Annotated in this window: 51 protein-coding genes and 2 pseudogenes (1 of these 53 running past the window's edge); 30 read left to right on the top strand and 23 right to left on the bottom strand. The window is 62.8% G+C overall.

All coding sequences use genetic code 11. The features are described from left to right. Positions 1-776, top strand: the 3' portion of a protein-coding gene (locus ACFQ6H_RS13610; RefSeq protein WP_378646590.1) for a Dyp-type peroxidase. 442 nt of this gene lie to the left of the window's left edge; the window shows 776 of its 1,218 coding nt (coding positions 443-1,218); the start codon falls outside the window, past its left edge; it ends in the stop codon at positions 774-776. An 87-nt stretch (positions 777-863) separates the two neighbouring features. Here the strand turns inward: ACFQ6H_RS13610 and ACFQ6H_RS13605 are convergent, their stop codons facing one another. Both ACFQ6H_RS13605 and ACFQ6H_RS13600 read right to left on the bottom strand, forming a co-directional pair. Beyond that, complete coding sequence (locus tag ACFQ6H_RS13605) at positions 864-2,000, bottom strand: GIY-YIG nuclease family protein (protein WP_378646588.1); 1,137 nt, start codon at positions 1,998-2,000, stop codon at positions 864-866. Positions 2,001-2,045: 45 nt separating this feature from the next. After that, on the bottom strand, positions 2,046-2,633 hold the full coding sequence (locus ACFQ6H_RS13600) for a TetR family transcriptional regulator (RefSeq protein WP_378646586.1): 588 nt from the start codon (positions 2,631-2,633) through the stop codon (positions 2,046-2,048). A 180-nt stretch (positions 2,634-2,813) separates the two neighbouring features. On the opposite strand from ACFQ6H_RS13600, the gene ACFQ6H_RS13595 reads away from it, so the two are divergent. The 3 genes from ACFQ6H_RS13595 (at position 2,814) to ACFQ6H_RS13585 (ending at position 6,054) form a co-directional block, all read left to right on the top strand. Then, the gene (locus ACFQ6H_RS13595; protein ID WP_378646585.1) at positions 2,814-4,379 is read left to right on the top strand and encodes an LVIVD repeat-containing protein; all 1,566 of its coding nucleotides are present in this window, start codon (positions 2,814-2,816) and stop codon (positions 4,377-4,379) included. Then, complete coding sequence (locus tag ACFQ6H_RS13590) at positions 4,376-5,038, top strand: DUF305 domain-containing protein (RefSeq protein WP_378547444.1); 663 nt, start codon at positions 4,376-4,378, stop codon at positions 5,036-5,038. The genes ACFQ6H_RS13595 and ACFQ6H_RS13590 overlap by 4 nt, the downstream gene beginning before the upstream one ends. Before the next feature lie 92 nt (positions 5,039-5,130). Beyond that, positions 5,131-6,054, top strand: coding sequence for a DUF2797 domain-containing protein (locus tag ACFQ6H_RS13585; RefSeq protein WP_378535547.1), 924 nt, complete (start codon positions 5,131-5,133; stop codon positions 6,052-6,054). A gap of 7 nt (positions 6,055-6,061) precedes the next feature. Here the strand turns inward: ACFQ6H_RS13585 and ACFQ6H_RS13580 are convergent, their stop codons facing one another. After that, positions 6,062-6,532 (bottom strand): hypothetical protein, encoded by a 471-nt coding sequence (locus ACFQ6H_RS13580; RefSeq protein WP_378646584.1) that lies wholly within the window; start codon positions 6,530-6,532, stop codon positions 6,062-6,064. 704 nt (positions 6,533-7,236) lie between these two features. Here ACFQ6H_RS13580 and ACFQ6H_RS13575 point away from each other — a divergent pair. The 3 genes and pseudogenes from ACFQ6H_RS13575 to ACFQ6H_RS13565 all read left to right on the top strand — a co-directional run. Next, complete coding sequence (locus ACFQ6H_RS13575; protein WP_378448756.1) at positions 7,237-7,605, top strand: hypothetical protein; 369 nt, start codon at positions 7,237-7,239, stop codon at positions 7,603-7,605. 111 nt (positions 7,606-7,716) lie between these two features. Beyond that, complete coding sequence (locus ACFQ6H_RS13570) at positions 7,717-8,082, top strand: pyridoxamine 5'-phosphate oxidase family protein (protein ID WP_378646583.1); 366 nt, start codon at positions 7,717-7,719, stop codon at positions 8,080-8,082. Between the two features lie 78 nt (positions 8,083-8,160). Further along, positions 8,161-8,904: pseudogene (locus tag ACFQ6H_RS13565) on the top strand (HNH endonuclease family protein); the annotation flags it as partial. A gap of 31 nt (positions 8,905-8,935) precedes the next feature. Here ACFQ6H_RS13565 and ACFQ6H_RS13560 read toward each other — a convergent pair. The 4 genes from ACFQ6H_RS13560 to ACFQ6H_RS13545 all read right to left on the bottom strand — a co-directional run bounded on the left by ACFQ6H_RS13560 (position 8,936) and on the right by ACFQ6H_RS13545 (position 12,496). Next, complete coding sequence (locus ACFQ6H_RS13560) at positions 8,936-9,106, bottom strand: hypothetical protein (protein ID WP_378535541.1); 171 nt, start codon at positions 9,104-9,106, stop codon at positions 8,936-8,938. Positions 9,107-9,452: 346 nt separating this feature from the next. Beyond that, positions 9,453-9,821, bottom strand: a complete 369-nt coding sequence (locus ACFQ6H_RS13555; RefSeq protein WP_378547450.1) for a hypothetical protein — start codon at positions 9,819-9,821, stop codon at positions 9,453-9,455. A 286-nt stretch (positions 9,822-10,107) separates the two neighbouring features. After that, the gene (locus ACFQ6H_RS13550; protein WP_378547453.1) at positions 10,108-11,226 is read right to left on the bottom strand and encodes an Ig-like domain-containing protein; all 1,119 of its coding nucleotides are present in this window, start codon (positions 11,224-11,226) and stop codon (positions 10,108-10,110) included. A gap of 55 nt (positions 11,227-11,281) precedes the next feature. After that, a complete protein-coding gene (locus ACFQ6H_RS13545; protein ID WP_378646581.1) occupies positions 11,282-12,496 on the bottom strand; it encodes an Ig-like domain-containing protein in 1,215 nt (404 codons plus the stop codon). 297 nt (positions 12,497-12,793) lie between these two features. Between ACFQ6H_RS13545 and ACFQ6H_RS13540 the strand changes: the two genes are divergently transcribed. The 3 genes from ACFQ6H_RS13540 to ACFQ6H_RS13530 are packed head-to-tail and all read left to right on the top strand — an operon-like array spanning position 12,794 to position 15,401. After that, positions 12,794-14,293, top strand: coding sequence for a SulP family inorganic anion transporter (locus ACFQ6H_RS13540; RefSeq protein WP_378646579.1), 1,500 nt, complete (start codon positions 12,794-12,796; stop codon positions 14,291-14,293). Between the two features lie 35 nt (positions 14,294-14,328). Then, positions 14,329-14,766 carry a MerR family transcriptional regulator gene (locus tag ACFQ6H_RS13535; protein WP_378646577.1) on the top strand — a complete coding sequence of 146 codons (438 nt, stop codon included), beginning with the start codon at positions 14,329-14,331 and terminating at the stop codon, positions 14,764-14,766. A 14-nt stretch (positions 14,767-14,780) separates the two neighbouring features. Beyond that, positions 14,781-15,401 carry an L-threonylcarbamoyladenylate synthase gene (locus ACFQ6H_RS13530; RefSeq protein ID WP_003945756.1) on the top strand — a complete coding sequence of 207 codons (621 nt, stop codon included), beginning with the start codon at positions 14,781-14,783 and terminating at the stop codon, positions 15,399-15,401. Positions 15,402-15,447: 46 nt separating this feature from the next. On the opposite strand, the gene ACFQ6H_RS13525 is transcribed toward ACFQ6H_RS13530, so the two are convergent. The 3 genes from ACFQ6H_RS13525 to ACFQ6H_RS13515 all read right to left on the bottom strand — a co-directional run bounded on the left by ACFQ6H_RS13525 (position 15,448) and on the right by ACFQ6H_RS13515 (position 19,256). Further along, a complete protein-coding gene (locus ACFQ6H_RS13525) occupies positions 15,448-17,361 on the bottom strand; it encodes an alkyl/aryl-sulfatase (RefSeq protein WP_378646575.1) in 1,914 nt (637 codons plus the stop codon). A gap of 99 nt (positions 17,362-17,460) precedes the next feature. Then, positions 17,461-18,024 carry a TetR/AcrR family transcriptional regulator gene (locus ACFQ6H_RS13520; protein ID WP_378646573.1) on the bottom strand — a complete coding sequence of 188 codons (564 nt, stop codon included), beginning with the start codon at positions 18,022-18,024 and terminating at the stop codon, positions 17,461-17,463. After that, positions 18,021-19,256 carry a cytochrome P450 gene (locus ACFQ6H_RS13515; protein WP_378535522.1) on the bottom strand — a complete coding sequence of 412 codons (1,236 nt, stop codon included), beginning with the start codon at positions 19,254-19,256 and terminating at the stop codon, positions 18,021-18,023. Before ACFQ6H_RS13515 ends, ACFQ6H_RS13520 begins: the two co-directional genes overlap by 4 nt. A 95-nt stretch (positions 19,257-19,351) precedes the next feature. On the opposite strand from ACFQ6H_RS13515, the gene ACFQ6H_RS13510 reads away from it, so the two are divergent. Then, a complete protein-coding gene (locus tag ACFQ6H_RS13510; RefSeq protein ID WP_378646569.1) occupies positions 19,352-20,227 on the top strand; it encodes a hypothetical protein in 876 nt (291 codons plus the stop codon). A gap of 82 nt (positions 20,228-20,309) precedes the next feature. On the opposite strand, the gene ACFQ6H_RS13505 is transcribed toward ACFQ6H_RS13510, so the two are convergent. Then, on the bottom strand, positions 20,310-20,468 hold the full coding sequence (locus ACFQ6H_RS13505; RefSeq protein WP_019747160.1) for a hypothetical protein: 159 nt from the start codon (positions 20,466-20,468) through the stop codon (positions 20,310-20,312). A gap of 205 nt (positions 20,469-20,673) precedes the next feature. Between ACFQ6H_RS13505 and ACFQ6H_RS13500 the strand changes: the two genes are divergently transcribed. Then, positions 20,674-21,435, top strand: coding sequence for an SDR family NAD(P)-dependent oxidoreductase (locus tag ACFQ6H_RS13500; protein ID WP_378535518.1), 762 nt, complete (start codon positions 20,674-20,676; stop codon positions 21,433-21,435). Here the strand turns inward: ACFQ6H_RS13500 and ACFQ6H_RS13495 are convergent. Further along, positions 21,417-21,554 carry a hypothetical protein gene (locus ACFQ6H_RS13495; protein ID WP_378535516.1) on the bottom strand — a complete coding sequence of 46 codons (138 nt, stop codon included), beginning with the start codon at positions 21,552-21,554 and terminating at the stop codon, positions 21,417-21,419. The genes ACFQ6H_RS13500 and ACFQ6H_RS13495 overlap by 19 nt on opposite strands. A 218-nt stretch (positions 21,555-21,772) precedes the next feature. On the opposite strand from ACFQ6H_RS13495, the gene ACFQ6H_RS13490 reads away from it, so the two are divergent. From ACFQ6H_RS13490 to ACFQ6H_RS13480, 3 genes are all read left to right on the top strand, one after another. Then, positions 21,773-22,717 (top strand): alpha/beta fold hydrolase, encoded by a 945-nt coding sequence (locus tag ACFQ6H_RS13490; protein WP_378535514.1) that lies wholly within the window; start codon positions 21,773-21,775, stop codon positions 22,715-22,717. A gap of 261 nt (positions 22,718-22,978) precedes the next feature. After that, complete coding sequence (locus tag ACFQ6H_RS13485) at positions 22,979-23,752, top strand: VOC family protein (RefSeq protein WP_378535512.1); 774 nt, start codon at positions 22,979-22,981, stop codon at positions 23,750-23,752. Between the two features lie 81 nt (positions 23,753-23,833). Further along, a complete protein-coding gene (locus ACFQ6H_RS13480) occupies positions 23,834-24,988 on the top strand; it encodes an alkaline phosphatase family protein (RefSeq protein ID WP_378646567.1) in 1,155 nt (384 codons plus the stop codon). On the opposite strand, the gene murJ is transcribed toward ACFQ6H_RS13480, so the two are convergent. From murJ to ACFQ6H_RS13460, 4 genes are all read right to left on the bottom strand, one after another. Continuing rightward, a complete protein-coding gene (gene murJ / locus ACFQ6H_RS13475; protein WP_378646565.1) occupies positions 24,974-26,602 on the bottom strand; it encodes a murein biosynthesis integral membrane protein MurJ in 1,629 nt (542 codons plus the stop codon). The genes ACFQ6H_RS13480 and murJ overlap by 15 nt on opposite strands. Positions 26,603-26,718: 116 nt before the next feature. Further along, the gene (locus ACFQ6H_RS13470) at positions 26,719-27,747 is read right to left on the bottom strand and encodes a beta-ketoacyl-ACP synthase III (protein WP_378646563.1); all 1,029 of its coding nucleotides are present in this window, start codon (positions 27,745-27,747) and stop codon (positions 26,719-26,721) included. A 161-nt stretch (positions 27,748-27,908) separates the two neighbouring features. Further along, positions 27,909-28,550, bottom strand: coding sequence for a response regulator transcription factor (locus ACFQ6H_RS13465; protein WP_283307679.1), 642 nt, complete (start codon positions 28,548-28,550; stop codon positions 27,909-27,911). Then, a complete protein-coding gene (locus ACFQ6H_RS13460) occupies positions 28,538-29,776 on the bottom strand; it encodes a sensor histidine kinase (protein WP_378646561.1) in 1,239 nt (412 codons plus the stop codon). Before ACFQ6H_RS13460 ends, ACFQ6H_RS13465 begins: the two co-directional genes overlap by 13 nt. 109 nt (positions 29,777-29,885) lie before the next feature. On the opposite strand from ACFQ6H_RS13460, the gene ACFQ6H_RS13455 reads away from it, so the two are divergent. The 4 genes from ACFQ6H_RS13455 to ACFQ6H_RS13440 all read left to right on the top strand — a co-directional run bounded on the left by ACFQ6H_RS13455 (position 29,886) and on the right by ACFQ6H_RS13440 (position 35,730). Then, positions 29,886-30,668, top strand: coding sequence for an ABC transporter ATP-binding protein (locus ACFQ6H_RS13455; RefSeq protein ID WP_378448775.1), 783 nt, complete (start codon positions 29,886-29,888; stop codon positions 30,666-30,668). After that, positions 30,668-33,151 carry an FtsX-like permease family protein gene (locus tag ACFQ6H_RS13450; RefSeq protein WP_378646559.1) on the top strand — a complete coding sequence of 828 codons (2,484 nt, stop codon included), beginning with the start codon at positions 30,668-30,670 and terminating at the stop codon, positions 33,149-33,151. The genes ACFQ6H_RS13455 and ACFQ6H_RS13450 overlap by 1 nt, the downstream gene beginning before the upstream one ends. 21 nt (positions 33,152-33,172) lie before the next feature. Next, positions 33,173-33,805, top strand: coding sequence for a class I SAM-dependent methyltransferase (locus ACFQ6H_RS13445; protein ID WP_378535497.1), 633 nt, complete (start codon positions 33,173-33,175; stop codon positions 33,803-33,805). Positions 33,806-33,894: 89 nt separating this feature from the next. Further along, positions 33,895-35,730: an acyl-CoA dehydrogenase gene (locus ACFQ6H_RS13440; RefSeq protein ID WP_347871955.1), complete on the top strand. Its 1,836-nt coding sequence runs from the start codon at positions 33,895-33,897 to the stop codon at positions 35,728-35,730. Between the two features lie 85 nt (positions 35,731-35,815). Here the strand turns inward: ACFQ6H_RS13440 and ACFQ6H_RS13435 are convergent, their stop codons facing one another. Further along, positions 35,816-36,448, bottom strand: coding sequence for a hypothetical protein (locus tag ACFQ6H_RS13435; protein ID WP_378646557.1), 633 nt, complete (start codon positions 36,446-36,448; stop codon positions 35,816-35,818). 180 nt (positions 36,449-36,628) lie between these two features. On the opposite strand from ACFQ6H_RS13435, the gene ACFQ6H_RS13430 reads away from it, so the two are divergent. Continuing rightward, positions 36,629-37,351 carry an ATP-binding cassette domain-containing protein gene (locus ACFQ6H_RS13430; RefSeq protein WP_378547499.1) on the top strand — a complete coding sequence of 241 codons (723 nt, stop codon included), beginning with the start codon at positions 36,629-36,631 and terminating at the stop codon, positions 37,349-37,351. A 5-nt stretch (positions 37,352-37,356) separates the two neighbouring features. Further along, the gene (locus tag ACFQ6H_RS13425; protein ID WP_378646555.1) at positions 37,357-39,369 is read left to right on the top strand and encodes a YhgE/Pip family protein; all 2,013 of its coding nucleotides are present in this window, start codon (positions 37,357-37,359) and stop codon (positions 39,367-39,369) included. Between the two features lie 2 nt (positions 39,370-39,371). Here the strand turns inward: ACFQ6H_RS13425 and ACFQ6H_RS13420 are convergent, their stop codons facing one another. Then, positions 39,372-39,944 (bottom strand): nucleotidyltransferase family protein, encoded by a 573-nt coding sequence (locus ACFQ6H_RS13420; RefSeq protein ID WP_378646553.1) that lies wholly within the window; start codon positions 39,942-39,944, stop codon positions 39,372-39,374. A 64-nt stretch (positions 39,945-40,008) separates the two neighbouring features. Between ACFQ6H_RS13420 and ACFQ6H_RS13415 the strand changes: the two genes are divergently transcribed. The 3 genes from ACFQ6H_RS13415 (at position 40,009) to ACFQ6H_RS13405 (ending at position 41,808) form a co-directional block, all read left to right on the top strand. After that, entirely contained in the window at positions 40,009-40,254 is a 246-nt protein-coding gene (locus tag ACFQ6H_RS13415) for a helix-turn-helix transcriptional regulator (protein ID WP_378646551.1), read from the top strand. Next, positions 40,251-40,739, top strand: coding sequence for a hypothetical protein (locus ACFQ6H_RS13410; RefSeq protein WP_378547511.1), 489 nt, complete (start codon positions 40,251-40,253; stop codon positions 40,737-40,739). Before ACFQ6H_RS13415 ends, ACFQ6H_RS13410 begins: the two co-directional genes overlap by 4 nt. 85 nt (positions 40,740-40,824) lie before the next feature. Further along, positions 40,825-41,808, top strand: a complete 984-nt coding sequence (locus ACFQ6H_RS13405) for an LLM class F420-dependent oxidoreductase (protein ID WP_378646549.1) — start codon at positions 40,825-40,827, stop codon at positions 41,806-41,808. Between the two features lie 4 nt (positions 41,809-41,812). Here ACFQ6H_RS13405 and ACFQ6H_RS13400 read toward each other — a convergent pair whose 3' ends face one another. Continuing rightward, the gene (locus ACFQ6H_RS13400) at positions 41,813-44,032 is read right to left on the bottom strand and encodes a VanW family protein (RefSeq protein WP_378646547.1); all 2,220 of its coding nucleotides are present in this window, start codon (positions 44,030-44,032) and stop codon (positions 41,813-41,815) included. A gap of 294 nt (positions 44,033-44,326) precedes the next feature. Next, complete coding sequence (locus ACFQ6H_RS13395; RefSeq protein ID WP_378646545.1) at positions 44,327-45,682, bottom strand: acetyl-CoA C-acetyltransferase; 1,356 nt, start codon at positions 45,680-45,682, stop codon at positions 44,327-44,329. A gap of 130 nt (positions 45,683-45,812) precedes the next feature. Here ACFQ6H_RS13395 and ACFQ6H_RS13390 point away from each other — a divergent pair, with 130 nt between their 5' ends. Continuing rightward, positions 45,813-47,159 (top strand): 3-oxoacyl-ACP reductase, encoded by a 1,347-nt coding sequence (locus ACFQ6H_RS13390; RefSeq protein ID WP_378646543.1) that lies wholly within the window; start codon positions 45,813-45,815, stop codon positions 47,157-47,159. Continuing rightward, positions 47,159-48,022, top strand: coding sequence for a MaoC/PaaZ C-terminal domain-containing protein (locus ACFQ6H_RS13385; protein ID WP_378646682.1), 864 nt, complete (start codon positions 47,159-47,161; stop codon positions 48,020-48,022). Before ACFQ6H_RS13390 ends, ACFQ6H_RS13385 begins: the two co-directional genes overlap by 1 nt. Before the next feature lie 120 nt (positions 48,023-48,142). On the opposite strand, the gene ACFQ6H_RS13380 is transcribed toward ACFQ6H_RS13385, so the two are convergent. Beyond that, on the bottom strand, positions 48,143-48,742 hold the full coding sequence (locus ACFQ6H_RS13380) for a TetR/AcrR family transcriptional regulator (RefSeq protein ID WP_003945885.1): 600 nt from the start codon (positions 48,740-48,742) through the stop codon (positions 48,143-48,145). 72 nt (positions 48,743-48,814) lie between these two features. Further along, entirely contained in the window at positions 48,815-49,993 is a 1,179-nt protein-coding gene (locus ACFQ6H_RS13375) for a glycoside hydrolase family 3 N-terminal domain-containing protein (RefSeq protein ID WP_378646541.1), read from the bottom strand. A gap of 102 nt (positions 49,994-50,095) precedes the next feature. On the opposite strand from ACFQ6H_RS13375, the gene ACFQ6H_RS13370 reads away from it, so the two are divergent. The 4 genes from ACFQ6H_RS13370 to ACFQ6H_RS13355 all read left to right on the top strand — a co-directional run bounded on the left by ACFQ6H_RS13370 (position 50,096) and on the right by ACFQ6H_RS13355 (position 56,363). Further along, the gene (locus ACFQ6H_RS13370; RefSeq protein ID WP_230815001.1) at positions 50,096-50,563 is read left to right on the top strand and encodes a universal stress protein; all 468 of its coding nucleotides are present in this window, start codon (positions 50,096-50,098) and stop codon (positions 50,561-50,563) included. Between the two features lie 45 nt (positions 50,564-50,608). Further along, positions 50,609-51,697 carry an isochorismate synthase MenF gene (locus ACFQ6H_RS13365; RefSeq protein WP_378646539.1) on the top strand — a complete coding sequence of 363 codons (1,089 nt, stop codon included), beginning with the start codon at positions 50,609-50,611 and terminating at the stop codon, positions 51,695-51,697. A gap of 129 nt (positions 51,698-51,826) precedes the next feature. Next, positions 51,827-52,000 carry a DUF2613 domain-containing protein gene (locus ACFQ6H_RS13360; protein WP_003945488.1) on the top strand — a complete coding sequence of 58 codons (174 nt, stop codon included), beginning with the start codon at positions 51,827-51,829 and terminating at the stop codon, positions 51,998-52,000. Positions 52,001-52,043: 43 nt separating this feature from the next. Then, positions 52,044-56,363, top strand: a complete 4,320-nt coding sequence (locus ACFQ6H_RS13355) for an alpha-(1->3)-arabinofuranosyltransferase family protein (protein WP_378646680.1) — start codon at positions 52,044-52,046, stop codon at positions 56,361-56,363. A gap of 23 nt (positions 56,364-56,386) precedes the next feature. On the opposite strand, the pseudogene ACFQ6H_RS13350 reads toward ACFQ6H_RS13355, so the two are convergent. Beyond that, positions 56,387-57,436, bottom strand: a pseudogene (locus ACFQ6H_RS13350) (acyltransferase family protein); the annotation flags it as partial. Between the last annotated feature and the right edge of the window lie 235 nt (positions 57,437-57,671).

Genomic DNA, 57,671 nt, shown 5'->3' with positions numbered 1-57,671 from the left:
TGCCGAGCTACGCGATCGATCGACTCGACGATCGATGGGGCGCCTCGGATCTGTTGTTGCAGATCTGCGGCGACGACCCGGTAACCATTGCTCACGCTGTGCGAGTCCTGACCAAGAACGTCCGATCATTGACGACCATCCGGTGGACGCAAAAGGGATTCCGCAATGCTCGCGGCACCATGCCTGAGGGAACCACGATGCGCAATCTCATGGGCCAGGTGGACGGGACGGTCAATCCTGCTCCGGGAACAGTGGATTTCGATTCACTGATCTGGCACGACGGCGCAGGTCAGTCGTGGCTGGCGGGTGGAACCTCGTTGGTACTGCGACGCATTCGTATGGAAATGGACACGTGGGACGAACTCGACCGCTCGGGGCGCGAACTCACCATGGGGCGCACCTTGTCCAATGGCGCTCCGCTCAACGGAACCAACGAATTCGACGAAGCGGACTTCACTCTCACGGACAAGTTCGGCATTCCGGTTATCCCGCCAGGATCACACATCGCCAGAGCCCACCGCACACACGAGAAGGAGCAGTTCTTCCGTCGGGCGTACAACTACGACGACGCACCCGAGAGCGGGCAGACCTCGAACTCGGGATTGATCTTCGCAGCGTTCCAACGGGACATCGCCGAGCAGTATCTACCGGTCCAACAGCGGTTGAGTGACTTCGACGCACTCAACGAGTGGACGACGCCGATCGGTTCGGCGGTGTATCTCATTCCGCCGGGATGCAGCGAGAACGACTATCTGGGAAGCGGATTGCTCGGATAGCGGTGCTGGGCAAGAACGGCAACAACACTGTGGGGCGGGATCCGATCGGATCACGCCCCACAGTGTTGCCTACCTGGAACTGTTGCCTTACTTGGACTTACGAGGTCCCGGCATAACCGCACCTGGGCGGGCGGTGGTCAACCGCGTGACCCAACCACTGACGGGCCACTTCTTCAGGCCGACGTTGTGGGGGGTGACTTCCGTTCCGACGTACTTGGCAGCAAGCTCGTCGTCGACGGTTCCGTTGAACCGCCACAGCTGGCTTCCGTCGGCGTTGCGCGTGGACACTTCCCACGACTGAGCGCGGAATGCACCACGAATGATGCTGTCCGCAAACACCAGAACCGGGATGCCGATCTCGGCGCGGACAGCCGCCCCGGCAGACCACTCGGCGCGCGCGAGTTCGTAGATCTCTTCCGGCGTCGCTCCCGGACGAGCCGATGCCGGTACATGAAGGACGATGCTCGGTGTCGGGAGTTCCGGCGCGGGATCCGCCGAGTACCGCAAGGCGAGTTCCTCGACGCGGGTCGCACGGGTGTCCTTGTCCGACGTGTCGCCGGCGAGGTTGGTCAGACCGTCTCCCGCGTCGGTGATCCGCAAAGCTTCCGCGATTCCGCGAACGACCTCTCCGGTGGTGGCGGCCGAATCGGTGGCGGCGGAGACCGAGCGGAGGAGTACGAAGTGCTCCACCGCCGAACCCGCGTCGTAAATTTCGCGGATCCGAGCGATCTTGGCCGCGGTCACGGCAGCATTCGTCTCGGCCGGGCCGTCCGCACCTTCGAGATTCGCGAGTTCACCGAGCGCTTCGAACACCGGCGCGAAGACCTGATTTCCCGCGCCGTGCCCGACATGGAATACCTGGTGGTTACGTGGGTCGCGCAGGGCAAAGACGTACTGCCCCAGCCTCTTCCCGACCTTTTCGGTAAACGGCTGCGGAGCCGGCTTCCGGACGACGACCTCGGTGGACAGAGTGCGCATCACGGCCAGACGGAGTGCGTCGGGCACGCTACTGGAACCGGCAACACCGGAAAAGATTGCCGCCGAAGCAGCGCTGATCGAGGTGAACGTGCGACCGACTTGCTTCTCGAGAGAGGCAGAGACCGTACCGACCGCATTCAGTTTTGCATCGAGGGTGCCGTCACCCTCAACAAGGAACTCCTTGATCAACGGAGTAACGAGCAGGGTGGAGCCGATAGCGCGAGGAACTGTCCAGACAATAGCCATGGCACGAGCCTAGGCGATCACTTCGAAGCGCGAGGCGAACGCGTCTCAGCCCGCCGCTGCCGGTCCGGCCAGTCCCTGCACAAGAAGGTTCCACGCCGAGTGCGCGACTTCTCTTCGCGACCTCTCGGCGGTCCGTTCCATGATCGCGGCAAACATGGCGATCGCCAGGATCACGTCCTCAGCAGTGACGGACTCGCGTATCTTCCCAGCTCGACGCGCCTCCGCGAGGCGTCCTTCGAGGAGATCGGTCAGGCGGGTGCCTGCCGAATTCAGTCGAGAGTCGCCGAAGGAGACGGGCTTGATGACCTCCACGAACACGATGGAGGTGGTGATCTGGTCGACCAACAAACGAAAAAGATCGTCGAGAGTCGAATCCGGATCGGCAGCCAGGTCTTGCAGTTCGACGAGGTTCTCGTCGAACACCGCGAGGGCAAGGCTTTCGCGAGTGGGAAAGTGCCGGTAGAGGCTGCCCTGGCCGACGCCTGCCGTGCGGGCGATCAGGCTGAGCGGAGCAGCAAAACCATGAGTGGCGAACACCTCGCGAGCTGCCGAGATGAGCGCCGCACGATTGCGCGCCGCATCTCTCGGCCCTCTGTTGAGGGATCCGCTATTGACGCGGCCAGACGATGTCACGCACACTACGATACCAACCGGACAGCATTGTCCGGTTGGTTGCGGCCCGACACCGGTTCACACCCCGACCCGACCGTCGTGAGCGCTCGAACACGCGCCTGCCCTCCGTGCTGCCTGTCCGTGAGGCACGTCTGTCCGTGAGAGATACGAAAGGCAATCCCGCACCGGGAGTTGGACTCGATGAAATCGTTCACGACCATCAGAACCAGATCTGCCATCGCGCTCGTCGCATTGATCACCATCCTTCCGGTGTGTGTTGCCGCTGCCGAACCCGCCGCTGCCCCCGGCTCCATCCTCGAGGCTTCGGGCGTCGGCTCGAATGCAGCAAGTCGCGCGGAATGCGGGCCCGGTTCGATGCCCGAGACAGGATTGCAGGGCGATGTGCCCGCCGAGGACCGAAACAGCGGACGCAGCCGAGACGGATACAGCTGCAACATGTCTCAGATCGGCGGCTACTCGGGTCGCGGCGGCGGAATCACGTCCACCAACTTCGAACACTGCTCGTACGTCGGCAGCTTCTTCCCCGGAAACCTCCTGGGCCCCGCGCAGGGTGTCCAAGTTCTCGACGTATCGAATTCTGCCAACCCCGCACTCACCGCTACCCTGACCGAACCCGCGATGCTCGCCGGAACGTGGGAGAGTCTCAAAGTCAACACCGCACGAAAGCTGCTGGTGGGCACGGGCGTTCCGCTCTTGACCGGCGTCGGCCTGATGTCGGTCTACGACATCTCCGATTGCGCGCACCCGAAACTACTCAACCCCGGCCCCGGAACCGATCTGGGAATGTTGCTGCCCATCACGAATCACGAAGGCGGATTCTCACCGGACGGCAACACATACTGGTCTTCCGGCACCGCGCCCGGTGTTGTGAGTGCCGTCGATCTCACCGATCCCGCCAACCCCCGCGTCATCTGGCAGGACCTCATCGGGTTGTCGACCCACGGCTTCGGCATCAGTCCCGACGGAAATCGCATGTACCTGTCGAACAATCTCGGCGGAATACATGTTCTCGACGTCAGTGAGGTTCAGCGCCGCGTCCCGAATCCGCGAGTGCGCCAACTGTCCCAGCTCTCGTGGACCGACGGCTGGGCCACCCAACACAGCATTCCGGTCACCTACGACGGTTCGCCGTACCTGTTCACCGTCGACGAGGGTGGTTCCGGCGGCGTCAAATTGATCGACATCTCGAATGACAACGAACCGACCGTCGTCAACTCGGTGAAGCTGGAAATCAATCTGCCGGAGAATCAAGACACCGCGCTGGCGTCCGCTGCCGGTGGATCGCTGTTCGCGTACGAATCACACTACTGTTCCGCCGATCGCCCAGTCGACCCGACGGCGCTGGCATGTGGATGGATCTCGAGCGGGATTCGGGTCTTCGATGTTCGAGATCCCTTCGACGTCCATGAAATTGCGTACTTCAACCCACCCGCCCGAACCGGCGACAATCTCCAACTCGCCAACTCGCCGCATGCTCTCGCCTCGCTCATCGGGGTACCCATTCTCAGCACGCCGGCAATTGCGCAGTCGATCGCGCAAGGTCAGTTCGACCCCGGCCAAGCGCTGAGTTCGCGGTCAGGCATGGTCGCTCTCGGCGACATCTCCACCGATTGGTGCTTCTCCCCACCCGAATGGCGAGGGACCACGTTGTGGGCGACGTGCGCCGACAACGGCTTTGTTGCCATGCAGCTCGAAAACGGCGTCTACACACCTCCCACCGACCAGAAAACAACTGTCGGATCATGACGGCTACGCGATCGGTCAAAGCCGTCGCGCTGGTCGCGGCGGCCCTGATGCTGCTCGTACTCGGCGCAGCATTGCGCCCCCTGTTTGCGCCCGAGAACCATACGCAGACAGCCGTTCTGAGCGAAACCGAAATCGGATTCGTGCACGACATGGCGACCCACCATCAGCAGGCCCTCTTCATTCTCGCGCGTCTGAGTCCCGATGTGGACCCGGCAGTGACGAGGCTGGCCCAACAGATCGACGACGTTCAGCGAACCGAGATCGGCGTCATGCTCGGTTGGCTCCGACTGGCGGGTGTACCACCGAACAGTAGAACGCCGATGGGGTGGATGGAAGCATCCGTCAGCGGCACCGGCGATGGCCATCATCACCCGGCACCCGATGCGCCCGACACAGACACCGAGGTCATGCCCGGAATGGCTACGACCGAAGAACTCGAGAGATTGGGCGCCGCTCAGGGCAGCGATGCCGAGGTCATGTTCCTTCAACTGATGGAACGCCACCACCGCGGCGGGATCGCCATGGCGCAGGCCGCCGATGCACTACTCGAGAGTGGGCCGGTGAAACAGTCCGCCCGAGACATGATCAACACCCAGAGTCAGGAATCCGGGCTGATGACACTGATGCTCGGGCAACGCGGGGCACAACCACTGCACTGAACCGCACGTGCACTGACTACCATAAGTGTCGACCTGCGAACTACCGCGCCAACCGCGACGACGCCTCGTCCAGAAGGAATCGACACTTCATCATGACCCTGCTCGTCCGCGGAATCGAATGGTCGAACCCGACAGCACCACGGATCCGATGCGTCGACGACACCACTTCCGCTACGACGTTCTTCACTCACGACTCGGTACTGCGATTCTCCGTCGACAAAGCGAAGGGCCGCCGTTGCCTCGGGTGGCGAGATCTCACCGCAGAAGGTCCAGGCCACTCGCCGTGTGACCGCGGGGCCACCGTCGTTGCCGGACGCCAATGCGATCGGTGCCGAAATCGTGAGGGGTTCACCACAGTTCATCAGGCACACGTCAGCGGTGCGCACATTCATCCGAACGTGCGTACCTACCTCGCACAACCACAATGGCTCTACGTCGACGTATTCGCCGGCGGTCAGATGAAGGTGGGGACGGCGTCCGAGTTCCGCAAGCATCCGCGAGTCGCCGAGCAGGGAGCAGTCTGCGCGTTGTTCGTCGCGCGGTCGACAGACGGTTACAGCATCCGTTCGCTCGAAGCCCGGGTGTCGGAAGAGTTCCACTTGAGCCAGGCCATCCGTACGTCTCGAAAGATCGAAGCACTGACGGGTTCTTTGGATCGCGAGAAACTCCGAAAGTCGTTGCATCACTTCGTATCGTCGATCAAAGACGAGTTGAAGGACATCGGGGCGGACATCGACGGCATCGAGATCCTGGAGGCTCCCGAAGAATGGACGGCGCCGGCGTGCGCCGACGTGGTCTTCGATGCGGCACCGTTGATCGCGTATCCGCACACTTTCGAGTCCGGGGAGCATTCTCTGTATTTGGAGGGCCTTGCCGGGTCGATTGCATCGCTGCGGATCGACACCGACCCTGAATCACCACGCTTTGTCGCGGACGTGTCCGGACTGGTCGGTCGAACCATCACCGTCGGCGAGTTCGTATCCCCTGGCGTGGCGATTCAGGAATCGTTGTTCTGAAGGTAAGTCAGCAGCTTCCTGCGGTCGCTGCGGCGAATCCGCGAGTGACCTCGGCCTGCTCGTCGGCAGACAAGCTCGACCATTCGGGATAAGCCTGGATGGACGTCATCATGTCGTTTGCCAATGATTCACGCGTCATACCCATTTCCTCGCCCGACTGGTCGATTGCCGGCTGGTACGCGTCGAGGTACCGGAGAACGTCGGCGCAGGCTTGCGCGTAGGTCCGCGGCAGCGCCGAGCTTGCGTTCGGGTCCGAAGGAACCTCCACCGGAGCGCTCGACTCGACCGAAGGTGCCTCGGTAGTCATGTCCGACGACGTCGCCGGAGCCTCGGATGACGCCGTCGGCGTCGCCGTGGTGGTCGCCGAAGCGGAGGAAGTGAGTGTTCCGACCTCGGTCGGCTTGCTTCCGTCAGAACCGCAGGCAACCAGCGCCACCAGCGAGCAGGCACCGATGAACCCGGTGATCGTTTTCTTCATCCCTCAAGGATGCCAGAGGGCCACTGAGGTTCGAACGGACCGGCATCGCCGATCAGCGACAATCGCCCGCGCAGCCTGCCGAATCCGAGCGCCTCGTCCTCCCGTCTGCGGTATTGGACCGTATACCGCCTTCGCAAACCCATGCTACGGTGATTTAACTGCAAAGTAACTACGGGTGGGTTTGTCCGGTCTGCCGCGTTCATCCGGAACGCACCGATCGGAAAGAGTTCGTCTTTAAGGGGCTGGAACGAGTGGGACTTTTTCGTCGACGAGGTTCCCGGGAGGATGATGACGATCGCGGGCAAAACCTCGATCGCAGCGATCCCGGGTACGCCGCCTGGTTCGCGAACGTCGCCGACGGGGGCGGTCAACCGATTCCGTACAAGCGACCACTGACCGCGCCGGTGTATCCACAACTCCAGCCGCCGGTCCCGGACTACGAGACAGACACGCGATGGCCGCTCAACGCACCCCCTGGAGACGGTTGGCTGCCCGCAGACCGCATCGACGAATTCGAGTCGTCGAACGGCCGCTCATCTGCGCATAGCGGAGCAGGCCCCCAAATCTCACAGGCTGAACAGTTGCCGCCCGGCCCACCCCCGACGCCGCAACCAACGATTCCACCTCGAAATGTACCGATGACTTCACCACCGAAGCATCACCTGGAGTCGCCCCGCGCGGCTCTGTCCAACCAAGGAGAAGTAATGAGCAACATCGACAAAATCCTCGGCGAATTGATGCGCATCGACGGTGCCAGCGGTGTAGCCGTCGTCGACGCCGACAGCGGAATGGTTCTCGGCATGAGCGGCAACCCGTCATTCAGCCTCGAGTACGCCGGCGCCGGTAACTCCGAGGTTGTGCGAGCAAAGCTCCGCACGATGAGTAACTTGGGGATTACCGACACCCTGGAAGACATCCTGATCACCCTGAGCAACCAGTACCACCTCATTCGTGTCCTCGAGACGCCCGGACTCTCGACGCTGTTCGTGTACCTCGTCCTCGACCGCGCACGTGCGAACCTGGCACTCGCTCGCCACAAGCTGGGCGAACAGACCCCCAAGATCGAGATCTGACGCTTCCACACCTCCCGACAAGGCCCGGAGATCGCCGCACGGCGACAACCGGGCCTTGTTTGTTTCGCATCGTCGACTTGTGTACCTCCGGCGGGCACCGATACTGAGACCGTGACTATCGCGGACACTCCTTGCGTGTGGTTGACCACCCTTCGAACTGACGGCTCGCCGCACACGACTCCGGTCTGGTTCTTGCTGCGTCAGAACACATTCTGGATTCCGAGCGCCGAAAAGAATCGGAAGGTTCGGAACTTGCTGGACGATCCTCGGGTCTCCTTGGCGGTTGACGGCTCCACACGCGACCCGTGGGTCGCACAGGGTATCGCAACAATTCATCGCAACGTCGACGAGTTCGGTGATCTCCTGCGACTTTTCGGCAAGAAGTACGACGGATGGGACGCCGCAGATGAGACTCGTGACGGCCCGCGAGTTCTAGTCTCCGTCCCGGTGAAGCGGTGGCTACTTCGACCCGACTGACGGGAGGTGCCGGTTCAGCCCGAAATGTCGCGAATGACATACTTGTAGTTCATCTCTCGAAGAAATGGACTCTCGCACATGGCACGCACGGCACATCACAGGCGCGGCATCACCGGCGTCACCATCGGCATGGCTGCCGTGATCGTGCTGGGAGGCTGCGCCAATTCCAAGGCCGATGCAACCGAAACATCTTCTCTCGGTTCAGGAATCGGATCCGGCGTCACGACGACGGTCGCGACCGAAGCCTCGACTCCTTCGTCCGCCGCAATTGAACTGCTGGCACAGATCCCCGTCAAAGGACGCGCACCCAAGACCGGTTACGACCGCGCACTGTTCGGTACGGCCTGGACGGACGACGTCACCGTCGAGTTCGGCCACAACGGCTGCGATACGCGCAACGACATCCTGCGGCGTGACCTCACCGACCTGACATTCAAGGACGGCTCCAAAAGCTGCTCCGTCCAAACCGGCACGCTCCGTGACCCGTACACGAACAAGACCATCGCGTTCACTCGCGGCCAGGACACGTCTTCTGCAGTCCAGATCGACCACGTGGTCGCACTCTCGGATGCCTGGCAGAAGGGCGCACAGCAGCTCGATACGCAAACGCGAACCAATCTCGCCAACGACCCTCGAAACCTGCGCGCTGTCGACGGACCCACGAACCAGAAGAAGTCGGATTCCGACGCGGCGTCGTGGCTGCCACCCAACAAGGCCTACCGCTGCCAGTACGTGACTGCTCAAGTGGAAGTCAAAGCGGCATACGGTTTGTGGGTCACCCAAGCCGAACATGACACCATCGCCGACATTCTCACGACCTGCTGAAACTCTTACGGTGATCAGAGTCCAGTGATCAGCGGCCCTTGATCAGATACCGCACAATCGCCATTCCGAGCGCGAGCCCCAACACGGTGGCCAGCGCTGCAACGAGACCGTGACCGGTCAGTGCAACGAACACACCGGTAACGATCGCGACAACGGCGATGATCCCCGCGTCCACTCTGCTTTGACCACGTTCAGGCATGGCACTCTCTCGTGCTGTCAGGTCCGTCCGCTCCCCTCGTAGCGGACGGACCCAGCGGCAATCTGTCGAAATGCGCGAACTTCTGGTGGCCTCACCGGGCTGACTTTGCGGGCGGTCCTGCGAGGCCGGCACGTCCCCCGGAGCCAACTCACATCGGTTCACGAAGTCCGTACCTTCGCAGAATATACCGAGTGGTAGGTAAATACCGAGGGCCAAAGTCCCTGGTCGTCGACTCATGCGACGAGTGGTCGGCAACTCGAGACGAACGAGCGCATCCGCGAGCCGAGTGTTCAATCGAAATGGCAAGAACAGCCATATCCGATATTCATGTCAAACCAGGAGACGTCTATGACCCGAAAAGTGATCCGAGGTCCAACGATCCGATTGACGACACTCTCTTCCAATCAGCGCAATATGCGGTGGTGAAGCGAGAATCCGTCAAGAGAATCGTGACCGTCGCCGGTTCGAGGGTGCTTTCGAACTCGAGGACATTCAATTCACCGTCGCCGTCAACTTTTGCTCGGCCGTAAATGCATGGCATGTCAGCCGATTCGGGTCCAGAAGTGGTGTAGGTTCCCGGCAACACCTCCCACGGCACGTCGAACAGCCCGTGTCCGGGAATGCTTCCCGGCGCTGCTGAAGCCGTAGACGTCCCGATCATTGCCACACTGACAGCTACTGCCGCAGCGGACGCGAGCAAACCAACCTTGCGCATTTTCCCTACCTTGTTCATACCTGAACCGCAGCGGCGAGTTCGAAGGCTTGTTGATGTAAGAACCCGCGGATCGCGCAGTTCTTCAACCAACGGTAGTAAAAGGGCACGAGTTTTGGTGAGCTACCTTTTGTGGTTCCGGCCCGGTTTCCGTGACGGAGACTCCCATTGAGAAAAAGGGAACGCCGGCGTTGCGGCTCTCGACATGATTCGAACCTGTCATTCCAGTATTCGACCACACACCCAGATTCGAGCCGAAACGTCGACGCTCCCCTACCGTTTGGGTGACTCAGCCTCCGAGTGAGCCCGTCGGCAGCTTCGAGAAGATGTCACCGAGGCTTCCGGTTCCGCCCGGTGTTTCCGGATCCGTCGGATCCACCGGCTCGACGACGATGACACCAGGCACGGTGACGGTCACGGTCTTGTCCGCAGATTCCGAAGAACTGAACTTCTTGGTACCCAGAAACTTTGCGGTGATGCGATGCTCGCCCTGGTCACGGAACGGCCAGACCAGTTCAGCATGGCCATTCGAATCGACTGCGGCGCTGCCGATCTTGGTATCGCCGTCGAAGAACTCGACTGTTCCCTCACCTGGATTCGGGTCGATGCTTGCCGCGATCTTGACGTCTTCGCCCGTCAGTGCCTCGAGCGCGACAGCGACCGTCGTTTCGGTCTGGTTGGTCGAGAAGACCTCTGTGGTCGAGAGGGCGCCGCGTCCGTCACCCGAAGCAACACAATACCCAGCGGCATTGACCCAACGGGACTCACCGAAGCTCATGCTCGTGTCTTTGATCTTGATGGTCGGGCTCGCGGCCCCTCCGCGCAGGTGCGTCGTCGCATTGCCCTCGTCGGAGCGAGCTTCGAGTTTCAATTCGACTGCCGGCAGACGGAAGTCCGTGTTGGCCTTGACCTGCAGCCCTTCCTTGGGCTTGTTGTCGTTCGCGCTCGGACCGTCGTTGACAGTTTTGTTGCTGGTCCCGGTAATGCGCAAATATTCACCGGTGGCGTTCGCATTTCCGTCTGCACCCACACGGAGCAGTACCGCAGCTTCGCCGGTCAAGTTGGACGACGAATCACCGACGAGAGAGTACGAAACCAGTGTTGCCCCTTGCGGAAGCGCAATGTCGTACTTGATTCGACCGGTGTCCGAATCCGAACTACGCATGGTGCCGGGATGGAGTTTCACCGTGAACTGCTCGCCGGGACGCACGGACGTGGGCGCCGTGACCTCCATGTTGTCGGAGAACGACGAATCCCAATCGGTGGCGCCGTCGACCCGGCACTTGTGTTCGAAGGAAACTGTTCGTGTCACGGCATCTGATGCTGCTGCTGTCGGCGCGGACACAGCGAGGAGTCCGGCCGCGAGAGCGGGTACGGCTGCGCAAACAGCCAGAGAACGGGGGTTCATGTATTGCCTTTCAAAAGAACTCGGGCATCGAGTGTTCGGTGAAGTAGATCCGTGATCACTTGCCGCCGAGCGAACCCGTCGGCAGCTGCGGCAGAACGGACTCGAGGCTGCCCAGACCGCCCGGCGTGCCCGGATCGGTCGGGTTAGGATCGACCGGACCTGTTGAATCGCCGGTGACGGTGAGAATGTGTGCCGCCGACATGTGCTTCGCCTCGTCACCGGTAGCGGTGAACACCGCAGTCACAGACTTGATTCCGGCCTTACCGAAGGTCAGATCCAGGCGGGCGATACCGCGAACCACCGGCCGCGGTTCGCCGGCGGGCTTGCCGTCGACCATGAACTGGACTGTTCCCGTGGCATTTTCCGGTTCGACGTGAGTAGCGAAGGACACTTTGGTGCCGGTTACGGCGGTAGCCGGTCCCTCGAGTGTGGTCACGATGTCGGTACCGGGCTCAGGATCGACCGGTCCCAGGTCCCCGTCGATTTTTGTCGACGCCAGGCTGCCGGCACCGGCATTGAGAGGGCCGGTCTCGCTGTCGCGGGGTGAGCAGGACGTAGGCGCCCAGATCGTTCCCGCGAGCCAGTGACCGACCTGAGGGAGGAAGGTCAAGAATGACTCCGGTCCGCCGAAAGTACCTGCAGCACCCGAGGTCCGGACATTGGTCTCGACAACGCCGGAAGGCCCGGCCTTCACGGTGATTCTGATCTTCGGAAAGACGATATTCGTCTCGGCACCGGACTGAGCATTGATCGCGAGCCCACCGTGCGCACCCGACGACGATGACGGACTGTTGCCGATCGCTTCGTTTGCGCCGGACAACCGGAGTATCGGGCCGTCAGGTGTGGGAGTGCCGTCTTCGTTGACACGAATCACCGAAGCAGGTTTCCCGGCGACAACATTGCCCGGATCGGTGACCGTCGCCGAGACGAACTCCGCGTTGGTCGGAATCGGAAGGTCGATCTTCAGACGCGAGATCTTCTTGACGCTTGCGCCGCTCACATCGTTCGGGATCTGGACGCTTCCCGGATCCACGTCGATGTCGAAGACTTGACCTGGCGCGACGACCGCAGGAGCCGAAACCCGCACCGTGGCAGGCTTTCCGTCTGACGACGGCCCGGAGAACGCACTCGGAACTGCGCGGCACGTGACCTGAAAAGTTGTCGACGTGGTTTCTGCAACGGGTGCCGCGGTCGCCGGAATCACGGCCACCGCGGTTCCACCGGCAAGGAGGCCGGCTAGCAGCGCAGCATTCAGTAAGCGTTTTGACATGATGTCCTCTCGGAACAACCTGATTGACGTTTGCCGCCGAACTGTAACGGAGCGAACGCCCGAATTGGCCAGTTTTCGATCAACAAAAACCACACAGTAGGTAAATACTTGGTAAGGGTTACTGGCCGTCACATCTGTCAGCCAACGCAAGCCTTGCCCATCCTCGCCGAGCAAAACAATCGAGATTCATTGCAGCAAAAAAGAATTCGAAGGCCATTCGCATCGCTGTCAAATTCTCGTTCACACTCTACCCTTACGGGAGGGTAGAGTCTGGGAACCTCGTCAGGACGGAATCTCATGGCAGTAACCACCGCTTCATCCACCAACGACAACTCGGTACGGGCCGCGCTTCGGTCACCTCGCCGACTCAAAACCGAAGTCTTGGCCGGACTGGTCGTGGCATTGGCATTGATCCCCGAAGCGATCTCGTTCTCGATCATCGCCGGGGTGGATCCGCGGGTGGGACTGTTCGCCTCGTTCACGATGGCTGTGACCATCGCCGTCGTCGGCGGACGACCTGCCATGATCTCCGCGGCCACCGGCGCCGTCGCACTGGTCGTCGCTCCACTGACGCGCGAGTACGGAATCGACTACCTGATCGCGACAGTCCTCCTGGCCGGTCTCCTCCAGATCGTGTTGAGTCTCCTCGGCGTTGCAAAGTTGATGCGTTTCATCCCGCGCAGCGTCATGGTTGGATTCGTCAACGCACTGGCCATCTTGATCTTCATCGCCCAACTCCCCCATCTGATCGACGTTCCGTGGCTCGTCTACCCGCTCCTGGGCGTCGCCCTCCTGATTCTCGTGTTCTTGCCGAAACTGACGAACGCGGTCCCGGCTCCGCTGGTGGCGATCGTGCTACTGACCGCCGCCACAGTCGTTTTCGCTTTCGACGTTCCCGATGTCGGCGACGAGGGCGAACTTCCGTCGAGCCTGCCGACGCTACTGTTCCCCGACGTCCCTCTGGAAATGCACACACTGTCGATCATCGCTCCGTACGCGTTGGCCATGGCGCTCGTCGGACTCCTCGAATCGTTGATGACGGCCAAGCTCGTCGACGACGTCACGGACACCCACTCGAACAAGACCCGAGAAGGGTGGGGCCAAGGCGTCGCGAACATCGTCACCGGCTTCTTCGGAGGCATGGGAGGGTGCGCGATGATCGGCCAGACCATGATCAACGTGAAGGTCTCCGGCGCTCGCACTCGGATCTCGACCTTCCTCGCTGGCGTGTTCCTGCTGATACTCGTGGTCGGCCTGGGCGATGTCGTGGCGTTGATTCCGATGGCCGCATTGGTGGCCGTCATGATCATGGTCTCGGTGGGCACTTTCGATTGGCACAGCATCAATCCGAAGACACTGCGCCGCATGCCGATCGGCGAAACAACGGTCATGCTGGTCACCGTGGCTGTCACCGTCGCGACCCATAATCTCGCCTACGGCGTGATCGTCGGAGTGATTACCGCGATGGTGATCTTCGCCCGCCGCGTCGCGCACCTCACCGAAGTTGTCGACGTAGCGCATCCGGACGAGGACACCCGTGTCTATGCGGTTCGAGGCGAGTTGTTCTTCGCATCGAGCAACGATCTGATCTATCAGTTCGACTACACCGGCGACCCGAAGAACGTTGTCATCGATCTCTCCGAGTCTCATATCTGGGACGCGTCGACCGTGGCGACTCTGGACGCCATCACCACCAAGTACGCGGCCAGAGGCAAGAAGGTCGAGATCGTGGGCCTCGACGGCGCGTCGGCCGAGCGCCATCTGCGCCTGTCCGGTCGTCTGGGCGACGGTCACTGAGAGGATGGAGGCCGAGCGCGACGAAAGTGGGAGTGATGTCTGAGCCGGAACACGCGGGCCAGGGGCAGAACATGCAGATCGGTCAGGTTGCCGAGCGCACCGAACTGTCGATCAAGACGATCCGTCATTACGACGAGGTCGGTCTGGTGACCCCGTCCGAGCGGAGCGCCGGAGGTTTCCGCCTGTACACCGAAGCCGACGTCCAGCGGCTACTGGTGATCCGACGAATGAAGCCGCTCGGATTCAGTCTCGAAGAAATGAAAAAACTCCTCGATTCTCTGGCAGTGCTCGGTGACAAGGGTTCGGACGCGTCAATGCGAACCGGTGCAACCGAATTCGTCACCGCCTGCCATACCCGAGCGGAAGAAAGCTGCATACACTTACGTAAGCAACTCGCCTACGCCGAAGAACTGACGGGATTGCTCGCCGACCACAGTCTGAACGGCGAACGGGATTCACGATCTGCCGGCTGAACTAAGCTGAGTTGATGGCCCGATACTTCGACGTACATCCCGAAAACCCGCAGCCGCGCGCGATCAGCCAGATCGTCGAAATGCTGCGCAACGACGCGGTCATCGCCTACCCCACCGATTCCTGCTACGCCTTGGGCGCCCGAATGGACAATCACTCGGGCACCGATCGGATCCGCGAGATCCGTCACCTGCGGTCGGATCACCACTTCACACTCGTGTGTGCCGACTTCGCGCAGCTCGGGCATTTCGTCCACGTCACCAACTCGGCGTTCCGCGCGGTGAAAGCGGCAACCCCGGGCCAATACACGTTCATCCTTCCCGCCACGAAGGAAGTCCCGCGGCGGCTGGCACACGCCAAGAAGAAAACCGTCGGAGTGCGCATTCCCAGCCACCCGGTAGTGCGTGCGCTCCTGCAGGAACTGGGTGAGCCGATCCTCTCCAGCACCCTTCTGCTGCCCGGCGCCGAGGAGCCGATGACGGACGGCTGGCAGATCAAGGAAGAACTCGACCACCAGCTCGACGCGGTCATCGACTCGGGTGATTGCGGAACTGAACCAACCACAGTGGTCGACTATTCGTCCGGTGTCCCCGAGATCGTGCGCGTCGGAGCAGGGGATCCTTCTCGTTTCGAGTGATCCCCGCCCGGGCCACATCCCCGGGCCACATCATGGAGTCGACCAGTCACGGCGTGACGATATCGAACCACAGATCAAAATCCTCCAGCAGCGAGATGAACGTCTCCAGTTCCGACTGATCCCCCGCAGCCTTCGCTGTTCCGGAGGTGATGGATTCGGTGAGTGAGGTCGTCCCCAGATACACCTCGTTGAACACCGCACGGGTCAAGGTCAGAGTCAGGGCGGCCGACGAATCTGCCCTGTCCATGTCGTAGTTCAGCACGCCGTTGCGCACTGTGACCAGGACGTTGTCCTCGGTATCCGACAACACGAATCGCAACGTCAGGTCGACGTCGGCGGCCTTCGGGCCGTCGAGGCGAACTGCCCAGAAGTCCAGCATCTGTTCGAGCGGCATCACTGCGACGACGGCCGGGCCGGTGGGGTTGTTGGACGGCATCGGTGCCAGCGGATGCCGCAACTCCATCGCTCCGACCAGATAGAAGTTGCGCCACGTACCGTTCTCGGCTTGGTAGCCGAGCTGTTCGTACGTGTCCGCCAACAACTCTCGCGCCTTCTGATTGCTCGGATCGGCGAAGACCAGGTGATTCACCAACTCCGCCGCCCAGCGGTAGTCGCCGTCATCGAACGCCTGCTTGCCCTTCGTCAGGAGCGCGTCCGGTCCACCGACGGCTTCGACGTAGCGCTTGCCGTTCTCCACCGGCGGATGAGGATTCAGGTGAGCGGGAACGCCGTCGAACCAACCGAGATAGAAGGTGTAGATCGCCTTGACGTTGTGACTGAGCGAGCCGTAGTACCCGCGGTTGTACCACTGCTTTCCGATGGCGTCGGGTACCTCGATCTGGTCGGCGATCTCGACGGGTGTCAGTCCCTTGTTTGCAAGACGCAACGTCTGGTCGTGGAGATACTTGTACAGGTCTGCCTGATCCGACATGAGCTTGCGAATCTTCTCATTGCCCCACGTGGGCCAATGATGCTGCGCGAAAATGATTTCGACGTCGGGGAAGAGCTCCATCGCCAGGCGAACGTAATGCGACCAGGCCTTGGCGTCGCGAGTCTTGGCGCCGCGCAACGTGTATAGATTGTGCATCGTGTGTGTGACGTCCTCAGCCGAACCGAGTGCCTTGAAATCTGGTAAATAGAAGAGCATTTCGGATGGCGCTTCGGTTCCCGGCGCGAGCATGAACGTCACGCGCACGCCGTCGATGACTTCTTCGTGAATCGGTTCGGTGATGACGTCGGTCGGCACGGCGAACGTGGACGTGCCGTGCGAAGTGGACAAGCCGAGACCACCGGATACCTGTCCCTGTGGACCCGGACGCAGGAACGATCCGTACATGTACATTCCGCGACGTGTCATCGCCGTGCCGGCAAGCACGTTCTCGGAGATCGCTTCCTCCGTGAAACTATCTGGTGCATAGACCTTTACAGCACCGGACGCAATCTCTTCATCGGTGACAAATCCTTTCACACCGCCGAAGTGATCGCCGTGGGAGTGCGTGAAGATGATTGCCTTGACCGGGACCTTGGGGCGGTGCTGGTAGTACAACTCCAACGCGAGTGCGGCTGTTTCCGCGGACATCAGAGTGTCACCGATAATCAACCCGGTGTCGCCCTCGATGATCGTCGTGTTCGACAAATCCTGGCCGATCACCTGATACAGGCGATCAGCGAGCTTGAACAGTCCGCCGCCCTTTCCCATCAAAGTCGCTTGGCGCCACAAACTCGGGTTGACGGTGTCCGGCGCGTCGCCGTCGGCGAACCCGTAGGCGTCGTAAGAGAAGATGAACTGCCCTTTGTCGCCCTTGACGAGCCCGCCGTCGATGAGCGGCGCCACCAGACCTCGTGAAATCAAATCGAAGTCGAAGGTGTCGTCGAAAGGAAGGTCACGGAGCACCTGAGCATTCGTCTGGCGAGTGGCTTCGGTGGCGGGCTTGGGGTCGAGTTCGGACGGTGTAGTCATCTTCTCTTACGCTCCTCGGGAACTCGCGGTGGCCTGTGTCTGGATACCGGTTCATCCTCGATCCCGACAGCACCCACGCGCATCACCCGGAAGGGATGATCAGGCGGTCCTTCCTGCACTCAACAGTGCAGCGACAAACTCACGCACCAACGCCCGCTCGTCATTCTCGTCCGCCCCCGGCACCATGAGCAGCGAAAGGATCACTCGCACGATCCAGCGTGCTCGCGTGGCTACCTCGGCGCCGGTGTCACCGAGCATCGCGACCCCCAACCCGTTGATGACATCAGACGAATTGGCAAGCTCACCGGCAAGACTCGCATCACCCGGGGTGAACCATGCAGCCAAAGTCGGAGTGCTGCGTACCGCGGACACTGCCGCGAGCATCGCCGTTTCGAGACGCTCACTCGGATCGTCGATGGCCGCTACCGATTCCGCGATCGCTGTTCCGAGCCTGCGCGCTTCGCGGTGAACGAACGCGATGTGTAGAGCCTGTCGATTCTCGAAGTACCGATACAAGGTGGCCCGAGAACATCCTGCAGCAGAGGCTATTTCCGCCATACCGACCGTTGCGACGCCCTTTTCGACGAACAATTGTGCCGCGCTGTCGAGGATCTTCTCGGCCGCCGCCAAAGCGCGGCCCTCACCGAGCCAGTCGTTGCTCACGGCCGGCTAACCGACATCGGGGCGGTGAGCGGACGGCGGACGTAATTGCCTGGTGCGTACTGCATCGCGTCGATGTCGACGTGGAAGTCTGGAATCCGGGAGAGCAACTCTTCCAACGCAACTCGTGCCTGCATTCGAGCGGCCGACGCACCAAGACAATGGTGGGCGCCATGACTGAAGGTGAGTATCTTCTGTGGCCGGCGCAAGACGTCCAACTCCGCCGCGTCGGGTCCGTACTTTTCGGGGTCACGATTTGCCGCACCATACATCAGCAAAACCTTACGTCCTGCCGGAATCACTTTGCCACCCAAGGCCACATCTCGCGTCGTGGTGCGTGCCAGACCTTGGACCGGCGAGGTGAGCCGAAGTAGTTCGTCGACTGCGTCAGTGATCAATGCGGGATCGTCCAACAGGATCTGACGCTGGTCGAGGCGTTCGGTCAGCATCGCCACCGATCCGCCCAACATTCCTGTTGTAGTGTCGTTTCCACCGGCCACCATGGTGAAGGCGAAGCCCAGAATCGACAGTAAGCCGGACATGTCGCCTTCTTCACCGAGACCAGCGGCGAGTAGGTGCGAAATAGTGTCGTCACCCGGTTCGACCTTGCGGCGTTCGATCAGCGAAGCGAAGTACATCATCAACTCACCGGTGGCGGCCTGCGCCGTCGTCGCCGCTGCGGCCACACCACCTGCCGAATTGGCAGCAACAATGGCCTCGGTCCAGCCGTCGAACTGATCACGGTCCGATTCCGGCACACCCAGATAATGTGCGACGACCATCGACGGCAACGGCTTGAACAACTCGACGACGATATCGCCGCTGCCACGCGCTTTCAACGCCTCGATACGTTCGACGACAAATTCGCGGACCATCGGCTCGACCGCCGACACCTGACGCGGGGTGAACCCCTTCGACACCATGCGCCGGAACTCCGACTGCGCGGGCGGGTCCTGCATCACGAACGGCGGATTGTCCTGCATCCCGATCTGCTCGAGTTCACCGTAGACAGTGGTCAATCCCTTTGCCGACGAGTACGTCTCGTAGTCGCGAGCGGCGTTGTAGACGTCTTCGTGACGGGTGAGCACCCAGTAGTCGTCCTGCGGCGCAGCTTCCGGCACAACGTTGTGAACAGGATCGTTCTCGCGTAACGCGTCGTACATTGCCCACGGCGAACGCCAGGACTCCCCAGTGGAAGGAACAAACCGTGGCGAATGTGACACAGAGATTGTCATGACTCGACTATGAGACAAATAGTCGAATGTGTCAAACAATCTCCATCCTCAATATCGAGTAACTCGCTTCCACGCAGAGCACTATCGTGTGTCGGGTGATCACGGATCCGAAGAATCATCCGAACAGCTCTGACACCGGACGTCGCGCAGTGGTTGCGGTCCTGCTCCCCCGCGAACATCTCCCCTTCATCAGAGACTGGTGCCTGCACCACATCGAGCAAGGCTGGGAGGTTGTTCTCTACGACAACACCGGTTCCGTCGGGTCCACTCGCAAGACAAGCGCATTCAGTCTCAACCGCTGGCACGGACGCAGCGAGGACAAGCGCGGCAACTCGTACGGCGCCTTCACGCGATCGATGTCGGACAGCGAGGTTCAGGTCGCATTCCGCAAGGAACTGCACGACCTCCCGGTGACAATCATCGATTGGCAACCGCGCGACGCGGACGGTCGGATCGTGCACGGACAGGTGGAGGCCTACGTCGATTACGTGACCCGACATCGCGACACGGTCGCCTGGGCAGCATTCATCGACGCGGACGAATACCTCCAACACGCACCAGGATTGGACTGGGGGACACTACTCGGTGGTGTTACTCGAGAGGGTTCGCACCGCGTTGTTCTCGATGCGCTGGTCTACGAATCCAGGTGGACGCGCGACGGGCAACTGCGAGACGTCGGTACGCTCAAATGCCTTGGGCTACAAAGCCACGGCTGCAAGAACATACTCAGACTGTCGGAGATTCTGCGAGCAGACGTCCACTGGGCCTGGAAGACATCCGAACCCGACACCTTGGTCCGGCCGGACAGATCGCTTTACTACTTCCGCCACTACCGCGGTTCGGAAGCGACACTCGATTTCACTCCGTTGCCGAACTTCGGACCCCAGGTCTACGAAGAAGGTGTGGACATACCAGCGACAATCGACGTATCACAAAATGAATGTGCCTGCAAGGCACAGACATTCACATGAAGATAAACCTCCGGCCCGCATCCACGAAGGCAATGCCTTCAGGACGCGGGCCGGAGGCCGTAAATCCGGTTCAGCGAAGCAATCAAGCCTTCGGCTGCGAGCTTCCTGCGCCACCGATTGCGCCGAGAAGACCAGCAACTGCGCCGATGCCGACGAGGACGCCGCCCAGGCCTGCAATGATCTTCTGGAAGTCGCCGAGCTGTGCCAGGTCCGTCTTGCTGCTGCCAGTGGTGAATGCCATGTCTAGCTCCTCATCATGGAATGTGTACGCGGTCCGCGCGCCCGGTATGTAACGGCGCTCACAATATACGTAAGACAGCCGAAATTTGAAGCGGTGCCGCCGAGTGGGACGTAACTCACATCTCATCCAGCGGGAACCCACGAGTAACAATGCGCGATTCGGACAACGCTTCGGGAACCGTTGAATGACGAGCAGGAGAACAGCAGTGGGCAAGTTGGATGGAAAAGTGGCCCTGATCACTGGTGCAGGGCAAGGAGTCGGCCAGGGAGTTGCGTTGGCACTCGCCAAGGAGGGCGCTTCTGTCGCGGTCGCGGGCCGCACTGAGTCGAAACTCGTCGTCACATGTAACGAGATCACCGAACGTGGCGGCCGCGCCGAACCGGTGCTCGTGGATATCGCCGACGCTGACTCCATCACCGGCGCTGTGGCGCGAACCGTGGAACTGTTCGGCGGCGTCGACATCCTGATCAACAACGCCAGCCTCAACCCGCTCGGCAACATCCTCGACCTCACTCCGGAGCGCCTTGCCGACGGACTGACTTCCGGTCCAGTCGCGACGCTGCGAACAATGCAAGCCTGCTACCCGTTCATGAAGGAGCGCGGCGGCGGGGCGATCATCAACATGGTCAGTTCCGTGGCCGTCCGCTGGGACGCTGCCGGCTACGGCGGATACGCGGCCGTGAAGGAATCCGTCCGAGCCCTCAGCCGCGCAGCAGCGTGCGAATGGGGCGTCGACGGGATCCGTGTCAACGCGGTGGCCCCACACGCCTCGTCACCCGGGTTACAGCGTTGGGCCGATGCGCGCCCGGAAGAGGCTGCCGCTTTTGTTGCCGGGATTCCACTGCGGAGGATCGGCGACTGCGAGACGGACATCGGTACAGCGGTGGCTTTCCTGGTCGGGCCGGATGCCGCTTATCTGACGGGAGCAACAATTCCGCTCGACGGCGGTCAGTCGCGCTGGGGCTGAGATGCGGCGTCGTCGAAGGCAAGCACCGCCGACTTGTCTTCGGCGATCGGGCGGCGGAAAACGAAACCGACCAGAACGGATGCCAAAACCAACGCGGCCAGCACAATGAGCCCGACCATCCACCACATGGTTTTCAGTATGCCCGAACCTCCGTCGGCCGGACGCGAACCGCGGCCGCGAAAAATCGATGACACCACGAAAAGTGCTTGGCACCAGTCAAATTCCGTTTTGACCGTTTCGTGAGCTTCTGGACAATCCGTGATCGAGCACACAATTTCGCATCTCGAACCGGGACGAGTGCGTGACTACGACGACACCTCGGTGCATCCTGGCAGGTATGGAATCCGCTGTTTCGGCCCAACTTGCCGACGGAAGCACCCTCACGCACCCGTGGGGCGGGACAAGCAACATCACCGATCTTGGCGGTGATGTTCACTGGATCGACTTCGGCGGTCCCAGCGGAGCGCCGCCCATCGTCCTCGTTCACGGACTGGGCGGCTCACATCTCAACTGGGTACGGGTGGCACCGGCGTTGGCCGCACGCACGCGCGTGTATGCATTGGATCTCGCCGGATTCGGACTCACCTCTGCTGATGGGCGGCACACCGGCGTCGATGCCAACGCGGCGCTCCTGAATCGCTTTCTCGACGCAGTGGTGCGTGAGCCCGCCGTCCTGTTCGGCAATTCGATGGGCGGAATGGTCTCGGCAATGTCGACCCATGCCAGTCCCGAATCAGTGGCCGGCCTGGTCCTGGTGGATCCGGCACTCCCCCTTCCCGTCCAACTTCCCGACCTGACCGTCGCCGCTCAATTCGCGCTCTACTCGATGCCGTACGTCGGCGAGCAGGTTCTCGGCTTCGGACGCCGGAAGATGTCCGACCGGCAGTTGGCCGCACAGATGACCAGATTGTGTTTCGCCGATCCGACGCGAGCAGACCCCGCGGTTCTCGACGCGGGCGCCGCCTTGACGGCTATTCGCCGCAACGAACCCACTCAGGATGCCGAGTTCCTGCAGGCAGCACGATCACTGCTGATGACCCTCGCCCGCCCGGCTTCGTATCGAAAGACCCTGCGAGAGATCACGACTCCGACGCTCCTGATCCACGGCGACCGCGATCGTCTTGTCCCGGTCGAGGCCGCACGGGCGGCCGCTGCTGCACATCCACACTGGACCACCATCATTCTCGGCGACACCGGCCACACCCCACAGTTGGAGATTCCGGACGAGTTCACCCGTCATGCGCTCGCGTGGCTCGATCGCACGGGGCTGATCACGAGCTGACCCGCACCGGCACTACGCCAGCAAAAGTCTTTACCGATTGGGCAAGTGCCCCAATAATTTCGGCGTAGTCAGAACGATTCGGCGCAGATGATACTGGCGGGTCCGGTCCACCGGTGAACATGAAGCGGCCAAATACTCCAAAGCTCTCGATCCCTGGGAATGTGTCGGGGTACGCGCGTAGCGTGAGAATCGCGCCTTCATCGGCCAGCCCGCTCTGTGTCCCTTGCTTGTGTATCCGTTTCGGTAAAGGAGAATTTTCAGATGCCCGCACGTACAGCGCTCGACGGAACTCCCTGTTGGATCGACCTGACCAGCTCCGACACGGCGGTTGCCAAATCGTTCTACACCAACGTGTTCGGCTGGCAGGCTGACACAAACGACGACCCGCAGTACGGGGGCTACGCGATCTTCAGCAAAGACGGGCAGCCCATCGCCGGGCTCGGCCCCCAGCAGGAGGGAAACCCGTACGGCGACGTCTGGACCACCTACATCTCCTCGGCGGATGCGGCGGCGTCGGCGTCCAAGGCCGAAACCGCGGGCGGCACGATCATGATGCCGTCGATGCAAGTCGGTCCTCAGGGCAGCATGGCGATCGTGGGCGATCCGGCCGGTGCCGTCGTCGGCATCTGGCAGGCAGATCAGCACCACGGCTTCGGTCTGGTCGGCGAGGCCGGAGCGCCGGTCTGGCACGAGACATTGTCCAAGAACTACGCCGCGGTTCTGCCGTTCTACACCGACGTGTTCGGCTGGACCTACGAGTCCATCGGCGACAGCGACGAGTTCCGGTACTCACAGGCCAAGCAGGGCGACACCGTCGTCGCCGGTTTGATGGATGCCAGTTCGTTCCTCCCGGCGGAGGTGCCGTCGTTCTGGCAGGTGTACTTCGGGGCGGACGACACGGATGCGGCAGTCGCCAAGGTCGTCGAATTCGGCGGCAGCGTACTGCGCGATCCCGAGGACACGCCCTTCGGCCGTCTCGCATCGGTTGCCGATCCTCTCGGTGCCAAGTTCCAGATCTCGACGATCATGGAGTGAAGGCCGGTTTCGAGAAGCGCAGATTTGAACACTCGCCCAGAAGGTATGCAGTTTTCTGCGTCCAACGCCTAATCTCATGGGATGCCCGCCCCCGCCCCTCTCCTCGATGTGTACTCGCAGCCGACACTGTCGACGCTTGCGCCGTCGGTACTCGCTTCCCTCGGAGTGAGTGGCGAAGCGAACCGTCTCGATCTGCAGCCCAGCAAGAAGACCGTCATTCTGCTGGTAGACGGGATGGGCGCGAATTTGCTCGCCCGCAACGTCGAACATGCACCATTCCTGAATTCACTCGCCGGAACGCCCATCCGGGCTGGATTCCCCACGACGACGGCCACCAGCATCGTCTCGCTGGGGACCGGTCTGCCTTCGGGAGCGCACGGCATCACCGGCTACCAGTCCTACGTCGAAGAAGCCGATTCGGTGTTCAACTGGCTGGGCTGGCACAGCGCGGGCAAGAAGGATTCGCAGACCGACTCCATCGTCCCGGAGACCTTGCAGCCGCAGGCCACGACCTTCGATCGCGCAGCGGCCGCCGGCATCACCGTCACTACCGTCGTTCCGTCGAAGTTCGACGGCAGCGGCCTCACCCGTGCCGGGATGCGCGGTGCCCAGTTTGCCGGAATCCAGGCATACGGAGACCTCCTCGCTCGCACCGTGGCGGCGTCGAAGTCTGCCGACCGTACGTTCACGTACTGCTACATCAGCGAGATCGATGCACTCGGCCACGTCTACGGCCCCGAGTCCGAGCCGTGGATCTTCCAACTGATGCTTGTCGATCGACTGGTCGAACAACTCGCCACTGCTCTCGGTCCGGACGTGAGATTGCTGGTGACGGCTGACCACGGAATGGTCGACGTGTTGGACGAGAACAAGATCGACTTCGACAACACTCCGATTCTGTCCAAAGACGTACTCGCCCTTGCCGGTGAACCGCGTTGTCGTCACATCCACACCAGCGAAGGCGCTGCACAAGATGTTGCGGACCGCTGGCGCGCCGAGCTGGGTGATCGCATGTGGATCGGGACGAGATCTGAAGGCATAGTCGCAGGATTGTTCGGGCCCGCAGTGCATTCCGAGTATCACGGGCGGATCGGCGATGTCATCGCCATTGCCTCCGGGGACGTAGCCGTCGTACGTCGATCTGTCGAGTCAGGACTGTCCGGCCTCCGTGGACAGCACGGTGCCCTCACCCCGGACGAACTGCTGGTACCGCTCCTGTCCTCAGGACAACAGTAGCGCTCGGGCCCGGCGAATCTCGGGAACACCGACGACCTTGCATGCGCCCAACAGGACGACGGCACCGACGGCCGCACCCGCCGACAATGAAATAACAGCAGCAAGCCTGGGCTCGGGAACTCGGTTCTGAACCGCCACCACCAAAGCGAGCGCACAACCACCTGCCAGAATTGCCGCCGCCGAAATCCTTCCGACGGTGGCCTGCACGCGACGGAATCCCAACAGCCCGTATCGCTTTCGAAGAAGGATGTGGCCGAGCACCGCTCCACACACGTAGGAGAACGAGCCGGCGGCACAGACGGCCAGGACCAGCCTTTCGTCACTCGCCGACAGTGATGCAAGAAGAACGAGTGTCGTCTTGGCAATCACCATCACAACGGCAATCACGGCGGGAGTTCGAGTATCATTGTCGGCGTAGAACACTCGTAGCTGAAGCATGACCATCGCAAAGGGCACCAGGCCGAATGCACTGACTGCAAGGGCCGTCCCGATCAAACGGGCACTGCTGCCGTCCACCCGGCCGAAGAAGATCAGAGTGGTCAACGAGGGGCCGAACACCATGAGTGCCACGGTGACCGGAATCAGAGCCACCACTGAATACCGGGCTCCGCGGCCGAGATCGGATACGACGCCTACGTCATCCCCCGCGGCAACTGACCTGGCGATTCGCGGCATCAGTACCGTCAACAGAGACACTCCGAGAATTCCGTATGCCACTTGAAACAGCAGATCCGCATGTGTGTACATCGAGTAGACGTGACGTGAGAGCGTCACCTTCATCGTCACCCACACCCCGACCTGACCGGCAACAACGTACACCAGAACCCACCCGAGCAACGGCACCCCGACGCGCACCGGTCGCCAGGTGTGCGGTACGACCCGCACGCGAAGGCGCCACCGAAACCCGTTGCGGTGCAGCGCTAGAGCAACGACAGCGGTTTGCGCCACGATCCCGAGCAGAGTACCGACACCGATCACCAGAACCTGCGCCATTGTCATCGACTCTGGAGTCAAAGCCACCGGACCCGGGATGCACAAGAAGACTGCGACCGTCACCAGAAGGACGACGTTGTTGATCACCGGTGCCCAGGCCGGCGCGCCGAACACCGATCGAACACTGAGCACAGCCGTCATCATCGCCGTGATGCCGTAGAAGAAGATCTCCGGCAGAAGTAGATACGCGAAGAGCGTCGTGAGCTCGCGTTGAGCCGGATCATCGATCACGGCCGAGACCAGCGGCGGCGCACACACCACCGCCACTGCCGTCACGAGAGCAAGAGCAAGCGCTCCCACAGTGAGGACGCGCTGCGTCTGCTCTCGTTCGAGCGTGCGCCCACGGCTCCGTTGCCGCGTCAGATACGGAAGCAGGACGCTGGCGAGAATCCCGCCGAGTAGGAGCTGATAGACCATGTTGGGGAAGCTGTTGGCCGCGTTGTACGCATCACTGACCAGGGCAATGCCCAGGACTGCGGCAAGGGCAAGCGTGCGGACGAAACCGGTGATCCGGCTGACCGTGCTGGCGAGCGCGACTTGCCCGCCCATCTTTGCCAAGCTGCCGCCCGTCTCAGCTGAACGTTCGGACTTGCGTTCGGACTCCCTCACACTCTCGACCATCTCGCCAGGGTGCCACATCACAGGTTCCGACGAGCCGGACCAGAAACGACTGCCCCCTCGAAACGACTGAGCGCCACGAACCGAAGTTCGAGGCGCTCAGTACGTACGAGTGAATATCAGGCGGATTCTGCCCCAGCCAACGGCGGCATGACGACAACCTGGCCGGCGAAGGACAGGCCGGCACCGAAGGCGAGAAGCAAGGCCTTGTCGCCCGGCTTGCACTGTCCGTCGCGCAGCATCTGCTCCATGGCGAGCGGGATCGAGGCCGCAGACGTGTTGCCCGTCTCGGCGATGTCGTTGGAGATGGGGAAGCCCTCGGGCAGCTTCATGCTGCGAGCGATGACCTCGTTGATGCGCTGGTTTGCCTGGTGCGGGACAAAAGCGTCGATGTCCTCGATACCCAGCCCCGACTTCTCCAGGGTGCGAGTGGCGACCTTGCCCATCTCGAAGGCAGCCCAGCGGAACACCGCGGTGCCGGCCATCTTGATCCACGGCCGAGGTCCGGTCGGGTTCTTGGTGTAGTCGAGCCAGCTGGGCTCCTGAACGATGGCGTCGGACTGGCTGCCGTCCGAACCCCACTCGACCGGGCCGATTCCGACGGTATCGCTCGGGCCGACGACAACTGCGCCTGCGCCGTCACCGAAGATGAAGCGAACGCTGCGATCGGTGGGCTCGGTGGCCTCGCTCATCAACTCGACACCGACGACGAGTACGTGATCTACGGTGCCACCGCGAACGAGGTCACTGGCCACCGCAAGGGCGGTACAGAAACCGGCGCAACCTGCTGCGACGTCGAACGCAGCCGGACCCTTGATACCCAGCTCATGGGCAACGATGGATGCGGCCTGAGGAGTCTGCAAGTCCCACGTCGACGTCGCGATGATCACGGCGCCGATCTGCTCGGGTGCAATGCCGCTGACGTCCAGTGCCTTACGGGCCGCGCTGATCGACATGGCGAGGATGCCTTCGCCTTCGCCGGAGAACCGGCGCGACTTGATGCCCGATCGCGTCTGGATCCACTCGTCGGTGGAATCGATCAGCTCACAGATCTCGTCGTTGGTCACGACTCGCTCCGGGCGGTGAACGCCGAGCCCGAGAAGGACGGACTGCCGACCTCCGGCCACACTGGCAATCGGCTTACCCATTGATCGATCTCCTCGTTGGTTTCTGGTGATGACGCGCATTCGACATCACACGTTACGTACAGGACATAAGCCCCTGCCTCTCAGGTCACCGTTCGATCACGGCAACAACATGAGGCTCGCTCACGTTACGCTTCGGTCAGGTATGTAGTCCAGATCCTCGATCAGGCGCGCAAATGAGCTAGAACTGCCAAAACACGACGATGCCCGCTTTCCGAAGCCGACAGGCCGAGTTTCGCGAAGATATTTCCTATGTGCTTGCTCACAGCGGTGTCGCTGACGACCAATTTCCTGGCGATTTCCTGATTTCCCAGCCCCTCCGCCATCAGTCCGAGAACCTCGGACTCGCGTGGAGTCAGCGATCTGATCGGATCGTCGGCGCGTCGACGGCTCATCAGCTGGGATACGACCTCGGGATCCATCACCGTTCCACCGTCGACGACCCGGTTCAACGCGTCGACGAACTCGGCTACCTTGCCAACCCGTTCCTTGAGCAAATAGCCGACGCCACCGGCGCCGCCTGCCAACAGTTCACCGGCGTAGCGATCCTCGACATACGCAGAAAGGACCAGGACGGGAAAGCCCGGACGAAGCTTGCGCACCTCGATCGCAGCTCGAAGTCCCTCGTTGGTGAAAGTAGGAGGCATCCGGACGTCGAGCACCGCGGCGTCGGGGGCGGTCTCCTCGAACACCGCAAGGAACTGTGTGGCGTCGGAGACGGCAGACACCTCGAAGCCCTCTCCGCGAAGCAGCAGAGCCAGCCCTTCACGCAGGAGAGCGTCGTCCTCGGCAATCAGAATCCGCACGGTAGTTCCACCCTCATCGTTGTCGGTCCACCCTCCGGGCTCTCCAGTACAGCGGTTCCCTCGAAAGCCTCGACCCGGCGCCGGATGCCCGCCACGCCGCCGCCCGGCCGTTCGTTCGCACCGCCGTGACCGTCGTCGATCACGTCGATGAGCATCGTCTCACCCAACGAGTCCGTCGACGCTTCCGTCCTTGCCGTGACGGTGACGCTGCGCGCTCCGCTGTGTTTTGCGACGTTGGTCAAAGCCTCGGCGACGACAAAATACGCGGCAGCCTCGACGGCAGCCGGGGCACGGCGGAGATCGTCGATCTCGAGCACACAGGGCACACTGGAGCGCCCCGCGAGCGCGGAGATCGCGCCCTCGAGGCCGAGCTCGTCGAGGATCGGCGGATAGATGTCGTGCACCAACGTGCGGAGTTCACTCAACGCCTCGGTCGCGGCATCTTGCGCCCGATGCAGTTGCGGCAGAGCCTGGTCCGGGTTGATCTGCAACGACCGCTCCGCCATTCCCAGCATCATCACCACCGCGACCAGACGGTTCTGCGCACCGTCGTGCAGATCCCGCTCGATGCGCTTGAGTTCGGCCGAATGCGCGTCGAGCGCCGCAGCGCGGCTGGCCGTCAGGGCGGTGACGCGCTTCGATAGGTCCGAACGCGTATCCGGCGCAAGCAAAGTCGTGGTCGACCAACTGATCCACTTCGCCATCGCGGGGATCAACCACCACGCGATCAGGAAGTACAGGATGCCGATCAACGGCATCCCCGCAGCGCCCAACCACGACGTCACGGGGTACGGGTTGTTGACGGGTTCGCCCGCGGGCATCTGCTGCCAGTACAGCGGGACGGCAATCGCATTGAGTGCACCGAGTGGCAGAGCAATGGTCAGCATCGCGGCGACGAAAGCACCCAGACCATGAATCGACAACCAGGCCGCGTCGCGCCTTGTCGACTGATCGGTAAGGAACCGGCGCCAGTCCCCGAATGTCGGATTGCTGGGCATCGGTGGGTATCGCTGCAGAACAGGGCGCCCGGTGTACGCAGCAGTGCGTTTGCGAGCCAGGCCGGCCCACCACCGGAGCACTCGCACGTACGACGGCAACAGCAACCAGCCGACGATCAGAATCGAGAGCGACAAGAGAATGAGGCCGACCATCAGCAAGAACAGGGAGACCACAGCTGCCGCACCCTCGACGAGCACGTATACCGCAGCCCTGGTTCTCTTCTTCACTGCCCCAGCATGCCGCACCGCACCGCACGATCCACTACAGCTGGCTACACCATTGATTCGGGACTCTGCTGGATGTCGATGAATGCCGAATCTCCATAGCGTTCTTCCCATGAAGAATCGACACTCGGTCCTCGCCCCGCCGGCCCCTGGTGCCACGGGAGCTCGAACATCTGCTGTACGCCTCGAAGGAGTCAGCAAGATCTACGGCAACGGCCGCGGCGCCGTGACCGCCCTCGACAACATCAGCCTCACTCTGCCGCGCAGCACCTTCACCGCCGTGATGGGCCCGTCCGGATCAGGTAAGAGCACTTTCCTGCACTGCGCCGCGGGCCTCGACCGACCGAGCAGCGGATCGGTGTGGTTGGGCGACACCGAGATCTCACAGCTGAAGCCGAAGGCCCGCAGCATCTTCCGACGCGACCACATCGGTTTCGTCTTCCAGGCCTACAACCTGCTCGGCGCTCTCGACGTCGAGCAGAACGTCACGCTCCCCCTACTCCTCGCCGGACGACGAGCCGACAAGCAGTACCTGACCTTCGTCCTCGAATCCGTCGGACTCGGATCGCACCGCAAGCGCAAACCCTCCGAACTGTCCGGTGGCCAGCAGCAACGCGTCGCCATCGCGCGCGCCCTCGTCACCCACCCCGACGCACTCTTCGCCGACGAACCGACCGGCGCCCTCGACTCCCGCAGCGCCAAGCAGGTTCTGGAATTGCTGCGCCGAACGGCCGCCGAGTTCGACCAGACCATCGTCATGGTCACGCACGATCCGGTGGCCGCGTCTTACGCCGATCGTGTGCTGTTCCTCGCCGACGGGAAACTGGTCGGGCACATCGACCGCCCGACACCCCAGCAGATCGCCGAGCGCATGACACACCTCGGGGACTGGTGATGATGAAAGCGCACACTTTTGCCCATCTGAAAGCGCACCGCTCCGGATTCGTCGCCGTGTTCGTCTCCGTATTCTGCGCAGCGCTCCTCACCTGTGGTTTGGGTGTACTGCTGGAATCAGGAGTGCGAGGCGGAGTCTCACCACATCTCTACGCCGGCGCCGACGCCGTGGTCAGCGCACCGCAGGCACTCGAGGTCAAGGAAGATGCCGATCAGCCTTTTGCCGAGAGAGTTCTCCTCGACGGTGATGCGGTCCGCACGCTCGAGGCACTCGATGTCACGGTGGTTCCCGACATCTCCGTCCCCGTCAGCACCGCCGAGGGCGTCGTACTCGACGCACATCCTTGGAACACAGCACAATTGGCGCCGTACTCGCTCGCCGAGGGTCGCGCTCCGCAGCGCCGCGACGAGGTGGTCTCGACCACCGGCGCCGCACTCGGCGAGCGGATCATGCTGGCTCACGGCGGCATAGTGGACGAGTACACCGTTGTCGGCGCAGCAGATTCGTCTTCGGTGCCTTCGCCCGACCGTCCGGCACTGGTCTTCCTCGACGACGCAGAGGCCGAACGGTTGTGGCCGCACCAGAACTCGGTCACCGCAGTCGGATTGATCGCCCCCGAAGGTGTGAACGCCGCCGCTCTCGCTCGCGAGGCACTCGCCGGGACCGACGCCGAGATCTCGACCGGCACCGCACGCGGAGGCATCGAATTCCTCGACGCCGGTGCTGCGCGGACTCAGTTGATCGTGCTCTGCGCCTCGTTTGCGGGTCTTGCATTGATGGTCAGCATGTTCGTCGTGTCCAGCACGTTGTCGCTCTCGATCAACGCCAGGCGCCGAGAGTTCGCTCTGTTGCGTGCAATCGGAGCCACTACTCGTCAAGTCCACGTCATGATCGGGCGTGAAGTGCTGCTCGTTGCTGCTGCGGCGGCAGCTCTCGGCGCGGTGCCCGGATACCTGCTCGCCCGAGTTCTGGGCGCACAGTTCGCCGATGCAGGGGTCATGCCCACGGATTTCGCGTTGGCGTACAGCCCGCTTCCTGCCATCGCGGCCTTCCTGATCTGCGTACTCACTGCCCGCGCGGCGGCTGCGATCGCTGCCCGTCGGCCGGCAAAGCTCGACCCCGTCGAAGCACTCCGCGAATCCGAAAGCGGCCCGGCGAAACTGGGCCGAGGACGCATCATCGCCGGGCTGATCTTCGGCGCCGCCGGCCTCAGCGCGTGCATCCTCCCGGCCTTCCTGCCCGGCAGCGTGGCAGCCGCCGGAGCCGGTTCGAGCGCACTGCTGTTGATCTTCTCGGTCGCGCTGCTCGGCCCGTTGTTGGTGCGCGGCATCATCAAGGTCCTCGGCGGCCCGCTGCGCCGTGGCCGATCGGCGTCGAAAGTTCTCGCTGCCGCCAACGCCGAATCCAACTCGAGGCGACTCTCGTCGGCCGTTGTCCCCTTGGCTCTCGCAATCGCACTGGGCTCGGTGCAGTTCTTCAGCCAGAGCACCGTCGCAGCCGAGGCGACCAACCAGTCGATCAAGGGCGTCACCGCAGACCTGATCGTCGGCGCTCCGGCCGGTATCGCTCCCTCTCTCCTCGACTCGATTGCAGCGGTGCCCGGTGTGAGTGCGGCAAACCCCGTGGTGCGCAGCCAGGTCTTACCGGTACCGAGTGGAGAGGAAGGCGGCTCAGCCGACAGCGCGATCGCGGCCCAGGGCATCGACGCCGCCAGTGCCACCGCGACCCTCGATCTCGCGGTGACCGAAGGCGACCTGAGCGCTCTGACCGGCGATACCGTTGCCGTGAGCGAAGACGGCGCTTTCACACTCGGAGCCAAGGTCGGCCAGCGCGTCGACCTCTATCTGGGTGACGGAACGCTGGTGCATCCGATGGTCGTCGCAAAATACGGCCGCGGCCTCGGATTCGGGGACGTGACCATGCCGATCGAGACTTTGCGTCAGCACTCCACCGACGCTCTGATCGACACCGTTCTGGTTGCTGCCGAACCCGGACGGTCGGCTGAAGTACAGCAGTCGTTGCAATCTTTCCCCTCGATCGCCGCGATGAACCAGGACCAGTTCGGAGCCGCAGGCGAAGATCAGCGACGTATGCAGTCGTGGGTCAGCATCCTCGCCGTCCTCGTCCTGCTCGGTTATCTGGCCGTCGCCGTCGTGAACACTCTGGTCGCCGCCACTGCCGAGCGTTCCCGCGAGTTCGCGCTCCTGCAGCTGGTGGGTTCGCGGACGAAGCAGGTCCGAGCGATGATGCGCATCGAATCGTTGATGGTGGTGGGAATCGCCGTCGTGGTCGGATCGCTGATCGCCCTGCCGCCGCTGATGGGCATCGCCGTGGCGGTGTCCGGGCAGCCGATCCCGGCGATCTCACCGGTGATCTACGGTTCCATCGTCGCCGTGACCGCTGTTCTGGGATTTGTCTCCATCGCGATCCCGACTCGCGCGGCCCTGCGCAAGAACCCGATGGACGGCGTCCGCAAGAACTGAGTGCCACTACCGTCGTCATCTATGGATGCGGCCGCCTGGGACAAGAAGTACGAAGAATCCGAGCTCGTCTGGGGCGCACCTCCCAACGAACTACTGGTGGAATACGCAACGGCCCTCCCCCACGGCCAGGCACTGGACCTGGCGTGTGGCGAGGGCCGTAACGCGTTGTGGCTCGCAACCCGCGGTTGGCAGGTCACCGGCATCGACTACTCGGCCGTCGCGATCGAGAAAGCCCGCACGATCGCAGCCCGCTCACCCCGATCGGTCCTCGACCGGCTCGACTACCGATGCGGCGACGTAACCGTCGCGGATTACCCCTCCAGAAACGGGCAGGCATACGACTTGGCCCTGCTTCTTTACCTTCATCTACCCGCACCACAACGCACCCTGGTTGTGAACCGTGCCATAAATTCTCTGAAACCTGATGGAATCCTCATGATTTTGGGTCACGACCGAAGCAACATCGACTACGGCGTCGGCGGACCGAAAGATCCCGAAATCCTCTACACCCCAGAAGAATTGATGCAGGAGTTCCAAGGAAAGCTCGAGTTCGAGATCGCCGGAAATCCCCACAGGCACACCGAAACGGGACTCGCGGTCGACGCGCTTGTCATCGGACGCAAATCCGGTGTTGGCAATGCAAAGAACGGCTAGTAACATGTATTAAGTTACCGACGAGTAATAAACTTCGGGCGGTACTAGGAGTGCTGGACCGCACCACCTCACTGGGAGAAGCAGAAGACATGGGCCATTACAAGAGCAACGTTCGGGACCTGGAGTTCAACCTCTTCGAGGTTCTCGGACTGGAGAAGCCACTGAGCGAAGGCGCTTGGGGCGACCTGGATGCCGACACTGTCCGCAACATGCTGGCAGAGGTCGCACGCCTGGCCGAGGGACCGCTGGGCGAATCTTTCGCCGACGCGGACCGCAACCCCCCTGTCTTCGATCCCGAGACACACACCGTTGCACTGCCGGAATCCTTCAAGAAGTCTTTCAAGGCTCTCTGGGACGCCGAGTGGTACCGCATGGGACTGAGCGAAGAGGTCGGCGGCGTGCCGGTTCCCCGCTCCGTCGTGTGGGCCATCGGTGAGCTGATCCTGGGCGCACAGCCCGCAGCGCACATGTACCAGGCCGGACCCGCCTTCGCGGACGTGCTGTTCAACAACGGCACCGAAGAGCAGAAGAAGTGGGCCGCCACCATCGTCGAACGCGGATGGGGCGCCACGATGGTCCTCACCGAGCCCGACGCCGGCTCCGACGTCGGTGCCGGACGCACCAAGGCAATCAAGCAGGACGACGGATCCTGGCACATCGAGGGCGTCAAGCGCTTCATCACCTCGGCCGACTCGGACGACCTGTTCGAGAACATCTTCCACCTCGTTCTCGCTCGCCCCGAAGGCGCCGGACCCGGCACCAAGGGCCTGAGCCTGTTCTTCGTCCCGAAGACGCACTTCAACTTCGAGACCGAAGAGTTCGGCGAGCGCAACGGCGCCTTCGTCACCAACGTCGAGCACAAGATGGGCCTGAAGGTCTCCGCCACGTGTGAGGTCACCTTCGGCGGCCACGGCATCCCCGCACAGGGCTGGCTGGTCGGCGAGGTCCACAACGGCATCGCCCAGATGTTCGACGTCATCGAGCACGCTCGAATGATGGTCGGCACCAAGGCAATCGCCACCCTCTCCACCGGCTACCTCAACGCTCTCGACTACGCCAAGCAGCGTGTGCAGGGCGCAGACCTGACCCAGATGACCAACAAGGCCGCGCCCCGCGTGACCATCACGCACCACCCCGACGTGCGTCGTAGCCTGGCAATGCAGAAGGCATACGCCGAAGGCCTGCGCGCGGTGTACCTCTACACCGCAGCACACCAGGACGAGGTTGTCGCCAAGCTCGTCTCGGGCGCAGACAAGGACACCGCGTTCCGCGTCAACGACCTGCTGCTCCCGATCGTCAAGGGCGTCGGCTCCGAGCGTGCGTACCAGTACCTGACGGACAGCCTGCAGACCCTCGGCGGCTCCGGCTTCCTGCAGGACTACCCGATCGAGCAGTACATCCGCGACTCCAAGATCGACTCGCTGTACGAAGGCACCACGGCCATCCAGGCTCAGGACTTCTTCTTCCGCAAGATCGCCCGTGACCGCGGCGTCGCGCTCGCTCATGTTGCCGGACAGATCAAGACCTTCATCGACAGCGAAGCCGGCAACGGCCGTCTGAAGGCGGAGCGCGCACTGCTCGCCACCGCACTCGAAGACGTCCAGGCCATGGCTGCCACGCTCACCGGCTTCCTCATGGGAGCTCAGGAGCAGCCCACCGAGCTGTACAAGGTCGGCCTCGGCTCAGTCCGATTCCTGATGTCCGTGGGCGACCTGCTCATCGGCTGGCAGCTGCTCCGTCAGTCCGAGATCGCTCTCGCAGCACTCGACAACGGCGCTTCCGACAAGGACAAGAGCTTCTACGAGGGCAAGGTCGCCATCGCGTCCTTCTTCGCCAAGAACGTCCTGCCGGAGCTCACGGCTTCGCGCGAGATCGTCGCGAACACCGAGAACGACATCATGGAGATCGACGAAGCAGCATTCTGATTCGCTCCTGATTCATGAAAAGTGCCGGTCCCGAGAACATTTCGGGGCCGGCATTTTTATTGTCAGCGCTCGGTGTCGCCTGCGATCATCTGCGCTCGATGGTGGGGCAACTGATCTGAGCGGACAGTACCGACATCGTCGGTTGTTCGCCGGCTCTCGCCGCCGTTCCCGCCAGGGAAAGCGCCACGCGCCTGCGATCCGGAGAACTGACTATTTCGATGGATTTGTCTTCACCGCCGCCGAAGGAGACAAACTGTCCGCTCTGATCCGAGAACTTCATGATCGCCGACCCGTGCTGGCCCGGTTCCGGTTTTTCGTTCATGTAGACCTGCAACTGGAAATCACGACCCGGATATTCGCCGCCACCGTCGTATTCGTAGAAGGAACTGGTGTGCACCTCGTAGGCCCACTGGCGGTGCCCGGCAGGCAGCGAATCCGCCCAGTTGTGCTCGAAACACGTGACGGATCCGGGCAGCGAGACACTGGCTGCGCCGGTCCACCCACCGGTCAGGGTGATCGCTCCGTAGGGCGCTGCTTCGTGCTCGTGTCCTTCGGAAGGCAAGGGCGGAACCGTCAACGGCCCGACATTGCGCCCGGTGAACTCGAAAAGCCTCTCGCTGGACACGAACGGGGGCGACTCGCGCTCACCGGCACAGGAGACAACCGACAAGGCGGCCATGACAAGCAACACGCACATACCGCGTCTACGAACCGGCACCTCGACTCCCCCTGTCCGTTTCCAACAGAATACATACCGTTCGGTCTCCAAGTTGTCAGACGTGTCCGACACATCCCTTTCGTGAGGCCGCTCGCCCCCTGACGATGTGATTGGGTGAGCACGAACGTCCACAGAACCAGCCACTCGGTTCTTTCGAAGCCCGAGTAGATCAACAGACAGGTGATCATCGTGGTCGCACCAGAGCACGCACAACCCGATTACGCCCCCGACCTGGCATTGACTGCCACGGACTTGGCGCTCGACGGCCCATGGGGGCCGGTGTTCGGACCCGTCAATCTCGAAATTCGTGCGGGCGGTGTGACCGTCCTCGAAGGCTCGGCCGGTTCAGGACGTACGTCCTTACTTCTGACACTCAGCGGGCGAATGAAAGCCAGTTCCGGATCGCTCTCCGTCTTCGGCCGAACCCGTCCCCGTGAGATCTTCGAGATCGCCGGGGTCGCCGGGTTCGAGGACATCGACGAGCTTGCCGAGTCCGTCACCGTTCGCGATCTGATCACGGAGCAGATCCGGTGGGACGCACCCTGGTACAAACTCATCGGACGTGCCGGGGATCGAGAACTCGAAACCGTGTGTGCCCCTGTCTTCGGTGACCATCCGCTGCCGGCACTCGGCCGATATGTCAGCGACCTCGGCGAACTCGAGGCGACCCTGCTACGCATCGCGGTCGCGAACACGAAGAAGCCGGCCCTGCTGGTCGTCGACGATCTCGAACAGGTGCGGCGTGACTCCGAGCGCGCATATCTCGTCGAGCGACTGGTCGAGATGGGGAGCTACCAGACCATCATCGCGTCGACCGTCAACCCGCTGCCTGACGGATCACCCATCGATGCCGTCACCTTGCTCCAAGAAGTCACCAATCCCGACCAAGAAGGGGCGAGGTAAACGCGATGCTCGCTGGAATGTCTCTCGGAACCGAACTCAAGCGGTTCTCCCGCGGCGCGATGCCCAGGATTGCACTCGTCACCATCATCTTGATGCCGCTCCTGTACGGCGCGATGTACTTGTGGGCCTTCTGGAATCCGTTCGGTGAGGTGAACAAGGTCCCCGTAGCTCTGGTCAACACCGACCGTGGCGCGATGGTCCAGGGGCAGGAACTCAACGCGGGCGACGAGGTCAGCCAAGCGCTGCTCGATTCCGGTGAGCTCGATCTCCATCTGGTCTCACAGCAGGAAGCCGCGCAGGGAGTTTCGGACGGCACCTACTACTTCTCTCTCACTCTGCCCGAGAATTTCAGCGAGGCCGTTGCATCCCCGACGTCCAAGGACCCCCACAAAGCGCAGTTGCAGTTCACCTTCAACGACGTCAACAACTATCTCGGCACCATCATCGGTCAAAATGCCGCCCAGCAGGTCCTCAGCCAAGTCAGCGACAAGATCGGCGCGCAGTCGGTCGAGACGGTTCTGGTCGGATTGACCGACGCCGGTGCAGGTTTGAAGCAAGCAGCCGACGGAGCGCTCCAGCTCTCGGCCGGCGTGAACACAGCCAACGCCGGAGCCGGCGAATTGGCGTCGGGCTCGAAAACTTTGGCAGACAACATGGTTACCGCACGCGACGGTGCAGCCACTCTGGCCGGCGGTACGGCGCAACTCTCGACCGGTATCAACACCGCCACGGACGGTGTCCTCGCACTGACCGACGGTTTGGGGCAACTCGATCTCGGAGCTGTCCAACTAGGCGACGGCGCAAGCCAACTCAGTGGTGGCGTCACCCAGGTCGTCGACCAACTGAGCGTCCTCGGGAACACACAAGCAGACGTCGCGCAGCTGGTCGGGCAGGCCGTAGCCAGCCTTCGTCTGAACCCGGATCCCGTCAGCCAACAGATCGCCAATGCCCTCGCGCCTGCCCAGGACATGCTGCGCACTCAGGGTTTCGGTGAAGCGACCATGGGCCAGCTGGGCGAACTCAAGAGCGGTGCACAACAACTCGCTTACCAACTCGACGATCCGTCGAGCACCTTCCGAGCCGGGCTCAATGCCGCGGCCAACGGCGGCGGTGAACTCCGCAACGGTCTGGTGCAGCTTCGTGACGGCGGTCAACAAGTCAACGACGGCGCTCAAACCCTCAGTAGTGGACTCGTTCAACTCACCGACGGCAGCGTCCAACTTTCCGACGGAGCGGCCAAACTCGCAGACGGCACCGAGCAACTTCGTGCCGGATCCTCCGAACTTGCAACCAAACTCACCGAGGGCGCCGGCCAGATTCCCAGTTGGACCGATCAACAGCGAACCGCAACCGCTCAAACCCTCTCCAGCCCGGTCGAACTGCAGGAAACTTACGAGAACCGGGCAAGCACCTTCGGCACCGGCTTTGCTCCGTTCTTCCTGCCCCTCGCACTGTTCGTGGGCGGCATCATCACCTGGATGCTACTCAAGCCGCTCCAGAACCGGCCCATCGCAAACGGTCTCGGCGCGCTGCGGGTAGTCCTCGCCTCGTACTGGCCGGCACTGCTCATCGGCATCTGCCAGGTGATCGTGATGTACCTGGTCGTGCACTTCGCCGTCGGTCTGCACCCCACGCACGCCATCGGTACTGTCGGGTTCCTGATGCTCATCACCGCCACCTACATGGCGTTGATCCAGGCATTCAACGCCATCTTCGGAGTGTCCGTCGGACGCGTCATCACCCTGGCGTTCCTGATGCTGCAACTGGTTTCGGCCGGCGGCATCTATCCCGTCGAAACCACCGCGAAACCGTTCCAGATCATCCACCCGTTCGACCCCATGACCTACGCGGTGAACGGGCTACGACAACTCACCGTCGGCGGTATCGACTCGAGGCTGTGGGTCTCGATCGCCGTCCTCGGTGGCCTTCTCGTCGCCTCACTCGGCGCCAGTTCACTTGCCGCACGTCGTAATCGGCAATGGACCATGGACAGGTTGCATCCGCCGATCGAGGTCTAAGTCTAGGTCTCGGTCCAAGGCTCCACGGTCAGCGCAGGCCATTCCCTGCGCCACCGTGCCGCCTTGGCCTCGTACACCTCTCTCGGCGCCAGCACCGGGTTGGGGCGGACGATCATGTCGAAGAGATCGTCGTATCCATGCGGGGCATACACGTCCACAGTGCCGCTTGCTCCCTTTGTGATCCCGAAACAGCAAGTTGTGGAGGCGAAGTGGTCGATGGCGTCGCGGCAGCCGGTGAACGGAACGCCGGGAATGCCGAAATGCTGCTCGTACCACAGGTGCACGCGGGCTTCGTTGCGCACTTCGATATCGGCATCCACATCGGCGAACAGTTCTGCGGCCGAACGAATCACGCGATCTTCCGCTTCGTAGCTCAGATCGTCGGCATCGAAATAGAAGAGGTCGTAGTCCTTGATTCCGGCGCCGAGGTCTCGGCCGTCGATGTGATTCCAGACGGTTTGGAAGAGCCCACCCGCGGTCAGGTACCACTCAGCCAACTCCAATTGCGGTGCCCGATCCACGATCGTAGCGACCACCGGATTTGCCAGGGCGATCTCGAGAAATCGTTCACGCATGCCGTCAGCTTTCCACATGACAAGCAAACTTGACATTATATGACAAGTATTCTTTACTTTTCCCATGACTGGAAAGGCTGGCGACAACAACGTGCGGGAGCACCGACGCCTCGCCGGCCTCACCCAGGCACAACTGGCCACGGCAGGTCAGGTGAGCAGACAGAGCATCGTCTCCGTCGAACGCGGCGACTACGCACCGAGCGTCTACCTGGCACTTCGCCTGGCACTGGCGCTGGGGACCACCGTCGAAACGCTCTTTCCCCTACCCGAATCGGCACTCACCGCAGAAATTCCAGAGGAGACGGCATGAGCACCATGATGAAGGCAATGCGGTTCGTCGGAGATCTGGACGACGACTTCTACAAGGACGAGCGTCAGCGCGACGTCTGGAACGAAGCCTCGGCGGTGGGACTCCAGAGTGTCTTCTGGGCAATATTCGTCAGCTCGGCGATTCTGCCCTGGGTCGCCGGCCGAACAGGGGCGTGGATCTCGCTCGCGCTGCTGATCGTCGCACTGTTCGGCTCAGTGATCACGATTATCTATGCACTTCGGTGCGACGTCGATGTCTACGTGTTGTCCAACTACAACCGCCCCCGGGTCGTGATCAGCATCGCGCTGTACCTCGTCGCCGCAGTCGGCATCATGGCCCGTCTCGAATTCGATTCCTACGAAGAATCGTCTACCTGGGTCGGCGCTCTCGTCGGCGGAATTGTCGGTGGCGGCATCGCAATCGCGGCAGTCAAGCTTCACCAGCAGCGAGCCAAGCGACGCGAAGCGGCCGAAGAACTTCTCTGAATTCCGGAAGTCTGCCCAGCACAACAGAATCCATAGAGTTGGTAAAATCGTGCCAGGTCAACCGATCGCGAGTAACGTCGAATCGGTGAGCACTCGCCTCGGATACCAGATGCCCAACTTCAGCTACGGCGGTCCGGTCAAGGACCTCTTCCCCACCGTCATAGCGCAGGCCCGCGAAGCCGAAGCCGCAGGCTTCGACACTGCATTCGTGATGGATCACTTCTACCAACTCCCCGGAATCGGAGCGCCGGACGCCCCGATGCTCGAGGCCTACTCGGCGCTCTCCGCGCTGGCGACGGCCACCGAGACCATCCAGTTGTCTGCACTGGTCACGGGAAACACCTACCGCAATCCACCCATGCTCGCCAAGACCGTCACCACCCTCGACGTGGTGAGCGGCGGTCGGGCCATCCTGGGCATCGGCGCCGGTTGGTTCGAACTCGAACACAATTCGTTCGGATACGAGTTCGGAACTTTCACCGAACGGTTCCAGAAACTCGACGAAGCACTACAGATCATCGCGCCGATGCTCCGCGGTGAGCGTCCCACCTTCGACGGCAAGTGGTACCACGTCAAGGAAGCCATCAACGAGCCCCGCGTCCGCGACGACCTGCCGATCCTGCTCGGCGGTGGCGGTGAGAAGAAGACGTTCGGCCTCGCCGCTCGGTTCGCGGATCACCTCAACATCATCTGCGACCCGTCGGAACTGCCGCGCAAGATGGAAGCACTTGCGGCACGCTGCGACGAAGCCGATCGTGATCCCGCAACACTCGAGACCAGCTTCCTCACGTTCATGATGATCGACGAGGACGGCGACAAGGCTCGCGCGCATCAGCGAACGTTCCTCGCAGAACGTGGTCTCGACATCACCACGGCGCCGGAAGACGTGGTCGCCAAGGCCACCGAACGTCATTTCGTCGGCAGCCCGGACGACGTCGCCGAGCAGGTTCAGACGCGCATCCTCGACCACGGCATCGACGGCGTCGTGATCAACCTGATCACCAACGGCGAAGAGCCAGGCATCGTCGACCTCGCTGGCCGCACCCTCGGCCCACTCGTCGGCAAGTAGTTCCCTACTCGCACTTCACGATCGGCACCGGGTCGTACTTGACGGTCCGGGTGTTCGAGGAAATCTCGGCGCCACTCGCGTGGTCGGTGATCACGCGAGTGTCGCTGACCGTGAATCCGGGCGCACCGCTCGAAGCCACACAACCAGGCCCCTCCGGCAACGTCACGGTGTTCGGTGACGTCGGCGACGTACGCGGGCCGGTCGTCGAAGCGACATCGACGGTTTTGGTTCCCCAGATCCGAACGGTGATGTTCGACGACGTCGCAATCGTCTCGATCATCACGCCGGTCTTCGCCGGATTCCTGAACTGCAAGTCGATCGCACCGTCGAAGATTGTCGCCTCACGAGCCTCCGGGTACCGCGAGATGTAGTAACTGTGCTCGGTGTGCGCGACGTCGTCCATGCCGGCGAAGTACGTCGCGTTGTAAAGCGTCGTCGCGAGCTGGCTGATACCGCCGCCGACAGCCTTGTCCGGGCGACCATTGTTGATGATCCCCGACTCGACGTATCCCTGAGCTGCACCGCGCGGGCCCGTGTACTCGTTGAGCGAGAACGTATCCCCGGGCTTGATTACCGCACCGTCGATCTCCGACGCAGCCAGGCCGATGTTGACGCCAGACGCGTATTCGAAACCACCGGTGGTGAATTCGCCGATCACCTCGTTGATGCCGAGTGCGTTCGCGGCTTCGGTGGTCAGCGCCGGCGGAACCGGTCCGTACACGGCAGGGGTTGCCCGAGAAGCCGTGCTGCCCAGCAGAACCGGGAGTTCCTTGACCGTGTCCGGCCAGTTGATCAGATCTCCGACAACACCAGGCACAACCGTCGGCTTGCCACCGGCGAAGGTGAACGACGCGTCCTTGGGTTGCACTTCCGTCGACACCAACTGCGGAGTCAGAATCTTGATCGCGGCATCCGTGTTGTACTGCGGAGTCAGCCCACCCGAGCCGTCGGGTGTGAAAGTCAGAACCTCGCCGATCTGATCGACGCCGAGCGTCGCGACCTTGCCGTCACGGCCGTTGACCACGACGTCACCCGAGACAGCTGGAATGGCGATCTCCTGCAGTGCGCGATCGACACCAGCCTGAGTGACCGTCACCGGAACCTCGTCGACCGGAAGATCGACGACGCCACCATCGGACCATTCGGCGGCGAAGGTGGCGCCCGCCTGCTGCGCTTCGAGCGCCTGGCCAGCGGCGGGCGAAACACCCGTCGCCTTACCGTCCTCGAACATGACTGCACCTTCGACGGGCGCACGATCGCTGTTCGCCGCAAGCTGCGACATCGAGGCGTCCAACGCCCCCTGGTCGACGGTCGACACGACCGGAACCTCGCGGGAGCCGAAGAACGACGTGATGCGGGTGATCGGGTTGATGGGCTGAGCGTTCACGCCCGACAGCGTCGCCGACCAGTCGACGTCCACACCCGCAGATGCGGGAACGATCTCGGAGTCGACGCCGCCGGCATGTACGGCTACAGGTTCGACGAGCCTCGGGCCGAGTTGGGCGCGCAGCGTGGCCTCCGCGTCGGCGGGCGTGAGATCACCGATGTCGACCCCGGCGACCTGCGTGCCTCGGGGAGTTTTCCCGGACGAGGTGAAGATGTCCACTCCGTAGGCGATCACTGCGACGGCAAAGATGGCGCCGACTGCTATCGCCGGTTTGACCCACTTGCGGGAAGACGCCGGAGCGGGCGCCACTGGTTGCTGCGGTGGCGGGGGTGCAATTACCTGTGGTTCGCGGACAACAGGCTCGTACTGCTGCTGGATGGGTTCGAATTGCTGCGTGTCGTACTGCTGCACGAACTCGGGGCGCGGCGGCTTCGGGGGAACCACCACTGCTGGAGGCTCGAACTGCTGTGTCTGCTCGTCGATGGCTTCTGTCGCCGGAGCCGAGTCGACTACTTCCGTCGGCGGTGCGTCCTCCGCTGGGACGACAGGGATGACGGTGGTGACCTCGTTTGCCGATTCGTCGACTGTCGGTTCCGTGGAATCGATTGCGTCTTCGTCGACAGGGTTTGGCGCTTCGACTGCTTCAGGCTCTACTGCTTCAGGCTCTCCTGCTTCAGCCTCGGAGACTGGCTCGGTGTCCTCTGAGGTATCGGGTTCCTCGACCGACTCGGTCTCTTCGACCGCCTGAGGTTCCTCGACCGACTCGAGTTCCTGCTCTGGGAGGGACGAGTCCTCGCTGTTCGTCTTCTCGACGGACGGACCCTCTTCGTCACTCACCTGTTGGCTCCTCGCTGCATCAACCGTCGCTGCGGCGCTCACCGACAACTCAACACAGGATATCCGGACATACGAGAGCCCCGCGCTGCTGCCAGGTCGGGGGTCAGGCAGCAACACGGGGCTGTCATGAATATCGGTAGCTATTCTGCAGCGTTACACGCCTTCGCGAAAAAGTTTGCAAAGAGTTCGGGGATCCGGCCACCCCTCGTGGCCGGATCCCCGATTACGCATCCCCTCGCGCCGATCACTGCAGGTGAGCGCAGTTTTCACACGCGTGGGGAGATTGTGGAGCGATTACCGCTCGATAATCGCCGTGACGCCCTGGCCGCCGGCGGCACAGATCGAGATCAGGCCGCGGCCCGAACCCTTTTCGGCGAGCATCTTCGCGAGGGAAGCGACGATACGTCCACCGGTTGCCGCGAACGGGTGACCTGCAGCCAAGGACGATCCGTTGACATTGAGCTTGCTTCGGTCGATCGACCCCAGTGCGCCGTCGAGGCCGAGGCGTTCCTTGCAGTACTCGTCGGATTCGAAAGCCTGCAGGGTTGCGAGAACCACCGAAGCGAAGGCTTCGTGGATCTCGTAGTAATCGAAGTCCTGCAAGGTGAGGCCATTGCGGGCCAGCAAACGCGGGATCGCGTACGTGGGAGCCATGAGCAGCCCGTCCTTGCCGTGGACGTAGTCGACGGCAGCGGTTTCGGAATCGACGAGGTGCGCCAGAACCGGAAGATTGCGCTCGGCTGCCCACTCGTCGGTGGAGAGGAGCACTGCCGAAGCACCGTCGGTGAGCGGCGTCGAGTTGCCGGCCGTCATCGTCGCGTCGCCGAGCTTGGTACCGAATACGGGCTTGAGCGTCGACAGCTTCTCGACGGTCGAACCGGGACGGAGGTTGTCGTCCCGGGTCAGACCGAGGAACGGGGTGACGAGGTCGTCGAAGAAACCGCGGTCGTAGGCAGCTGCCATGTTCTTGTGGCTGGCCGCGGCAAGTTCGTCCTGGTCCTCGCGCTTCACGCCGAATTCCTTGGCGGTGATCGCAGCGTGGTCGCCCATCGACTTGCCGGTGCGAGGCTCGCCGTTGCGCGGAATTTCGAGGCCGAGCATGCCCGCACGGACGTTGCCGAGCAGCTTGATGCGGTCGCCCGTGGACTTCGCGCGGTTGAGGGAGAGCAGGAACTCGCGTGCCTGATCATTGACGCCGATCGGGGCATCGGACGTGGTGTCCGTGCCGCCACCGATGCCGGAATCGATGCGGCCAGCCGAAATGGCGTCGCCGACGGCGATGATCGACTGCAGTCCGGTGCCACACGCTTGCTGAAGGTCGTACGCCGACGTGTACGGGCTCAGCGCGCTGCCGAGAACGGACTCGCGAATGAGATTGAAATCACGACTGTGCTTGAGTACGGCGCCGCCGACGACCATGCCGAGCGTCTCGCCCTGCAGATTGAACCGACTCACGAGACCGTCGAGCGTCGCAGTGAACATGTCCTGGTTGGACGCCTGTGCGTACGCCTTGTCCGAGCGTGCGAACGGAATGCGATTTCCGCCGACGATCGCAACCGGACGGCGCTGACCTGCGGACTTCGCAGCGGCTGCGGCCGGTGCAGTGCGCGGTGCGGCGGGCTTTGCATTTGAACGGGCTTTGCTTGTCACTTGCGTCTCCAAGGATGGTGCGATTACCTGTTGAAGACTATTCTTACTCAGTAGTAAGTTACTTGTCTATCGCCGCATTCTTCAGATTGCCCGGTGAGAGACAACCCGAAACACAACAGAAGGTAGGACCGTGGCAGCCAGCAAGGGAGCTCCCGACCTCTATTCACAGTTCCTCTCGTCCGCCCCCGGCGCATTCATCGCGTCGAAGGCCGGCCTGCCCAGGCCCGAGAACCTGCGTCGCTACAAAGCAGGGGAACCCGCACTCGCCGGACCTGTCCTCATCGGCGGCAAGGGCCGGCTCGCGGAACCACTGCGCGTACTGCTTTCCGATTACCCGGCAGCTCAGGCGCACGACAGCAGCTTCGGCGGACTCGTGTTCGACGCAACCGGAATCACTCAGGTCAGCGAGCTCGAGCAGCTGTTCGAGTTCTTCCAGCCCGTGATCCGCAACCTCGCACCGTCGGCTCGCGTCGTTGTTCTCGGCACGACGCCGGAAGAAACGTCCAGCGTCGACGAGCATGTCGCTCAGCGCGCCCTCGAAGGCTTCACCCGTAGCGTCGGCAAGGAGATCAAGCGCGGCTCCACCGCTCAGCTGGTCTACGTCTCCCCCAAGGCGTCCACCGGACTCTCCGGCGTGGAATCGACTCTGCGCTTTCTCCTTTCGGCCAAGTCCGCCTTCGTCGACGGTCAGGTAATCGTCGTCGGTGCTGAAGATTCCGTCGCACCCGCAAGCTGGGACAAGCCGCTCGAAGGCAAGGTTGCCGTCGTCACCGGCGCAGCCCGCGGCATCGGTGCCACCATTGCCGAGGTACTGGCCCGCGACGGCGCGCACGTCGTCTGCGCTGACATCCCCGCCGCCGGCGAAGCGCTGTCCGAGACCGCGAACAAGGTCGGCGGCACGTCCCTCGCTCTCGACGTCACGGCAGCCGACGCAGCCGAGGTCCTCGCCGCTCATCTCCTCGAGCGTCACGGCGGAGCGGACATCATCGTCCACAACGCCGGCATCACCCGCGACAAGACCCTCGCCAACATGGACGAGGGCCGTTGGAACATGGTCATGAACGTCAATCTTCTTGCACCGCAGAAGATCACCGAGCACCTCGTCGCGAAGGGCGCCCTCAAGGAAGGCGGCCGCGTCGTCGACGTCTCCTCCATCGCCGGCATCGCGGGCAACCGCGGCCAGACCAACTACGGCACCTCCAAGGCCGGCGTCATCGGCCTCGTTCACGCCGAAGCTCCCGTCCTGGCGAAGAAGAACATCACCATCAACGCCGTCGCACCGGGCTTCATCGAGACCGCCATGACCGCAGCCATCCCCTTCGCCACCCGCGAAGCCGGCCGCCGCATGAGCTCGCTCCTGCAGGGCGGCGAGACCGTCGACGTCGCCGAGACCGTCGCATACTTCGCGAGTCCGGCCTCCAATGCCGTTACGGGACAGGTCGTTCGCGTCTGCGGCCAGAGCCTTCTGGGCGCATGATGGCAGCAAAGACCGTCGCGCTCACCGAACAGCCGAAGACCCTCGACATCTACTCCCGCGCGGTACTGGGATTGTTGCCGTGGAACAAGTCCAACTCGCACTCGGTGCCACAACAGACTTTCACCCTCACCGGATTGAAGGTCGACACCGACAATCTGGCGGCGTACTGCCGTGTGACCGGACTGCGGTTCGGCGACACTCTGCCGATCACCTATCCCTTCACCTTGGCTTTCCCGACCGTGATGAAGCTGATGGTGTCGAAGGACTTCCCCTTCGCCGCCGTCGGTTCCGTCCACGCCGAGAACGTCATCGAATCGCTGCGGCCCATCTCCGTCAGCGAACCGCTGGACCTCTCGGTGCACGCCGAGAACTTGCGTGAGCACCGCAAGGGCCTGCTGATCGACGTGGTCACCGAAATTCGGGTGGGACGGGAACTGGTCTGGCGGCAGACCTCGAGCTTCCTGAACCAGCAGAAGACCTCGCTGTCCGGCCAGCCCGGACCGGAGCCAAAGGCCGACGAGGTCCCGCCGATGCCGATGAGCACCATCCGCGTCGACCAGACCACGATCAGCAAGTACGCCGCAGTCTCCGGCGACCGCAATCCGATTCACGTCTCGTCCCTGGGCGCCAAGGCTTTCGGTTTCCCGAAGACCATTGCTCACGGAATGTGGAGTGCCGCGGCAGTTCTGCGGACTGTCGAGGGGTCCGTCGCGGACAAGGTCACCTACAGCGTGCGTTTCGGCAAGCCGATCCTGCTACCGGCGACGCTGAATGCCTACGCTGATCGCACCGATGACGGCTGGGATCTGTCACTGCGTCACCCGAAGAAGGGTTACCCGCACGTCACGGCGACGCTGCGCTGACCCAGGACTGAACTGGTTGGGCTGGTGCGTTTCCGACCCCGCCCCGACAGTGTGAACGTATCGCTCCCCTTGTTCAACAAGGGGAGCGATACGTTCACGCGATGTGGTTTGGTTTGAGGGCTATTCGGACTTCTTCTTGCCCGACAGACCGCGCCACGCGAGGGATTCGAGTAGGTCCGCTGCGGCATCCACTTCGATTTCCCCACCCGCGACCCGGTCGGCTACCGCCTCACCGGCGCCGACGAGCGCGATGGCGATGATCCCGTAATCGTGCGCGGCATCCGGATCCTTGGTGCTGGACTCGAGCAGATGCGCGGTCAACTCGATCAATCGATCGCGACTGGACTGCACGGTTCCCGCAAAAGCCTGCTGCCCGACGGCCTGACGGTAGAGCACCATCCACGACTTGCGGTTTGCGCCCACGAACCCGAGGAACCCCTCGAGAGCGGCGCGCAATTGTTCACGCGGAGTCAGGTTTGGCGCGCCGGCCGGGGCGAGGGCCTCGAGGAAGCGAAGTCCTTCACGATGAATGCACGCCGCGAACAGCTCTTCCTTCGAGCCGTAGTACAGGTACAGCATCGGCTTCGAGATCTCGGCTTTGGCCGCGATGGTGTCCATCGAAGTTTCGTGAAACCCCCTGTCGGAGAACACGTCCACAGCTGCGTCGAGCATCTGCTGCTCACGCACTGCGCGTGGCAGTCGCTTGGTACCGCCGGCCATGCTTCCTCCAACCACAGGGTAAATGTCGATCTTACTCTACGGTAAGATTGTGCGTCGAATCGCAGCTTCGACTCAGCAGGTCACGGCACCTTTAGCCGCGGCAACCGTGACGACGGCCTGATCGACTCGCGCCTGCGGAAGCGCACCCGACGCGACGGCCTGCTCGAGATGGTCGAGAACCCGCGGTACGTCATCGGTGGTCAGCCACAATGCCTGATCGACTCCTGCCGCAAGTGCAGCCTGAACTGCGTCGGCAATATCGTATCGGTCGGTGATCGCCTGCATACCGCTGAGGTCGTCGGTGAACACCGGACCGGTGAACGGCGCTGCGCCGTAACCCACTCCGTCGCGAAGCAACGCAACGGCGGCGGGACTGATGCTGGCAGGCGTGCCGGGCTCGGTCAGACCGGGAACCTCGAGGTGACCCATCATGACACCGACTCCGGTTCCCGACAGTTCGCGGAAGGGAATCAGGTCCGACGCGACCAGATCCTGCAGCGGCGGCGTGGTCACCTCACCGCGGTGCGAGTCACCCGACGCGCTGCCGTGCCCGGGAAAGTGCTTGATCACCGGGAAGATTCCGGCGTCGCGCATGCCCTGCGCGTACGCACCGGCGTAGGCAACCACGGTCTGGGGGTCGTCGGAGTACGAGCGGTCACCGATCACGGAGTCGTCGGGTTGGCTGCTGACGTCGACGTCGGGTGCGTAGTTGACCGTGATCCCGAGATCCTTCAAACCGCGTCCACGCTCGAGCGCCATCTGGTACGTCTGTTCCACTGTCATGGTCTGCGCAGTTTCCCTGGCCGACGGATCGGGTCCGAGGATGTCCGCGACGCGGGAGACCCGTCCACCTTCCTCGTCGATCGTCACCATCAGGGGCAACTTGGACGCCGAAGCAACCTGCGGCACTTCGCGATTGGTGAGCATCGACTGATCGGTCCAACTTCCGACGAAGATGCCGCCGATCTCCTCGTTCTGCACTATCGACAACGCGTCGTCGGTCCCGGTGACGCCGACGTTGAGCAGCTGGGCAAGTTTCTGACGCAGGGACAGCGAGGCCAGAAGGTCGCTACCGCACGACGCGGCGACGGGTGCGGAGCTCGATGCCGCAGGCGTCGACGTGATCTCGGTGCTGGTGCTGGTCGGGGCGCTCGAAACAGGATCAGCGGTCCCGTTTTCGCCTGAGCATCCCGCAACCAACCCTCCGCATAGAGCAATGGTCGTCGCAGCCTTCAGAAACTTGATCCGCATACCTCGACCGTAACGGACCCGGTACCCATACACTCCCTCACGGGCACATCGGGACGGTAGCCTGGAAGAGAACCGATTCCCCCCGCTGACGAGGAGGTCGTGATGCCACAAGGTCTGATGCTCATCGCGTACGACGGTTCCGACAACGCCAAGCGCGCCGTCAACTATGCGGGGCGTTTCCTCTCCGCCAATCGTGCTGTTCTCGTCACCGCCTGGGAGCCGATGGTCCGCCAGGCCGCTCGCATGTCCGGCCTGTCCGGGGTGATGCAACCGGAGTGGGTTCCCGACGACGACGTCGAGGACATCGCGTACACCGACGCCAAAGTCACCCTCGCCGAGGGCGTCGCGCTGGCTGAAGCCGCGGGCCTGACCGTCGAAGGTAGGAGCGCCGAGTGCCGATCCGCGATCTGGTCTGCAATCGTCGAAACCGCAGACGAATTGGACGTCGACATCATCGTGACCGGCACCCGCGGTACGACGGGTTTGCGGTCGCTATTGCAGAGCAGCGTCGCGGATCATGTTCTGCGTCACAGTCATCGGCCGGTGTTGATCGTCCCTCCAGGGAAGTGACCTTCGCGCATTCCTGATCCCCGGCCGACTAGTGTCGAATGCACCATGGACGGTTTTGTTCTCTCGCGCCCCGATCACAGCGTTGTCACCCGCGGCGTACGACGCAGCTTCGACAGCTCCGACGCGGCCGCCAACGCTCTGTCGGCAGGTTCGGCAAAGCTGATCGTCGGTGCTCTCCCATTCGACCCGGCTGCCGCAACGGCGTTGTACGAGCCTGCCGAGGCAACGATCACGCCCAGGCCGTGGCAACCGGTTGATCCCCAGCCGCTGCCCACGACCCGGGTGGGCCGAGAGATCCCGTCGTCGTCGGAGCATCTTCGTCGGGTGGAAAAGTTGATCGGACGCCTCCGCAGTGGAGAGGTCGACAAAGTTGTCGCGGCTCGCACTGTGGAGCTTCGGACGCAGACCCCGATCTCCCCGGCTGCGCTCGCCGCACGCATGGCGGCGCTCAATCCCGTCGCCAACACCTTTGCCGTCGATCTCTCTGCGGCGGGAGCCGAATTCGAGGGCCACAGCCTGGTCGGCGCAACGCCCGAGGTGTTGGTCAGTCGACGCGGGCGCGTCGTGACGTGTCGCCCGTTGGCCGGGACCGCAAAGCGGTCCGGTGACGCCGATCGAGACCGCGAGGCAGGCGAGAGCCTTCTGCATTCGACGAAGAACCTGGCCGAGCACGCCTTCGTGACCTCATGGATCCGCGAGATCCTGCAACCGATGTGCAGTGATTTGTCGGTACCGGCGATACCCGAGCTGACCAATACCCACGAGGTCTGGCACTTGGCCAGCCCGATCCGCGGCACGCTGCGAAACGACACAACTGCGCTCGACCTCGCTATCGCCCTGCATCCGACGCCGGCACTGTGCGGAACGCCCACTGACGCGGCGCTGAAAGTCATCCGCGAGACCGAGGAGCCACGCCGTTTCTACGGGGGCGCCGTCGGCTGGTGCGACGATGCCGGCGACGGAGATTGGGTGGTTGCCATCCGCTGCGCCGAGATCAATGCAGACGGCCTCAGTGCCTGGGCCAGCGCGGGTGGCGGAATTGTCGCCGAATCGGACCCGCAGGACGAGCTCGACGAAACGTCCACGAAACTGCGCACCCTGTTGACCGCGCTCGGTGCGGAAACCCTCGACTGACCAGCACGTCACGAGGGTAATCGTCCGGATTCTCGAGTGCGGGTGATACCTTGACCCGAGCAGTTCGTACGGGCCGGTAAGTCCGTCCGACCGCGAACGACCGACTAACGACCAATTGGGAGATCCGCGATGACGAAGTTCCTTGTCCCCGGTGTGGCCAGCGCTGTCATCGGTGCCGTTCTGGGTGCCGGCGTCATCTTCGGTGTCACGGCCGCCGCGTCGGACAACACTCGTCCCGAGATCGACCGCAGCGGAAACGCAGATTCTTCCGTGCTGAACCAGGTTGAGTACGGCAGCCGCTGAGAGCGCAGGCCTCGCGAGTTCCCGTTCTTCCGCCGACGCAGCGGTGTCTTCGGTAGACACCGCCCCGTCGGCAGAGCCCCTGTCGAAGCGGTGGCTGTTCGGCGCCTCCGTCGTAGCGTTTCTTCTCACTTTTCTGCAATCGCCGGGTCTGATCACCGCTGACACCAAGTACGACCTGACGCAGAATCCGTTCGGTTTCCTCGAACGCGCGTCGCATCAATGGAGTAGTCAGGCCCCGCTCGGCCAGGTTCAGAACCAGGCCTACGGATATTTCTTTCCGCACGGGCCGTTCTTCGCGCTCGGCGAGTTGGCGAACGTTCCGCCGTGGATCACCCAGCGCATCTGGTGGGCTCTGCTCCTGATCGCGGGTTTCTGGGGCATCATCCGAGTTGCCGAGGCTCTCGGAATCGGCAGCCGTAGTTCGCGCGTCATCGCAGCGGTTGCCTTCGTTCTTTCTCCCCGCGTACTGACCACGCTCGGTTCGATTTCCTCGGAAACCCTGCCAATGATGTTGGCGCCGTGGGTGTTGTTGCCGGTGGTTTTGGCCTTCGGCCCTGTGCGTGGAAACGGAGTCCCTGGACTCCCTAACCGCTCACGGGGGTTGAGGCGGTTGGCCGCACAATCCGCCCTCGCCGTCGCGCTCATGGGTTCGATCAATGCCGTCGCCACCGCCGCGGCCTGCCTTGTCGCGATCATCTGGTGGCTCTCGCACAAACCCAACCGAACGTGGCTGACGTTCACCGCCTGGTGGGCCCTGTTCGTCGCTCTCGGCACCCTGTGGTGGATCGTTCCGCTCCTGCTGCTCGGCAAGATCAGCCCACCGTTCCTCGACTACATCGAGTCCGCCGGTGTCACCACTCAGTGGGCATCGCTCGCCGAGATACTTCGCGGCACGGACAGCTGGACCCCGTTCGTCTCCCCCGAACGCATTGCCGGCGCCGTACTGGTCACCCAGCCCGCAGCAGTCGTCGCCACCGGTCTGGTTGCCGCCGCCGGTCTCGCCGGGCTCTGCATGCGGTCCATGCCTGCTCGCGGCAGGCTGACGCTCATCCTCTTCGTCGGTATCACCGGCCTGGCCGCGGGATACGTGGGTGAACTCAGCTCGCCCGTGTCGGAGTCGGTGCGCCTGTTCCTCGACTCGGCAGGCGCTCCGCTGCGCAACGTCCACAAGCTCGAGCCGTTGGTCCGTCTGCCGCTGGTGCTCGGACTCGCACATCTACTCGCCAAAGTGCCGCTACCGGGATCGGTTCCGCTCACCAGATGGCGACGCGCGTTCGCCCATCCCGAGCGCGAACCGATGGTCGCACTGACCAGCCTGATCCTTGTCGCCCTCACCCTCTCCACCGCCTTGGCCTGGACGGGAAAGCTCGCTCCCCGCGGTGCGTATCCTGACGTCCCCTCGTACTGGAACGAAGCAGCGCAGTGGCTCGAGGACAACACCTCACCCGGATCGGAAGCAGAACGTGCCCTGGTCGTCCCCGGAGCGCCATTCGGCAGCCAGGTCTGGGGCCTGACGCGTGACGAGCCGCTTCAGGCATTGGCGAGTACGCCGTGGGCAGTGCGTGATTCGGTCCCGCTGACCCCGCCCGGCGCGATTCGCGCGCTCGATTCGGTGCAACGTCTGATCGCCGACGGACGCCCGTCGGACGGACTCGCGCAGACCTTGCTCGGGCAGGGCATCCACTACCTGGTCATGCGCAACGACCTCGACGGTGAAACGTCGCGCTCAGCCAGGCCGATTCTCGTGCATCAAGCGGTCGAAGGCTCTCCTGGAATCGAACGAGTCGCGCACTTCGGTGAGGACAACAGCCCCGAACCGATCGAAGGTCTGGTCGCAGACAGCGATTTGCGCCCCGGCTACCCCGCCATCGAGATCTTCGAGGTCACCCCGCCGGACGGCACCGCGGCGGTCAGTGGACCGTACTCCGTAGCCCTGAACCAGGTTCCGCGCGTTCAAGGCGGGCCGGAATCGACTGTGCGCCTTCACGAAAGCGGACTGGTTCCGGGGACCGGGCCGATGATCCTGGCGGCCGACGCCGAAGCTGCGGGACTGCCGGTCGATTCGGTCACCGTCACCGACACCCCACGCGATCGAGAAACCGATTTCGGTCAGGTCGACAACCACAGTTCCGCGCTACGCACCCCCGACGACGCTCGTCGCACCTACAACTTCGTTCCCGACTATCCGGTTGCGAACACGCCTCTCGTGGAAGGCCGTTGGAGCGGCGCTTCGATCACCGTCTCCAGCGCCGCCTCCGACGCCACCCAGTTGGGAGGCACCTCGCCGTCGAGTAGCCCCGCATCGACGGTCGACGGCGATCCGGCCACCGGTTGGTTCAGCAACGGCATCGAACGAGCACTGGGTCAGTGGTTGCAGATCGACTTCGACGCACCGATTTCCAGTGGCCTGCTCCACCTGACCACCAGTGCCGCGGCAATCGGCGCCCCTGTCAAATGGCTCGAGGTCTCCACACCGAACGGCAGCACGGCGGTGAAGGTGGAGCGTCCGGGCGAGCCCATCACTGTCTCGATCCCGGGTGGCAATACGCCGTGGGTGCGCGTCACGGCGACTCACACTGAAAACGGTTCACCCGGAACACAGTTCGGCATCAGTGAACTCTCCGTCGAGGATTTCTCCGACCGCAATGCGCCGAAGACCGTACCGATCCGTTTCGACACGGTCCTGCCGAGTACGCCGTCAGGCACATCCGTGAACGCCTGGAATCTGAGCCAGGAGTTCCCCGGCCGCAATGCGTGCGCGGACTCGACGGACCGCATGCGATGCAGCAATGCGTTCATGGCGATACCCGAAGAGCCCAGCCGTTTCCAGCGCACGCTCTCGGTTCCCGAAAACACCGTGGTTGCACCGGAACTGACTGTCCGAGCGCGTCAAGGAAACGCCCTCGAGGACCTCCTTTCCGTCCCCGGCCGAATCACGGCTTCGGGTTCGAGCGACATCGGCGACACCCGCGGATCTGCCTTCGCTGCCACGGACGGCGACGCACGCACCACGTGGTCGGCGCCGCAGCGCACCACCGAACCCGGCGGCCCGAAACCGACTCTGACACTTACTCTCCCCGAGCCGACACTGGTCACCGGTCTGGACATCACGCGAGGGCTCGGCACCCTCCCGTCGCTGCCGACCAGCGTCGCAGTGAACCTCGGCAACGGCCCGCAGGTCCGAGACCTCGAAACACCTCAGACCAGTCGAGTTCTCCTCTCCCCCTATGTCACCGACAAGATCGTCCTGAGTGTCACAGATTGGGAACCCGTCCTCGATCAAACGGCACTCGGCTTCGCCCAGGCGCAGCCCACCGGCCTCGCCGAGGTCGGTGTCATCGGCGCCGACGGAACCCCGATCGCCGATTCCGGAGTGCAGGACACGGACGCACTCGACAACCGCACCGTCACCGTCCCGTGTGGCGACGGCCCAACCATTTCGGTTGCCGGACAGCAGTTCCCCACCTCGATTACCGCGACGGCGGCGCAGCTACGCACCGGCGCACCGATCGAGGCACTTGCGTGCGGCCCGAACGCGTCGACGCCCCTGCCTGCTGGACAGCCCGAGGTGGTCGTCGAACCCGGCCCGGCGTTCTCGGTCGACAACCTCGACCTGACGGCGGTCGGTCCTTCAGCCGCGCAACGGAATACACCGCTCGAATCGAGCGCGTGGACAGCGAATCACCGCGCACTCACCGTCACGAACTCGTCCACCGATCAGCTGATCGTCAATCCCGAGAGCACCAGTATCGGTTGGATCGCCACGGCGCCGGACGGTTCCGAACTGACGCCGGTGGTCGTGAACGGATGGCAGCAGGGCTGGATCGTGCCGGCAGGCACCGCGGGAACCGTCACCATCGACTTCCCCAGTGACCGTTGGTACCGCCTCGGCATCTTCGGCGGGCTCGTGTTGCTGATCCCGCTGCTGTTCGCAGCTTTTGTCCCCGCTCGCCGAGAGTCCAAGCCCCTCCCACCGCCCCGACCGTGGCGCAGCGTCGCGGCGGGATGGGTGGGCGTACTCGCGGCGGCCACCGTCATCGGCGGCGGAGTGGGAGCGGCGATCGCAGTTGTGTGCTCGATCCTCGGACTTGCCGCGCTGCGAATCTTCGGCCCGGCGCGGACCGCACGCATTCTCGTCGGCACCGCCGGCGTGGCCGCGATGATCGGCATCACGCTGCTCTCGACCGGACCGTGGCGGGCACCGGGCGGCTACGTGGGCGACTCGTTCGCGATTCAGTTCTCGATGTTGGTGGCCTTGGTCGTGACCGGGTTGGCCGCGTTGCCCTTTGCCGGTTCACCGATGTGGCGACGCTTCTCCCAGCGCGTCACCGCGACGCGCGCCGGTTCCTCCACCAACGCGTAACTGGCCGAGGCCACAGCGACGCTCAGGACGACCGTAAGGGCCAGGACGTAGAAGAAGCTGCCCGAGAACGGAACTATGCCGAACACGGGGAACACAGCGTTCAGTACGGCCAGGTGCCAGATGAACAGTCCGTAGGACCAACGTCCAATTGCCAGCGCCAAGGGACTGGCCAGGAACCGATGCTGCGATTGATCGCGCAGAACCAGTGGCGCGATCAACGAGAAGCTGATGATCGCGCCGAGAGCAATCTTGATCGCGTACTGCCACGGCTCCGGCCGCACCAGACCTTCGGGCCCGGCCAGATCGGTGCACGAGAGAACGAAGGCGACCAAGGCAACAAAGGTCAGGAGTACCCGACGGTGCGCGAGGCGATGCACCCACGTCGACGGGCCAACTGCCAGCTCGGCCAGGATCATGCCGGCGCCGAACCACGGCAGGTAGCCGGGCAGCCAGTTGTCGTGGTGGATGGCGTCCGGCGTCGGAATCGGAATGAACGCCCACGTCAAGGCCAAGACCGAGACCCCGAGCAGAAGCGGCAGCCGGAACCTGGCCGAGTTGCTACGGAGTCGCACCATCAGGAAAGCGAACAACGGCAGCAGGAGGTAGAACGCCACCTCGACCGACAAGCTCCACATCTGCGTGAGCCCCTCGGTGAGTGTCAACGGCACGAATACCTGCGCCAACCCGAGATTCGCCAGCCACACTTGGTAGCCCCCGCCCGCGCCGGGCAGGAACAGCAGGATCAGGACCACTGCCACCCAGTACGCCGGCAGAATGCGCGTCGCGCGGGAGATCCAGTACCGGACGGTCGACTGCGGCTGCCCGATTCCGCGAGCCTTTGCCGCGTGGGGGCGCCACAGCAGAAATCCGGACAAAGCAAAGAACACCGCTACGGCGAGGTCGAGTCGGCCGAACGCGCGCCCGATCGCACCGGACTGCGCTTCACCCGTCTGGAACGCGACATGGGTGACGAGGACGCCGAGCGCGGCCAATCCACGCATACCGTCCAAAGCTGGAACGAAGCCCCGAGCCTGTGGCGGGACCGTCTGAGAGGAATTCGTGGAACTGATCATCACGGATAAGTGTGCACCCCAGGCCGATTGAGGGAAACCACCAGGGACTCGCAACAAAATGCCTGGCCAATTCATGCCCTCATGCGACAAACCGGGCCGGTGGACTGTTAGTGTTCTGCCACACATGGTGTCCATCGGGGGCCCCATGCGATCTGCGCAGCTCATATTGTGCCGGTTGGGGAACCTCGAAAGACTTAACGGGTTAGGAGTGTCTGATTTTCTGATCGCTGAGGGC

Source organism: Rhodococcus sp. NPDC056506 (genome assembly GCF_042794945.1).
In the GTDB taxonomy this organism is placed as follows: Bacteria; Actinomycetota; Actinomycetes; order Mycobacteriales; family Mycobacteriaceae; genus Rhodococcus_F.
This window is presented reverse-complemented; position numbering and strand designations above follow the sequence as displayed.

Coding starts and splice junctions, on each gene's coding strand:
- ACFQ6H_RS13605 (WP_378646588.1), bottom strand. CDS start 2,000: ATGGCTATTGTCTGGACAGTTCCTCGCGCTATCGGCTCCACCCTGCTC.
- ACFQ6H_RS13595 (WP_378646585.1), top strand. CDS start 2,814: ATGAAATCGTTCACGACCATCAGAACCAGATCTGCCATCGCGCTCGTC.
- ACFQ6H_RS13590 (WP_378547444.1), top strand. CDS start 4,376: ATGACGGCTACGCGATCGGTCAAAGCCGTCGCGCTGGTCGCGGCGGCC.
- ACFQ6H_RS13585 (WP_378535547.1), top strand. CDS start 5,131: ATGACCCTGCTCGTCCGCGGAATCGAATGGTCGAACCCGACAGCACCA.
- ACFQ6H_RS13580 (WP_378646584.1), bottom strand. CDS start 6,532: ATGAAGAAAACGATCACCGGGTTCATCGGTGCCTGCTCGCTGGTGGCG.
- ACFQ6H_RS13575 (WP_378448756.1), top strand. CDS start 7,237: ATGAGCAACATCGACAAAATCCTCGGCGAATTGATGCGCATCGACGGT.
- ACFQ6H_RS13560 (WP_378535541.1), bottom strand. CDS start 9,106: ATGCCTGAACGTGGTCAAAGCAGAGTGGACGCGGGGATCATCGCCGTT.
- ACFQ6H_RS13555 (WP_378547450.1), bottom strand. CDS start 9,821: ATGCGCAAGGTTGGTTTGCTCGCGTCCGCTGCGGCAGTAGCTGTCAGT.
- ACFQ6H_RS13550 (WP_378547453.1), bottom strand. CDS start 11,226: ATGAACCCCCGTTCTCTGGCTGTTTGCGCAGCCGTACCCGCTCTCGCG.
- ACFQ6H_RS13545 (WP_378646581.1), bottom strand. CDS start 12,496: ATGTCAAAACGCTTACTGAATGCTGCGCTGCTAGCCGGCCTCCTTGCC.
- ACFQ6H_RS13540 (WP_378646579.1), top strand. CDS start 12,794: ATGGCAGTAACCACCGCTTCATCCACCAACGACAACTCGGTACGGGCC.
- ACFQ6H_RS13535 (WP_378646577.1), top strand. CDS start 14,329: ATGTCTGAGCCGGAACACGCGGGCCAGGGGCAGAACATGCAGATCGGT.
- ACFQ6H_RS13530 (WP_003945756.1), top strand. CDS start 14,781: ATGGCCCGATACTTCGACGTACATCCCGAAAACCCGCAGCCGCGCGCG.
- ACFQ6H_RS13525 (WP_378646575.1), bottom strand. CDS start 17,361: ATGACTACACCGTCCGAACTCGACCCCAAGCCCGCCACCGAAGCCACT.
- ACFQ6H_RS13515 (WP_378535522.1), bottom strand. CDS start 19,256: ATGACAATCTCTGTGTCACATTCGCCACGGTTTGTTCCTTCCACTGGG.
- ACFQ6H_RS13505 (WP_019747160.1), bottom strand. CDS start 20,468: ATGGCATTCACCACTGGCAGCAGCAAGACGGACCTGGCACAGCTCGGC.
- ACFQ6H_RS13495 (WP_378535516.1), bottom strand. CDS start 21,554: ATGGTCGGGCTCATTGTGCTGGCCGCGTTGGTTTTGGCATCCGTTCTG.
- ACFQ6H_RS13490 (WP_378535514.1), top strand. CDS start 21,773: ATGGAATCCGCTGTTTCGGCCCAACTTGCCGACGGAAGCACCCTCACG.
- ACFQ6H_RS13485 (WP_378535512.1), top strand. CDS start 22,979: ATGCCCGCACGTACAGCGCTCGACGGAACTCCCTGTTGGATCGACCTG.
- ACFQ6H_RS13480 (WP_378646567.1), top strand. CDS start 23,834: ATGCCCGCCCCCGCCCCTCTCCTCGATGTGTACTCGCAGCCGACACTG.
- murJ (WP_378646565.1), bottom strand. CDS start 26,602: ATGGTCGAGAGTGTGAGGGAGTCCGAACGCAAGTCCGAACGTTCAGCT.
- ACFQ6H_RS13470 (WP_378646563.1), bottom strand. CDS start 27,747: ATGGGTAAGCCGATTGCCAGTGTGGCCGGAGGTCGGCAGTCCGTCCTT.
- ACFQ6H_RS13455 (WP_378448775.1), top strand. CDS start 29,886: ATGAAGAATCGACACTCGGTCCTCGCCCCGCCGGCCCCTGGTGCCACG.
- ACFQ6H_RS13450 (WP_378646559.1), top strand. CDS start 30,668: ATGATGAAAGCGCACACTTTTGCCCATCTGAAAGCGCACCGCTCCGGA.
- ACFQ6H_RS13445 (WP_378535497.1), top strand. CDS start 33,173: ATGGATGCGGCCGCCTGGGACAAGAAGTACGAAGAATCCGAGCTCGTC.
- ACFQ6H_RS13440 (WP_347871955.1), top strand. CDS start 33,895: ATGGGCCATTACAAGAGCAACGTTCGGGACCTGGAGTTCAACCTCTTC.
- ACFQ6H_RS13425 (WP_378646555.1), top strand. CDS start 37,357: ATGCTCGCTGGAATGTCTCTCGGAACCGAACTCAAGCGGTTCTCCCGC.
- ACFQ6H_RS13420 (WP_378646553.1), bottom strand. CDS start 39,944: ATGCGTGAACGATTTCTCGAGATCGCCCTGGCAAATCCGGTGGTCGCT.
- ACFQ6H_RS13415 (WP_378646551.1), top strand. CDS start 40,009: ATGACTGGAAAGGCTGGCGACAACAACGTGCGGGAGCACCGACGCCTC.
- ACFQ6H_RS13410 (WP_378547511.1), top strand. CDS start 40,251: ATGAGCACCATGATGAAGGCAATGCGGTTCGTCGGAGATCTGGACGAC.
- ACFQ6H_RS13385 (WP_378646682.1), top strand. CDS start 47,159: ATGGCAGCAAAGACCGTCGCGCTCACCGAACAGCCGAAGACCCTCGAC.
- ACFQ6H_RS13380 (WP_003945885.1), bottom strand. CDS start 48,742: ATGGCCGGCGGTACCAAGCGACTGCCACGCGCAGTGCGTGAGCAGCAG.
- ACFQ6H_RS13375 (WP_378646541.1), bottom strand. CDS start 49,993: ATGCGGATCAAGTTTCTGAAGGCTGCGACGACCATTGCTCTATGCGGA.
- ACFQ6H_RS13370 (WP_230815001.1), top strand. CDS start 50,096: ATGCCACAAGGTCTGATGCTCATCGCGTACGACGGTTCCGACAACGCC.
- ACFQ6H_RS13365 (WP_378646539.1), top strand. CDS start 50,609: ATGGACGGTTTTGTTCTCTCGCGCCCCGATCACAGCGTTGTCACCCGC.
- ACFQ6H_RS13360 (WP_003945488.1), top strand. CDS start 51,827: ATGACGAAGTTCCTTGTCCCCGGTGTGGCCAGCGCTGTCATCGGTGCC.